The 57,671-nt window shown below is 38.3% G+C and carries 55 protein-coding genes and 1 riboswitch (2 of these 56 running past the window's edge); of the genes, 42 read left to right on the top strand and 13 right to left on the bottom strand.

What is annotated here, in order from left to right; genetic code table 11:
• A protein-coding gene (locus EL101_RS09505) for a globin domain-containing protein (protein ID WP_096596089.1) crosses the window boundary here: on the top strand, positions 1–9 show its 3' portion. The gene continues 1,137 nt to the left of window position 1, outside the view; only the last 9 of its 1,146 coding nucleotides appear in the window; its start codon lies beyond the left edge, outside the window; the stop codon is at positions 7–9.
• A gap of 1,233 nt (positions 10–1,242) precedes the next feature.
• Here the strand turns inward: EL101_RS09505 and folD are convergent.
• On the bottom strand, positions 1,243–2,100 hold the full coding sequence (gene folD / locus EL101_RS09500; RefSeq protein ID WP_096596090.1) for a bifunctional methylenetetrahydrofolate dehydrogenase/methenyltetrahydrofolate cyclohydrolase FolD: 858 nt from the start codon (positions 2,098–2,100) through the stop codon (positions 1,243–1,245).
• Positions 2,101–2,309: 209 nt separating this feature from the next.
• Here folD and purE point away from each other — a divergent pair, with 209 nt between their 5' ends.
• From purE to purD, 11 genes are read left to right on the top strand one after another with little or no spacing between them, the layout of a single operon-like run.
• Positions 2,310–2,792 carry a 5-(carboxyamino)imidazole ribonucleotide mutase gene (gene purE, locus EL101_RS09495; protein WP_096596091.1) on the top strand — a complete coding sequence of 161 codons (483 nt, stop codon included), beginning with the start codon at positions 2,310–2,312 and terminating at the stop codon, positions 2,790–2,792.
• Complete coding sequence (gene purK / locus EL101_RS09490; RefSeq protein WP_096596092.1) at positions 2,779–3,912, top strand: 5-(carboxyamino)imidazole ribonucleotide synthase; 1,134 nt, start codon at positions 2,779–2,781, stop codon at positions 3,910–3,912. The genes purE and purK overlap by 14 nt, the downstream gene beginning before the upstream one ends.
• A complete protein-coding gene (gene purC / locus EL101_RS09485) occupies positions 3,909–4,610 on the top strand; it encodes a phosphoribosylaminoimidazolesuccinocarboxamide synthase (RefSeq protein WP_096596093.1) in 702 nt (233 codons plus the stop codon). Before purK ends, purC begins: the two co-directional genes overlap by 4 nt.
• A gap of 2 nt (positions 4,611–4,612) precedes the next feature.
• Positions 4,613–4,873: a phosphoribosylformylglycinamidine synthase subunit PurS gene (gene purS, locus EL101_RS09480; protein WP_014614277.1), complete on the top strand. Its 261-nt coding sequence runs from the start codon at positions 4,613–4,615 to the stop codon at positions 4,871–4,873.
• A gap of 1 nt (position 4,874) precedes the next feature.
• On the top strand, positions 4,875–5,546 hold the full coding sequence (purQ, locus tag EL101_RS09475) for a phosphoribosylformylglycinamidine synthase I (RefSeq protein WP_096596094.1): 672 nt from the start codon (positions 4,875–4,877) through the stop codon (positions 5,544–5,546).
• A complete protein-coding gene (purL, locus tag EL101_RS09470; RefSeq protein WP_096596095.1) occupies positions 5,539–7,728 on the top strand; it encodes a phosphoribosylformylglycinamidine synthase subunit PurL in 2,190 nt (729 codons plus the stop codon). The genes purQ and purL overlap by 8 nt, the downstream gene beginning before the upstream one ends.
• Positions 7,707–9,128, top strand: coding sequence for an amidophosphoribosyltransferase (purF, locus tag EL101_RS09465; protein WP_096596096.1), 1,422 nt, complete (start codon positions 7,707–7,709; stop codon positions 9,126–9,128). The genes purL and purF overlap by 22 nt, the downstream gene beginning before the upstream one ends.
• Positions 9,129–9,131: 3 nt before the next feature.
• Positions 9,132–10,163, top strand: coding sequence for a phosphoribosylformylglycinamidine cyclo-ligase (purM, locus tag EL101_RS09460; RefSeq protein ID WP_096596097.1), 1,032 nt, complete (start codon positions 9,132–9,134; stop codon positions 10,161–10,163).
• Positions 10,163–10,729 carry a phosphoribosylglycinamide formyltransferase gene (gene purN / locus EL101_RS09455; protein ID WP_096596098.1) on the top strand — a complete coding sequence of 189 codons (567 nt, stop codon included), beginning with the start codon at positions 10,163–10,165 and terminating at the stop codon, positions 10,727–10,729. Before purM ends, purN begins: the two co-directional genes overlap by 1 nt.
• A gap of 16 nt (positions 10,730–10,745) precedes the next feature.
• Positions 10,746–12,224, top strand: coding sequence for a bifunctional phosphoribosylaminoimidazolecarboxamide formyltransferase/IMP cyclohydrolase (gene purH, locus EL101_RS09450; RefSeq protein WP_096596099.1), 1,479 nt, complete (start codon positions 10,746–10,748; stop codon positions 12,222–12,224).
• Positions 12,225–12,241: 17 nt separating this feature from the next.
• Positions 12,242–13,489, top strand: coding sequence for a phosphoribosylamine--glycine ligase (gene purD / locus EL101_RS09445; RefSeq protein WP_096596100.1), 1,248 nt, complete (start codon positions 12,242–12,244; stop codon positions 13,487–13,489).
• A gap of 221 nt (positions 13,490–13,710) precedes the next feature.
• On the opposite strand, the gene EL101_RS09440 is transcribed toward purD, so the two are convergent.
• The 4 genes from EL101_RS09440 to graF all read right to left on the bottom strand — a co-directional run bounded on the left by EL101_RS09440 (position 13,711) and on the right by graF (position 17,261).
• The gene (locus tag EL101_RS09440; protein WP_096596101.1) at positions 13,711–14,502 is read right to left on the bottom strand and encodes an energy-coupling factor transporter transmembrane component T family protein; all 792 of its coding nucleotides are present in this window, start codon (positions 14,500–14,502) and stop codon (positions 13,711–13,713) included.
• Positions 14,499–15,902, bottom strand: coding sequence for an ABC transporter ATP-binding protein (locus EL101_RS09435; protein WP_096596102.1), 1,404 nt, complete (start codon positions 15,900–15,902; stop codon positions 14,499–14,501). Before EL101_RS09435 ends, EL101_RS09440 begins: the two co-directional genes overlap by 4 nt.
• A gap of 12 nt (positions 15,903–15,914) precedes the next feature.
• Complete coding sequence (locus tag EL101_RS09430; RefSeq protein ID WP_096596103.1) at positions 15,915–16,490, bottom strand: ECF transporter S component; 576 nt, start codon at positions 16,488–16,490, stop codon at positions 15,915–15,917.
• 125 nt (positions 16,491–16,615) lie between these two features.
• A riboswitch (TPP riboswitch) is annotated at positions 16,616–16,715 on the bottom strand.
• A gap of 414 nt (positions 16,716–17,129) precedes the next feature.
• Entirely contained in the window at positions 17,130–17,261 is a 132-nt protein-coding gene (graF, locus tag EL101_RS13360; RefSeq protein WP_014614266.1) for a glycopeptide resistance-associated protein GraF, read from the bottom strand.
• A 364-nt stretch (positions 17,262–17,625) separates the two neighbouring features.
• On the opposite strand from graF, the gene auxA reads away from it, so the two are divergent.
• The 5 genes from auxA (at position 17,626) to ptsP (ending at position 23,726) form a co-directional block, all read left to right on the top strand.
• A complete protein-coding gene (gene auxA, locus EL101_RS09425; RefSeq protein WP_096596104.1) occupies positions 17,626–18,960 on the top strand; it encodes a lipoteichoic acid stability factor AuxA in 1,335 nt (444 codons plus the stop codon).
• Positions 18,961–19,813: 853 nt separating this feature from the next.
• Entirely contained in the window at positions 19,814–20,983 is a 1,170-nt protein-coding gene (locus tag EL101_RS09420) for a class I SAM-dependent rRNA methyltransferase (protein WP_096596106.1), read from the top strand.
• A gap of 61 nt (positions 20,984–21,044) precedes the next feature.
• Positions 21,045–21,575: a DUF697 domain-containing protein gene (locus tag EL101_RS09415; RefSeq protein ID WP_096547239.1), complete on the top strand. Its 531-nt coding sequence runs from the start codon at positions 21,045–21,047 to the stop codon at positions 21,573–21,575.
• A gap of 163 nt (positions 21,576–21,738) precedes the next feature.
• On the top strand, positions 21,739–22,005 hold the full coding sequence (locus EL101_RS09410; RefSeq protein WP_019165588.1) for a phosphocarrier protein HPr: 267 nt from the start codon (positions 21,739–21,741) through the stop codon (positions 22,003–22,005).
• A complete protein-coding gene (gene ptsP / locus EL101_RS09405; protein ID WP_096596107.1) occupies positions 22,005–23,726 on the top strand; it encodes a phosphoenolpyruvate--protein phosphotransferase in 1,722 nt (573 codons plus the stop codon). Before EL101_RS09410 ends, ptsP begins: the two co-directional genes overlap by 1 nt.
• A gap of 686 nt (positions 23,727–24,412) precedes the next feature.
• Here the strand turns inward: ptsP and EL101_RS09400 are convergent.
• A complete protein-coding gene (locus EL101_RS09400) occupies positions 24,413–24,646 on the bottom strand; it encodes a glutaredoxin family protein (RefSeq protein ID WP_096542929.1) in 234 nt (77 codons plus the stop codon).
• 206 nt (positions 24,647–24,852) lie between these two features.
• On the opposite strand from EL101_RS09400, the gene EL101_RS09395 reads away from it, so the two are divergent.
• The 4 genes from EL101_RS09395 (at position 24,853) to EL101_RS13290 (ending at position 28,472) form a co-directional block, all read left to right on the top strand.
• Positions 24,853–26,196 (top strand): cytochrome ubiquinol oxidase subunit I, encoded by a 1,344-nt coding sequence (locus EL101_RS09395; RefSeq protein WP_096596108.1) that lies wholly within the window; start codon positions 24,853–24,855, stop codon positions 26,194–26,196.
• On the top strand, positions 26,196–27,215 hold the full coding sequence (locus tag EL101_RS09390; RefSeq protein WP_096596214.1) for a cytochrome d ubiquinol oxidase subunit II: 1,020 nt from the start codon (positions 26,196–26,198) through the stop codon (positions 27,213–27,215). The genes EL101_RS09395 and EL101_RS09390 overlap by 1 nt, the downstream gene beginning before the upstream one ends.
• Before the next feature lie 148 nt (positions 27,216–27,363).
• Positions 27,364–28,023, top strand: coding sequence for a potassium channel family protein (locus EL101_RS09385; RefSeq protein WP_014614257.1), 660 nt, complete (start codon positions 27,364–27,366; stop codon positions 28,021–28,023).
• A 272-nt stretch (positions 28,024–28,295) separates the two neighbouring features.
• Positions 28,296–28,472, top strand: coding sequence for a hypothetical protein (locus EL101_RS13290; RefSeq protein ID WP_155260023.1), 177 nt, complete (start codon positions 28,296–28,298; stop codon positions 28,470–28,472).
• A gap of 505 nt (positions 28,473–28,977) precedes the next feature.
• Here EL101_RS13290 and rnjA read toward each other — a convergent pair.
• Positions 28,978–30,657, bottom strand: a complete 1,680-nt coding sequence (rnjA, locus tag EL101_RS09380; RefSeq protein WP_019165583.1) for a ribonuclease J1 — start codon at positions 30,655–30,657, stop codon at positions 28,978–28,980.
• Entirely contained in the window at positions 30,657–30,872 is a 216-nt protein-coding gene (locus EL101_RS09375) for a DNA-dependent RNA polymerase subunit epsilon (RefSeq protein ID WP_019165582.1), read from the bottom strand. The genes rnjA and EL101_RS09375 overlap by 1 nt, the downstream gene beginning before the upstream one ends.
• Before the next feature lie 340 nt (positions 30,873–31,212).
• Between EL101_RS09375 and EL101_RS09370 the strand changes: the two genes are divergently transcribed.
• On the top strand, positions 31,213–31,485 hold the full coding sequence (locus tag EL101_RS09370) for a hypothetical protein (protein ID WP_096596110.1): 273 nt from the start codon (positions 31,213–31,215) through the stop codon (positions 31,483–31,485).
• A gap of 520 nt (positions 31,486–32,005) precedes the next feature.
• On the opposite strand, the gene def is transcribed toward EL101_RS09370, so the two are convergent.
• On the bottom strand, positions 32,006–32,557 hold the full coding sequence (def, locus tag EL101_RS09365; protein WP_096596111.1) for a peptide deformylase: 552 nt from the start codon (positions 32,555–32,557) through the stop codon (positions 32,006–32,008).
• Positions 32,558–32,798: 241 nt separating this feature from the next.
• Here def and EL101_RS09360 point away from each other — a divergent pair, with 241 nt between their 5' ends.
• The 13 genes from EL101_RS09360 to EL101_RS09300 all read left to right on the top strand — a co-directional run bounded on the left by EL101_RS09360 (position 32,799) and on the right by EL101_RS09300 (position 46,435).
• Positions 32,799–33,431: a YkyA family protein gene (locus tag EL101_RS09360; protein ID WP_096596112.1), complete on the top strand. Its 633-nt coding sequence runs from the start codon at positions 32,799–32,801 to the stop codon at positions 33,429–33,431.
• A gap of 163 nt (positions 33,432–33,594) precedes the next feature.
• Positions 33,595–34,707 carry a pyruvate dehydrogenase (acetyl-transferring) E1 component subunit alpha gene (gene pdhA, locus EL101_RS09355; RefSeq protein WP_019165578.1) on the top strand — a complete coding sequence of 371 codons (1,113 nt, stop codon included), beginning with the start codon at positions 33,595–33,597 and terminating at the stop codon, positions 34,705–34,707.
• 3 nt (positions 34,708–34,710) lie between these two features.
• Positions 34,711–35,688: an alpha-ketoacid dehydrogenase subunit beta gene (locus EL101_RS09350; RefSeq protein WP_019165577.1), complete on the top strand. Its 978-nt coding sequence runs from the start codon at positions 34,711–34,713 to the stop codon at positions 35,686–35,688.
• Between the two features lie 157 nt (positions 35,689–35,845).
• The gene (locus EL101_RS09345; protein ID WP_096596113.1) at positions 35,846–37,147 is read left to right on the top strand and encodes a dihydrolipoamide acetyltransferase family protein; all 1,302 of its coding nucleotides are present in this window, start codon (positions 35,846–35,848) and stop codon (positions 37,145–37,147) included.
• A 3-nt stretch (positions 37,148–37,150) separates the two neighbouring features.
• Entirely contained in the window at positions 37,151–38,557 is a 1,407-nt protein-coding gene (gene lpdA / locus EL101_RS09340; protein ID WP_019165575.1) for a dihydrolipoyl dehydrogenase, read from the top strand.
• A gap of 1,155 nt (positions 38,558–39,712) precedes the next feature.
• Positions 39,713–39,985 carry a UPF0223 family protein gene (locus EL101_RS09335; protein WP_096596114.1) on the top strand — a complete coding sequence of 91 codons (273 nt, stop codon included), beginning with the start codon at positions 39,713–39,715 and terminating at the stop codon, positions 39,983–39,985.
• A gap of 102 nt (positions 39,986–40,087) precedes the next feature.
• Complete coding sequence (locus EL101_RS09330) at positions 40,088–40,627, top strand: helix-turn-helix domain-containing protein (protein ID WP_019165573.1); 540 nt, start codon at positions 40,088–40,090, stop codon at positions 40,625–40,627.
• Between the two features lie 14 nt (positions 40,628–40,641).
• A complete protein-coding gene (locus EL101_RS09325) occupies positions 40,642–41,742 on the top strand; it encodes an ABC transporter ATP-binding protein (protein WP_096596115.1) in 1,101 nt (366 codons plus the stop codon).
• Positions 41,729–42,535, top strand: coding sequence for an ABC transporter permease (locus EL101_RS09320; RefSeq protein WP_096596116.1), 807 nt, complete (start codon positions 41,729–41,731; stop codon positions 42,533–42,535). The genes EL101_RS09325 and EL101_RS09320 overlap by 14 nt, the downstream gene beginning before the upstream one ends.
• Entirely contained in the window at positions 42,532–43,344 is an 813-nt protein-coding gene (locus tag EL101_RS09315; RefSeq protein ID WP_096596117.1) for an ABC transporter permease, read from the top strand. Before EL101_RS09320 ends, EL101_RS09315 begins: the two co-directional genes overlap by 4 nt.
• Positions 43,341–44,414, top strand: a complete 1,074-nt coding sequence (locus EL101_RS09310; protein WP_096596118.1) for an ABC transporter substrate-binding protein — start codon at positions 43,341–43,343, stop codon at positions 44,412–44,414. The genes EL101_RS09315 and EL101_RS09310 overlap by 4 nt, the downstream gene beginning before the upstream one ends.
• A 71-nt stretch (positions 44,415–44,485) precedes the next feature.
• Complete coding sequence (gene auxB / locus EL101_RS09305; RefSeq protein WP_096596119.1) at positions 44,486–45,508, top strand: lipoteichoic acid stability factor AuxB; 1,023 nt, start codon at positions 44,486–44,488, stop codon at positions 45,506–45,508.
• Between the two features lie 225 nt (positions 45,509–45,733).
• The gene (locus EL101_RS09300; protein WP_096596120.1) at positions 45,734–46,435 is read left to right on the top strand and encodes a DUF4064 domain-containing protein; all 702 of its coding nucleotides are present in this window, start codon (positions 45,734–45,736) and stop codon (positions 46,433–46,435) included.
• Between the two features lie 744 nt (positions 46,436–47,179).
• Here EL101_RS09300 and EL101_RS09295 read toward each other — a convergent pair.
• Complete coding sequence (locus EL101_RS09295; RefSeq protein ID WP_096596121.1) at positions 47,180–47,791, bottom strand: YktB family protein; 612 nt, start codon at positions 47,789–47,791, stop codon at positions 47,180–47,182.
• A gap of 117 nt (positions 47,792–47,908) precedes the next feature.
• On the opposite strand from EL101_RS09295, the gene EL101_RS09290 reads away from it, so the two are divergent.
• Positions 47,909–48,727 carry an inositol monophosphatase family protein gene (locus tag EL101_RS09290; protein WP_096596122.1) on the top strand — a complete coding sequence of 273 codons (819 nt, stop codon included), beginning with the start codon at positions 47,909–47,911 and terminating at the stop codon, positions 48,725–48,727.
• Positions 48,728–48,954: 227 nt separating this feature from the next.
• On the opposite strand, the gene EL101_RS09285 is transcribed toward EL101_RS09290, so the two are convergent.
• Positions 48,955–49,146, bottom strand: coding sequence for a DUF5325 family protein (locus tag EL101_RS09285; protein ID WP_224398654.1), 192 nt, complete (start codon positions 49,144–49,146; stop codon positions 48,955–48,957).
• A gap of 90 nt (positions 49,147–49,236) precedes the next feature.
• Between EL101_RS09285 and typA the strand changes: the two genes are divergently transcribed.
• Complete coding sequence (gene typA / locus EL101_RS09280; RefSeq protein WP_014614234.1) at positions 49,237–51,087, top strand: translational GTPase TypA; 1,851 nt, start codon at positions 49,237–49,239, stop codon at positions 51,085–51,087.
• 398 nt (positions 51,088–51,485) lie between these two features.
• Positions 51,486–52,613 carry an NADH-dependent flavin oxidoreductase gene (locus EL101_RS09275; protein WP_096596123.1) on the top strand — a complete coding sequence of 376 codons (1,128 nt, stop codon included), beginning with the start codon at positions 51,486–51,488 and terminating at the stop codon, positions 52,611–52,613.
• Positions 52,614–53,370: 757 nt separating this feature from the next.
• Here the strand turns inward: EL101_RS09275 and EL101_RS09270 are convergent.
• Together EL101_RS09270 and EL101_RS09265 are read right to left on the bottom strand one after the other, a co-directional pair.
• Positions 53,371–53,553, bottom strand: coding sequence for a DUF2197 domain-containing protein (locus EL101_RS09270; RefSeq protein WP_096596124.1), 183 nt, complete (start codon positions 53,551–53,553; stop codon positions 53,371–53,373).
• Between the two features lies 1 nt (position 53,554).
• Positions 53,555–54,037, bottom strand: a complete 483-nt coding sequence (locus EL101_RS09265) for a hypothetical protein (protein ID WP_096596125.1) — start codon at positions 54,035–54,037, stop codon at positions 53,555–53,557.
• A 136-nt stretch (positions 54,038–54,173) separates the two neighbouring features.
• On the opposite strand from EL101_RS09265, the gene EL101_RS09260 reads away from it, so the two are divergent.
• The 4 genes from EL101_RS09260 to EL101_RS09245 form a co-directional block, all read left to right on the top strand.
• Positions 54,174–54,449, top strand: a complete 276-nt coding sequence (locus tag EL101_RS09260; protein ID WP_096596126.1) for an Fpa/YlaN family protein — start codon at positions 54,174–54,176, stop codon at positions 54,447–54,449.
• A 70-nt stretch (positions 54,450–54,519) separates the two neighbouring features.
• Positions 54,520–55,752 (top strand): cell division peptidoglycan polymerase FtsW, encoded by a 1,233-nt coding sequence (gene ftsW / locus EL101_RS09255; protein WP_096596127.1) that lies wholly within the window; start codon positions 54,520–54,522, stop codon positions 55,750–55,752.
• Positions 55,753–55,930: 178 nt separating this feature from the next.
• Positions 55,931–56,215 carry a DUF2087 domain-containing protein gene (locus EL101_RS09250; protein ID WP_096596128.1) on the top strand — a complete coding sequence of 95 codons (285 nt, stop codon included), beginning with the start codon at positions 55,931–55,933 and terminating at the stop codon, positions 56,213–56,215.
• A 252-nt stretch (positions 56,216–56,467) separates the two neighbouring features.
• Positions 56,468–57,671, top strand: partial view of a pyruvate carboxylase gene (locus tag EL101_RS09245; protein WP_096596129.1) — the beginning only. Its footprint extends 2,246 nt past the window's final position; 1,204 of the gene's 3,450 nt are visible here — the first part of the coding sequence; it begins with the start codon at positions 56,468–56,470; its stop codon lies off the right edge, out of view.

The following is a 57,671-nucleotide window of genomic DNA, read 5'->3' as shown; positions in this document are numbered from 1 at the left end:
CCTGTTTAAATGAATGGCATGAGTGTTATAAAAGGGAATGCGCCAGTTCCTTTTCGCTCTTCAAGTCTCTCGTCAAACCGTTAATCTTCTGAGTTTATTACCTTGAGGAAAGAAGGACAGAGTTGCAACAGAGTGAAAACATTTCAGTGAACGAATGCATGTATCAAAAATGTAGCTACTTATTGATTTGTTAATTAATTAAAACAACACGATATACATTATGACGAAGCAAGGAGCCTGGATGACCTTGCTTCTTTTTTATGTGACAAAATTCGGAATGAGATGTCATTCTCAAAACATGTATCTCTATATCACTTTATGAAAAACTCATCAACCGCAAAATTAAATTTCTTATTAAATGAAGAAAGAGCGCCTTAAATATTTATAGGGTTTACCGAATGATTGATGTTAAAGTAGGGAGTTTTGTATGCACTTCCGGCTCCTCTTTTTCATAGTTGTGAAGAGCAAAATAATCTACATAGATATTTCCCTCATATTGATGTGAAGAACTAATTAAGTTTCATGACCTCACTCCCTTTCCCAGTAATCGAAGCAGAAGATTGTCAAATTGGACGAGATTTTACCTGCTAAAAGAAATCCTCAAAAGTATAATGATGCCAACAAGCAAAATTGAATGGGATATAAGTTTTGATAAGATGGTGCCCTTTATTGAAGGGGCGATTTTAAGCAAGCTGTCTACATAGATATGTCCCTCATGTTGGTGTGATGAACTAATTAAGTTTCATGACATTACCCCCTTTTCCAGTGATCAAAGCAGAAGATTGACGGATGGACGAGACTCCCGAGGGATCAGCTGAACCGGAAAATCCACCAACGCTTCAACCAATGTAACTGTAAAATCAAAGCGTTGGTTAGTTGAAGGTTCAGCCCCTGGGAACGCGAGTCTAAGACGGCAATCGTATGCTTCTGTAGTGTTAAAAAAGGAGTGAAACAGCAATCGTATGCTTCTGTAGTGTTAAAAAAGGAGTGAAACAGCAATCGTATGCTTCTGTAGTGTTAAAAAAGGAGTGAAACAGCAATCGTATGCTTCTGTAGTGTTAAAGGAGTGAAACAGCAATCGTATGCTTCTGTAGTGCTCCAAAAGGATATCGTATGCAATCGGAATGTTTGAAAACGAGTATGCTCAAAAAAGATATCGTATGCAACTGCCATGTTCAAAAAAGTATGCGCCAAAATAGAAAAAGTGTGCAATGGCATTAAACCATCACACACTCCAAACATTTATTCAATACCGCGACGCATTTTTTCAGCGATTAACGTATTATTCAATACCATTGTGATTGTCATTGGACCTACACCACCAGGTACAGGGGTAATCGCACCAGCCACTTCTTTCACTTCATCGTATTCGACATCACCTTTGAGCTTACCATTTTCATCTGGTGTATTGCCGACATCAATAACAACAGCACCTGGCTTCACATCGTTTTTCGTCACCATTCCTGGACGACCTACTGCACTAACAATCACATCAGCTTGTTTTAAATGTGCGCTAATATTTTGACTGCGAGAGTGTAAAATTGTCACTGTTGCATTTTGTTGAAGTAATAATTTCGCAACAGGTTGGCCCACAATATGACTGCGACCGATGACGACTGCATTTTTTCCTTCAAGTTCAATATCAGCGTGTTTTAATAATTCCATCACGCCAAGAGGTGTACAAGGAATTAATTGTGCATTGTCTAAGTATAAATGACCGATATTGATAGGATGAAAACCATCGACATCTTTATCTGGATCAATCGCATCAAGCACTTTTTGCTCATCTACATGATCAGGGAGTGGCACTTGAACTAAAATACCACTAACTGAATCGTCTTGGTTCAAACGATCTAACTCTTTTAAAACATCTGCTTCTGAAGTACTTTCCTCTAAATGAATCACTTCTGAAATCATGCCGATTTTTTCAGCTGCTTTCTTTTTAGAACGGACATAACTTTGGCTCGCACCGTCATTCCCAACTAAAATAACCGATAGTTTCGGTGTATAGCCTTGTTCTTTCAATTTTTCTACTTCATCTTGTAAACCTTGACGATAATCTTTCGCAATTTGCTTGCCATCTAAAATCTTTGCACTCATAAAATATTAGCCTCCTCATAATAATTCGAACGTTAACGAATGATTGCAATTTGATTATAACAAAAATGAACTGAAATACGAAATATAGATGTAAAAAAAGTATTAAAGTTCGATTTTTGCGTTGAAAAAACAATTTAAGCTTGTTATGCTATACCTGTAATATACAACTATTAAGAATAGTATTTCAAACTTTTGAAAGGGTGTTCATTGTGAAAGTAGCAGTCATTATGGGGAGTTCTTCAGACTGGAATGTCATGAAGGAAGCATGTGCCATGTTAGAAGAATTTAACATTCCGTATGATCAAAAAGTAGTATCTGCACATCGTACGCCACATATGATGGTCGATTTTGCCACAAATGCGCGCAGTAATGAATATCATGTCATTATTGCAGGGGCAGGGGGAGCCGCGCATTTACCAGGAATGGTGGCTTCGATGACAACACTCCCTGTCATCGGTGTACCGATCGAGTCAAAAAGTTTAAAAGGGCTAGACTCTTTACTTTCAATTGTCCAAATGCCGGGTGGGATACCCGTTGCGACGACAGCCATTGGTCAAGCAGGGGCGAAAAACGCAGGCATTTTAGCGGCAAGAATGATTGGCATGACCGATCAAGCAGTACAACGCAAGCTCGAAGTATACGAACAATCGCTTGTTGAGAAAGTGGAGGCGATGCAAGATGACCTTCGATAAGTTGCAAATTGGCCAAACAGTTGGCATCATCGGCGGCGGTCAATTGGGAAAAATGATGGCACAATCCGCGCAAAAAATGGGATTTAAAGTAGTCGTACTTGATCCTGACGATACGTGTCCTTGTCGTTACGTTGCACATGAATTTATACACGCAGCGTACGATGATATGCCAGCGTTAGAGCGATTAGGTGAACAGTCAGATGTCATATCGTATGAGTTTGAAAATATCGCCGCGGAACAGCTCCAAACATTAGTTTCCAAATACAATGTGCCACAAAGTTATCAAGCTATTCAACTGTTGCAAGACCGTTTGACTGAGAAACAAACACTTGCTCAAGCAGGAACGAAAGTGGTGCCATTTGTTCAAGTGACTTCTACAGCGGATTTAGATAGAGCGGTGCAGACGTTAGGTTTTCCGTTTATGTTGAAAACACGTTTTGGTGGCTATGATGGCAAAGGGCAAATCCGTCTCACTTCTGAAGCACAATTAGATGAAGCGCGTGAACTGATTGCCAACCAAGAATGTGTCGCGGAACAATTTTTAGACTTAGCGAAAGAAGTGTCTTTAACTGTCACAATCGGTAATGAAGGGCAAAGGGTCTATTTCCCGTTACAAGAAAATGAACACCGAAACCAAGTATTATTTAAAACTGTTGTACCTGCACGGGCGAATCACGAACAAGAAGCACGTCGTGAAGTTGACAAGATTACACAAGCGGTACATTTTGTAGGGACGTTTACAGTGGAATTTTTTATTGATCAACAAAATGAATTGTACGTCAATGAAATTGCGCCACGTCCACATAATTCAGGACATTATTCAATTGAAGCGTGTGATTATTCGCAATTTGATACCCACATCTTAGCTGTGACAGGCCATCGTTTACCTAAACACATCGAATTGTTAAAGCCTGCAATCATGATGAATTTGTTAGGTAAAGATTTGGATTTGTTGGAGGATGAACTGTTTGCACATCCTGATTGGCACGTTCACCTCTACGGCAAAGTTTCGCGTAAACCTGAACGAAAGATGGGGCATTTAACGATTTTAACTGATGAAATTTCAAAGACTGAACAACAACTGGTCGCAAAATTTGAAGGGAGAGACGAATACAAATGAGTCTTTTATATGAAGGCAAAGCAAAACGTGTTTTTTCAACAGAACAACCGGATGTATTGAGAATTGAATATAAAGATGAAGTCACAGCTGGAAATGGTGCGAAAAAAGATGCAATGGCTGGTAAAGGACGCTTAAACAACCAAATTACATCACGCATCTTTGAATACATTAAAAATGAAGGTGTCGACAGTCATTTTGTTGAGCAACTGTCAGAAACAGAACAACTTGTTAAAGCAGTCGACATCGTTCCTTTAGAAGTAGTTGTACGTAACATTGCAGCGGGTTCAATTACGAAACGTCTCGGATTTGAAAAAGGCCATGTATTTGATTATCCGTTTGTAGAGTTCTTCTATAAAAATGACGACCTTAATGACCCACTTATTACAGATGATCATGTCAAGCTGTTGGGAATTGCAAATGATGAAACGATTGCACAGTTGAAAACACAAGCCTTACGCATTAACCAAGCATTGATCAAATTAATGGATGAAATGGGCTTAGCTTTAGTTGATTTTAAAATTGAATTCGGCGTTGATCGTGAAGGTCAATTGTTGCTCGCTGATGAAATTTCTCCGGATACATGTCGTATTTGGGATAAAGCAACACAAGAAAACTTTGACAAAGATGTATATAGAGAAGATACAGGATCTTTAATTGATACTTACCAAACTTTCTTAAATAAATTGGAGGCACTTTAATCATGAAAACAATCGAATTACACATCACTTTACAACCACAAGTTTTAGATACACAAGGTCAAGCGTTGACTCGCGCTGTACACGACTTAGGTTATGAACAAGTTAACGATATCCGCGTTGGTAAAGTTTTATACATGACAGTAGATGAAGCCACTGACGAAGCGGTACACAATGTCGTGACAACTTTAAGTGAAAAGTTATTTGCGAATACGGTGATTGAAGAATATAGTTACAAAGTTTTGGATGAAAAGGAGAATCAATAATATGAAGTTCGCTGTCCTTAGATTCCCAGGTTCTAACTGCGACCGTGATATGTATAATGCAGCATTGAAAGCAGGTGTCGATGCGGATTATGTCGATTACCGCGAAACGTCATTAAAAGGATACGATGGCGTATTGATTCCTGGTGGTTTCTCATTTGGTGACTACTTACGTTCAGGTGCGGTGGCAAGTGTAGCGCCGATTATTGCAGAAGTGAAAAGATTGGCTGATGAAGGGAAGCCCGTTCTTGGCGTCTGTAACGGATTCCAAATTTTAACGGAAATTGGTTTATTACCAGGTGCGTTATTACACAACGATTCACACTTGTTCGTGAGTCGAAATGAACACCTTAAAATTGTGAACAATCAAACACCATTTACTAAGGGTTATAGTGAAGGTGAAGAAGTCGTTTACCCAGTAGCGCATGGTGAAGGTCATTATTATTGTACTGATGAGATTTATCAAGAACTTATCGACAATAATCAAATCATCTTAAAGTATATGGACAATCCGAACGGTTCACATGATGATATTGCTGGAATCGTCAACAAAGCAGGGAATGTTTGCGGTATGATGCCACACCCAGAACGTGCACTAGAGGCCATTCTTGGTACAGACAGTGGTGTGAAATTATTTGAATCAATGGTGAATAGCTGGAGGGAACAAAATGCCTAAATTTTTAGAGCCAACTGCAGAAGAAGTCAAAGTTGAAAAATTATATCGTGACATGGGGTTAAGCGATGCAGAATTTGAAAAAGTAACTGAAATTTTAGGACGTACGCCTAATTTTACTGAAACAGGTATTTTTTCTGTGATGTGGAGTGAACACTGTTCATATAAACATTCTAAACCATTTTTAAAGCAATTCCCGACAACAGGTGAACATGTTTTAATGGGGCCTGGTGAAGGCGCAGGGGTTGTGGATATTGGCGACAATCAGGCTGTTGTATTTAAAGTCGAATCACATAACCATCCATCAGCAATTGAACCTTACCAAGGTGCTGCGACAGGTGTCGGTGGGATTATTCGTGACATCGTTTCTATCGGTGCGCGTCCAATTAACTTATTGAACAGCTTGCGTTTTGGTGAACTGACTGAAAAAACAAACCGTCGTTTATTACGTGGTGTCGTTGCAGGTATCGGTGGTTACGGTAATTGTATCGGTATTCCGACAACTGCAGGTGAAATCGAATTTGACGAACGTTATGACGGCAATCCACTTGTCAATGCGATGTGTGTCGGTGTCATTGATCACGATATGATTCAAAAAGGTACAGCTAAAGGTGTCGGCAACTCTGTCATTTACGTTGGTTTGAAAACAGGACGTGACGGTATTCACGGTGCGACATTTGCATCTGAAGAGTTAACTGAAGAAAGTGAAAGCAAACGTCCTTCTGTTCAAATCGGTGACCCATTTGTAGGTAAAAAATTAATGGAAGCCACTTTAGAAGCCATCACTTATGACGAACTTGTCGGTATCCAAGACATGGGTGCTGCGGGTTTAACATCTTCATCATCTGAAATGGCAGCTAAAGGGGGCAGCGGGATTCATCTTGAACTCGAAAAAGTCCCAGTACGTGAAGAAGGTATTTCTCCATATGAAATGATGTTATCTGAAACACAAGAACGTATGTTACTTGTCGTTAAAAAAGGCACTGAACAAAAGTTTTTAGACTTGTTTGATTATCATGAATTAGACAGTGCAGTCATTGGTGAAGTGACAGATACGAATCGCTTCGTCCTCACTTATGAAGGTGAAGTGTTTGCAGACATTCCTGTTGAACCACTCGCAGATGAAGCGCCGGTATACATCCTTGAAGGTGAACCGTTACAACACGATGCAGCACCAAATCGTTATGACGATATTGACGTGAATGATGTTTTCGATCGTTTATTAACACATCCAACGATTGCATCCAAACATTACTTATATGACCAATACGATCAACAAGTTGGTGCAAATACGATTATTAAGCCGGGATTACAAGCGTCTGTAGTCCGTGTAGAAGGTACAAATAAAGCGATTGCGTCTACGATTGATGGTGAAGCCCGTTATGTCTTTAACGATCCATATGAAGGCGGCAAAATGGTCGTAGCTGAAGCATACCGTAACTTAATTGCTGTAGGTGCAAAACCATTAGCGATGACGGACTGCTTAAACTATGGTTCACCTGAGAAAAAACACATCTATCAACAATTGACAGACTCAACACGTGGTATGGCAGAAGCATGTGAAGCCCTTGCGACACCTGTCGTATCAGGTAACGTTTCGCTTTACAATGAGACACGTACATCTTCTATTTTCCCAACACCTGTTGTCGGAATGGTAGGTTTAATTGAAAACATCGACTTCTTAAAATCATATCAACCGTCTGTAGGTGACACACTTTATGTCATCGGTGAAACGACAGATAGCTATGGTGGAAGTCAAATCGAAAAATTATTGTATAGCGATGTAAACCATGAAGTTGAAAAGGTCGATTTATCACAAGAAGCGACGAAAGGTGAAGCAATCCGTGGTGCGATTCGTGAAGGTGTGATTTCACATACACAAACTGTTGGTAAAGGTGGTTTAGCGATTACACTTGCTAAAATTAGCGCGCATTACAGCCTAGGTATTGACGCTGAAGTGAACTTAACAAATGCACAATTATTCAGTGAAACGCAAGGACGCTATATCGTTGCAGTGAAAGCCGGCCAAACATTAAATATCGAAGGCGCAACACGTATCGGTACATTGACGGATACAGATGACTTTAAAGTTGTCGCACAAGACAGTGTGATAGAACGTCGTACATCTGAACTTAAACGTGAATGGGAAGGAGCTATTGAGTCATGTATGACATCCGTGGACTAAACGAAGAATGCGGTGTTTTCGGCATCTGGAACCATCCTCATGCAGCCTATTTGACGTACATGGCATTACACAGTTTGCAACATCGTGGTCAAGAAGGCGCAGGGATTGTGTGCTCGAACGGTGAACAACTTTATGGTGCACGTGGTATGGGATTGCTCACTGAGGCAATTTCACAACAACAATTGGAGTCATTACAAGGTTATCCGAACGCCATTGGTCATGTCCGTTATGCGACAACAGGTGCGAGCGAGATTTCCAACGTGCAACCGTTCTTGTTCAAACATTCTAAAGGGGACTTAGGTTTGGCACACAACGGAAACTTAACGAATGCACATCAAATTCGTTTAGCCATTGAATCAACAGGCGGCATTTTCCAGACGACGAGTGATTCAGAAGTACTCGCACATCTGTTGATTAAAGGAAAATCAGAAAATATTAAAACGAACCAAAAAGCAGCATTGAATCAAGTGAAAGGGGCATTCAGTTGTGTCATTTTAAATGAAGGACAACTGACAGCGACACGTGACAATCGCGGTGTCCGTCCATTGATGTTAGGTCAAGTCGATGGTGCGTATTGTGTCGCGAGTGAAACATGTGCCTTTACAGCGATTGGTGCAGAATACATCCGTGATATCGAACCAGGTGAATTGATTACATTTTCTGGTGAAAACGAGGTGGACTATGACATGTACACACAAGACATCGGTCATAAAATGTGTTCAATGGAATATGTCTACTTTGCACGTCCGGATTCTGAATTTCACAAACACTCGATTTACAATGTCCGTAAAGCACTTGGACGTAAATTAGCTGAAGAAATGGGCATCGATGCGGATATCGTGATCGGTGTTCCGGATTCTTCATTACAAGCAGCAAAAGGTTTTTCTGAACAAACAGGGATTCCGAACGAACAAGGGTTGCTGAAAAACCGTTATATCGGGCGTACATTTATTACACCGGATCAGTCTGTGAGGGAAAGACAAGTCCGTATGAAGCATTCACCGATTCGTGATGTGATTGAAGGCAAGCGCGTGGTCGTAATTGATGACTCGATTGTGCGCGGAACGACAAGTAAATATATCGTTAAAGCGTTGAAATCTGCAGGTGCGAAAGAAGTGCATATGGGTATTTCTTCACCACCCTTACAAGATCCCTGTTACTACGGTATTGACGTGTCTACTCATGCGGAATTAATGGCAGCCCAACATACTGTAGAAGAAATTCGCGAAATGATTGGCGCAGATACATTAACGTATTTATCTGTTGAAGGCATGCATGAAGTGTTTAAAGCCCACGATTCAAAGGGTGAATGTAACGCTTGTTTTACGGGTGAATATCCAATTGAAATTGTGGATCATGAACTACCAGAAGTTAAGGAAATGAAAAGAAGAGGAGTGTAATCAATGGCTGAATCATATAAAAAGGCTGGTGTCGATATCGAAGCTGGCTATGAAGCGGTAAAACGAATGTCAAGCCACGTTGAACGAACGATGCGTAAAGAAGTACTTGGCGGCTTAGGAGGATTTGGTGCAACATTTGATTTATCACAACTCAATATGAAAGCACCCGTGCTCGTATCAGGAACAGATGGTGTCGGTACAAAGTTAAAGCTCGCTATCGACTATGATAAACATGACACAATCGGTATTGACGCCGTTGCAATGTGTGTGAATGACATTTTAACGACGGGTGCGGAACCGCTTTACTTTTTAGACTATATTGCGACACATAAAGTCGTACCGGAAATTATCGAACAAATCGTAAAAGGCATTAGTGATGGTTGTGTGGAAACAAACACTGCTTTAATCGGTGGCGAAACAGCTGAAATGGGTGAAATGTATCATGAAGGCGAATACGATGTCGCGGGCTTTGCTGTCGGTGCGGTTGAAAAAGACGCATACATTGACGGTTCGAAAGTAGAAAAAGGTGACGTCATCATCGGTCTTGCTTCAAACGGCATCCATTCAAACGGTTACAGTCTAGTCCGTCGTCTTGTTGCGGAATCAGGTATTGATGTGAACGATACATTTGAAGGTGAACAAAGCTTCTTAGACGTGCTCTTGACACCAACTGCTTTATACGTGTCACCTGTACTTGCGGTGAAAAAAGATGTTCAAATTAAAGCGATGACACATATTACGGGTGGCGGTTTTTACGAAAATATTCCGAGAGCTCTACCAGAAGGCAAAACGGCTGTCGTGAACACAGCATCATTCCCAACACCGGCTATTTTCAATTGGTTACAAGCACAAGGCAACATCGACACAGACGAAATGTACCATATCTTCAACATGGGGATTGGGTTTACACTTGTCGTTGCACCTGAAGATGAAGCAGCAGTTCATGAAATCTTAAAAAATGCGAATGTGGACGCATACACAATCGGGCATATTGCTGAAGAAGACAGTGCCATTCGCTTAACGGAGGCAAAATAGTGGTTAAAATTGCAATCTTTGCATCTGGTTCAGGCACAAATTTCGATAACATTATGAAACGTGTCAAATCAGGTGAACTCATGCATATCGAAGTCACAGCATTGTACACTGACAAACCTGAAGCAGCGTGTGTTCAGCTTGCACAACAACATGACATTCCTGTCCATGCATTCGAACCACGCACGTTCGATAATAAAGTAGCTTATGAAACGGCTATATTGAATTGGCTGCGTCACGAAGAAGTAGAGTGGATTGTATTAGCAGGCTATATGCGTTTAATCGGTGAAACCTTGTTATCAGCATATGAAGGACGCATTTTGAACATTCACCCTTCATTACTGCCGAAATATAAAGGTAAAAATGCAGTTGGACAAGCGTTAAACAGTGGGGATAAAGAAACAGGTTCAACAGTACATTACGTCGATGCAGGTATGGATACTGGTCAGATGATTGAACAGCACACATGCCCAATTTACGAAGACGATACACAACAATCATTAGAAGAACGTATTAAATCATTAGAGTATGAATTGTACCCAGCAGTCATTAAGAAGATTATTCGATAAGGAGATATCATCAATTATGAAAAAAGCGATTTTAAGTGTTTCAGACAAAACTGGTATTGTTCCATTTGCACAATCACTCGTTGAAGCAGGTTATGAGTTGTATTCAACAGGTGGGACTTTCCGTGCAATTGACGAAGCAGGTGTGAAAGTGACATCGGTTTCTGAACTGACACAATTTGAAGAAATTATGGACGGTCGTGTGAAAACATTACACCCAGCTGTGCATGGCGGTATTTTAGCAGATCGCGACAAACCAGAACATCTTGAACAATTAAAAGGTCAAAATATTGATTTAATTGATATGGTCGTTGTGAATTTATACCCATTTAAAGAAACGGTGAAAAACCCAGACGTGACTGAAATGGACGCGATTGAAAACATCGATATCGGTGGTCCAACGATGTTACGTGCAGCTGCGAAAAACTTCAAACATGTCACAACGATTGTTGACCCAATAGACTATGATGAAGTGATTCAGCGTATTCAAAACGGTACTTTAGATGAAGCATTCCGCAAGTCATTAATGATTAAAGTGTTCCAACATACATTTGAATATGATCAAGCGATTACACAATTTTTCGGCCATCAACTTGAACAATTACGTTACGGTGAAAACCCACAACAATCTGCGCAGTTTATTCGTACATCTACAGCGAAAAACACGATTGCGGGCGCGACACAGTTACATGGCAAACAACTGAGCTACAACAATATTAAAGATGCGGATGCAGCACTAAGTTTAGTGAAACAATTCGACCAACCTGCAGCAGTCGCAGTGAAACATATGAATCCTTGTGGTGTCGGTACAGGCGAAAACATTCATGCAGCGTACACACATGCGTATGAAGCGGACAGTCAATCTATTTTCGGTGGTATTGTCGCATTAAACCGTCCAGTCACAGCTGAACTGGCAGAAGACTTACACGCGATTTTCTTAGAAGTCGTTATTGCGCCAAAATTCGAACAAGCTGCTTTAGATATTTTACAACAGAAGAAAAATATTCGTTTACTTGAAATTGAAATGACTGAAGAAGCAGATGCAACAGAATTTGTATCGGTGTCAGGAGGTTATTTAGTTCAAGATAAAGACCGTTTTGATGTGGCACAAGCTGATATGACAGTCGTGACAGATGTAGAACCGACGAAGGAACAATGGGATGCATTATTATTAGGCTGGAAAGTTGTGAAATCAGTGAAAAGTAATGCGATTGTCCTTGCGAATGACAAACAAACAGTCGGTATCGGTGCGGGCCAAATGAACCGTGTTGGCTCAGCTCAAATTGCGATTGACCGCGCGATTGAAATGAATGACAATGTTGTCTTAGCATCAGATGGTTTCTTCCCAATGGGTGACACTGTCGAAACAGCAGCACAAGCAGGCATTAAAGCAATGATTCAACCAGGTGGCTCGATTAAAGATCAAGAGTCTATTGATATGGCGAATCGCTATGGTATTGCTATGGTGACAACAGGCATGCGTCACTTTAAACATTAATGAGGAGGATGTCGAATATGCACGTATTAGTCGTTGGTGGTGGAGGACGTGAACACGTACTCGCACACAAATTAAATCAATCGCCATTAGTTTCACAAGTCTATGCGATTCCAGGCAATGCTGCAATGAGTAATGTGGCAGAAGTACATGGTGAGATTGCTGAATCAGATCATGAAGCAATCGTCGCATTTGCACAAGCGCATGATGTGAAATGGGTCGTGATTGGACCAGAACAACCGTTGACAGAAGGCTTAGCTGATGCATTAAGAGCGGTAGACATTAAAGTATTTGGTCCGAATCAAGATGCGGCTCAAATCGAAGGCTCAAAGTCATTTGCGAAACGTCTCATGGCCAAATATGTCATTCCAACTGCAGCATACCGAGAAATCGACCAAAAAGATGAAGCACTGGCATACATTGAAACGTGTGAATTGCCGATTGTGTTGAAAAAAGATGGACTCGCAGCAGGTAAAGGGGTCATCATTGCTGAAACACGCGAGCAAGCACGTGAAGCTGTAGAAACTTTATATCCAGAACAACAAAGTAAAGTCGTTTTTGAACAATTTTTAGAAGGTGAAGAATTTTCATTGATGACGTTTGTGAATGGTGACTATGCGGTGCCATTTGATACCATCGCACAAGACCATAAACGTGCTTACGATCAAGATAAAGGACCGAACACAGGCGGTATGGGCGCGTACTGTCCTGTGCCACATATGAGTCAAAGTGTCCTAGATGAAGCGAATGACAAAATTGCGCAACCGATTGCCAAAGCGATGCAAGCAGAAGGACATGATTTCTTCGGTTTATTATACATCGGTGCGATTTTAACGAAAGAAGGGCCGAAAGTCATTGAATTTAATGCACGTTTCGGTGACCCTGAAGCACAAGTGTTATTGACACGTTTGGAAAGTGATCTCATGGCGCACATCATTGAATTAGATGAAAAAGCACCAATCAACATGAAGTGGAAAGATGATGCGGTAGTAGGTGTTATGCTCGCTTCAAAAGGGTATCCAGGAGCATACGAAAAAGGCGCAACTGTCAAAGGTTTTGAAGACGAACCAGGTGCTTACTTTGTCAGTGGTTTAACACATGATGGAGAAAACTATGTGACATCAGGTGGACGTGTAATTTTAGCGATTGGCGAAGGTGCAACAATCGAAGCGGCACAACAAGCAGCTTATGCACGTGTCGAAAAAATTGAAAGTGACGGTTTGTTCTATCGTCAAGACATTGCCCATAAAGCAATGAAAGCGAAGTAAATATTGAGTGAACATTAAAAAGCGTAAAATCTTTAAGGTGAAATGACTAAGGATTTTACGCTTTTTTGGGTTGAATATAAAAAATCCCTTTATTGACTATTAAAAATCAATAAAGGGAAACGATTTCCTTTGCAGATGGAAATAACGGGAAAGTTAAAAAGGAAATCTAGACCTGCCTTTTCACATCGTCGAGATCATGAAAACGCAAAATCTCAGTTCGGTTAACGTGCATCAGTAATACCAGTTATCGGCAACACTTGTGCGAGTGTAAATGCGAGTATGACGATGACCACAGTAAGAACAATCAGAATCAAGTCTTTATAACTAAACGGGACATGATAATAATACGTCCGTGGTCCATCTTTAAAGCCTTTTTTCTCCATCGCTACAGATAGACGATGCGCTTTTCTAATGTTTTGACTGAGCAATGGAATTAATAAATGTTTCAGACGTTTGAAGCCTGAATAGTTGCGGTTATCAATCATTTGATAGCGCATTTTTAAAGCGTTGCGGAGTTGGAAAAGTGATTCTAACATGATAGGAATCATACGAAACGCCGCCATAAAAGCATACGCAATTTTCGGTTTCACTTTTAAATGTTGCATCAAGCTGTAAAAAATCATAATGACTTGAGAAGTAAAGGCAATAGACAATCCAAAATAACTCACAGTCATCGTCCGGAATGAAAGATGCAACCCGCGCACAAGACTTTCCTTCGTAATGTTAACGAAGCCGAATTTCAATAACTCATGTTGCCCATCACCGTAAAAAATCATGAATAATGAGGAGGTGAGGGCGAAAAACGTTGCGAGCAATGTGAACGTTAAGACGACTTTCCACTTTGTTCCTGCAACAAGTAACATAAAAATGAGCATCAATGTCGCAAGATAAATCATGACGTCAAAATGATGAACGAAAATAATGAAGAAGAAAAGTGCGACACCTAAAAATAATTTGGTGACGATATTCACATCATCCATAAACGTGTGACGCGTTTTCCAAGATTCAATCATGTGCGCACCTCCTCGACTTCATAGAGTTTGCCTTCTTTGACTTCTATCCGACGAGTAGGGTAACGTTCGATAATATGTGCGTCATGCGTGACCATTAAAATCGTCTGACCTTGCGCAATGCGGCTTTGGAACAATTCAATTAATTTAAACGTGTTATGACTGTCTAAGCCAAATGTCGGTTCATCTAATAAAATAATATCTGCATTGGTACTTAATGCGGTAGCGACACTCAGTCGACGTTTTTGACCCATAGAGAGTTCAAATGGGTGTTGGCTCGATACGTGCTCCAAATCAAGCAGTGCTAACATTTCTGCAGTTTTTGCTTTCGCGTGTTCAGGGTCCATATGGTGATAATTAACCCATATTTCATCAAACACACTATTTTGTATAAATTGCAGTTCAGGATTTTGATACACTAAAAACATATGTTGCGCGGCATCTTTAATTTTAGTTAATTTCTGCCCGCCGTAATGCATGTGCCCCTTATAACGTATCAATTGCATCATCGACTCTAACAGCGATGTCTTACCTGATCCATTTTTCCCGGTGAGGGTTATCCATTCTCCAGGTCCAATATGTAATGCGTCTACTTCATATAATGTACGACGACCCCTTTGTATCGCGCCTTGTTCGAATGAAAAATGAAAATTTTGAGTAGTAGATTGAACGGGATGCTGGGGCATAGGTGCATGCGACCAAGCTTTTGGATGCCACACACCGTACTCACTTAATAAAGCTTCGTAATGCGACATAATATATTCAGGCGTGCCTTGTTGGATAATATGGCCGTGATGATTCATCAGTATGACACGATCGACATGTTGCCAAATATGTTCCACCTTATGTTCGACAATCAGTACCGTCTTGTCCTCCCACAAATCCTTTAAAAGATTCCATAAATTTTCGGTCGCTTCTACATCTAACATCGCAGTCGGTTCGTCGAGAAACAATGTATCTGCCCCTTGAAGTAACGTTCCCGCAATCGCTAATTTTTGTTTCATACCGCCGCTCAATTGATGAATACGTTGCTTTGGATTTACATCCAGACCGACATAGTTTAATGCTTCATGAATACGGCGGTCCATGTCGTGACGCGGAATGTGTTGGTTTTCTAAAATGAAGGCTAACTCTTCATTCACTTGTGGCATACAAAACTGCGAATCCGGGTCTTGGAAAATGACACCTGAATTGTCAGCTATTTCTAATGCATCATATTTCATTGGTAAATCAATTAAGTTCGGCACAATGCCACTTAACACATTGAGTAACGTACTTTTACCCGAACCAGATGGCCCAAGTAAAAGCACTTTTTCTTTATCTTTGATTTCTACGTCAATCCCGTCAAAAATTTTATAATCTGCACTCGGGTATTTTAAACGTAAATTTTTAACTTTTAACACGATAAGTCACCCTTATAATGCATCGTAATCGTCTTTTGAAGCAGGTCGAAACAGTTTGGTTACACCAGTCTGATCCAATGCCTTAACGAGTATGTATGGGAACACACCGGCTAATACAGCACCACTGATAATACGAAAAGCAATCAATAGAATTAAGTTCCAAGTCGCAACTTCATTTAAGTAACCATAGTACCAGTCTATAGGTAAACTAATGACTGCGGCTGCCATACCTGCAAGGACAGCAACCATAAAAGCACGTGATTTGTAGCGGAAAATCGCAAAAATAATCTCACACGCCAAACCTTGGAGTAAAGCGTAAATAATTGTAGGGATATCAAAACGTCCCATCATAATTGTTTCACCCGCACCTGCAGCAAATTCAGCTAACAATGCAATCCCCATTTTAGGAATAATGAGATATGCAACGACTGCAGCACTAAACCACATCCCATACATCAATTGATCAAGATGTAAACCTAATGGCTGTAAAGTATTTGTGACAGCCCACCATAAATTATAAATCACTGCAAAGATCACGGATACGAGTACAGTGACGAGGATGTCTGACAACGTTAAGCCTTTTTTCATATGTAAATTCCTCCCAAAAATTAAAAAAATACGCATATCTTAAACTGAAGATAGGCGCATCATGTGCTCATTGATCTATGGATACGTTATTGGAATGACAGACAAAGTCCACCGCACAATATTCATATCATAACAAAACACTTTCCTACGCTAGTATCATCTAGTTCAGGTTCAAAGGGTTTGAGGTGACACCTCATCTCAGCTTTCACACCCCTAGTGTGCGTATTTAATTGATAATGTCAATGTACACCTAGAATATTGAAAAGTCAAGGTTTCAAACGACTGATGATTCAAAATTTGAAAAACTACAAACCATCAAAAATGCATATATTGGAAAAATGAACACGAAAGACCTCACTGTGCGTTCATATGCGTAAAGAAGGAAACGACAGTGCCCCAAATGAATTTTAGATCAATGCAACATGCGTGCGTATGAATAAAAAACAGTATTTGAAGAAAAACACTAGTCGTAGTTTTCAAAATCTTTCGCTGTCTATGTCAAAATGAGTTAAAAAAGAATGTAAGGATTAAGCTGGTTAAACAATGCCAACACCTTCAACATAAAGCAATACTTTAAAACGAAAAAAAGGAATAGGCGATAATCAGCCCATTCCTCACACATCAAACAAAAACTAAAGATTACTCAAACGTTTTTTGAATATCATCTTTCGTTTTCTCTGCACCGTCTTTCGCATCTTCAGTTTTATCTTTCAATTCTTTTTCTTTATCTTTCGCTTGTTCTGCAGCTTTTTTAATATCTTTTTCAGCCATTGCTAACGCCTACCTTTCAAATTGTTTGTATCCTCAATATAACCTTTCTGTGCACAACCTAAACATCGTCACTTCATTAAATGTAAATAGAAATGAGGCTTTGACATCACATGCACCTAGCTACAGCGATATATTAAATATTTATCTCCTGTTTTCGTATAAAAGTAAATGAATTTTGATATACTTAACGCATCAATTTTAATGTGAAAATAACACATAGATAATTAAGATATTTGAAACTGAAAATCAATCCGTTTTATTATGGTATTATGAATTAAATGTATAGGTCATTCTGAAGACTGATATTTTTGAAATATAAAGACAGGTGACAAGAGGTCGTATATAATAGCTTTGAGGTGAGAGGATGTCTTTGTTAAACAAATACACCGAAGTGATTTATAGCTATATTATCGGTGTGCTTTCAATTTTATTAAGCATCATTATTTTTTTTAATATTCCACTTATTGAACAGTTTAAGTCAGGCAAACAACCGAGTACAAATATCGACAATTTGTGGGATTTTATTATGGCATTCTTTAATGAAATCATTCGAGTCATGAGTCAATATATTGGTGACATTCCACTTGCGAGCGGTATTGTCATTTTATTGTTTGGAATTTTAATGATTTTTATTGGTCGGACATTAACGAATACAACACGATTTGATTATGACATTTCAATATTATTTTTACTCGTCGGCATTATTTTCTTCGTATTAACATTAATTTTTATGTCGCAAGTTTATGGTTGGAGCGCATTTATTTTTATTATTCCATTTCTTGTACATATTGGTTATATCGCATACAAAGACGAACTAAATCCATTGCACCGTAAAGAACATTATTTATGGATTATATTCAGTTATGGGCTTTGTTATATTATTACACAAATTGCGCTTTATGCCCGTATTGAAGCGAAAGATGTTGCTTCGATTGACGTTCTGAGTATTAATACATTTTTTGTAGTTTTATGGTTGATAGGACAAATGGCAGTATGGAATTTTCTCTTTTTACGTCGTTCATTACCAGTGTCTGAAGAAGAAATCACTGGTGAAGCGAATGCGTATTCAAGAAGTAAAAAGTATCAATTTACGAATACTTCTAAAAACCATTTCAAAGACTTTCAAGATCGTACGGCTGAATTCACGCACGGTATTTCACATCGCACACGCCGTAGTATTGATTTAGAGAAGTTACGCCAAAAACGAGAATCACTTGGAAAAAAATGGTTTTCATGGGCTAAATTAGAGGAAGATGACATTCCGATGTTTCTTAAAATAAGACCGAAATGGTTGAACCGCAATTATGTCATGATTGCTTGTGGCGTGATTCTGTTATTCTTTATATTACTAGAGTTCAATAACCGTAATGCGCTATTTATGTCAGGGGACTGGCAGTTATCTCAAACACAATATGTTTACGAATGGGTGAGCTTACTGTTATTACTCATTGTGGCGATTGTCTTTATTTTTACAACAGTAGTGCGCATGTTAAGAGGTAAGTATTACTATTTACAACTTTTCATGATCAGTATTTTATTCTTCAAATTGTTAACGGAATACATTGTAATTTTGTTCCACGGGCTATTATTATCCATTTTCATTACGCCAATTCTCGTATTAATGTTAGTACCAGCCATTGTCGCGTTCGTCTTACAATTGAGACAACCTGTTCATATCAAAATACAAAAACGTCATTAAACTTGAAACATAAGAAAGAGACCAAACAAAAATTGATCCACTTACTTGATGCGTACAGTTGAACATTCGCGTCATTGATCTGCACCATTTTATGATTAATGATGTGGATGTATACGCTAAGAGAATGATTAATCTATGTGAACTGAGCTACTTGTTATCATTTCTACAGGGAAGTCGGGTTTATGCAATATATTTGGCTCATCGCACTAGCGCAGTAGGTCTTTTCAACGGCTGAACAATTTCATCTATAGTAAATTTATTAAACGGAGCAAGGTGACTTAAATCGCCCTGTTCCGTTTTTTTTTTTGATGCGTGAAAGTAGGGGACCAGGTGACAGATTTGTAATTTAACATCGCGTGTCATACAAAGCTGATACATATAGAGTAGTTTTATAGTTAAAGTTGAGTAAGAAATCATTATTTATGGAAGGTATGAAAAATAATTTGGACACCGCTAAAGTAGGATTTTTACTTATCCTTCCATATCATTCGGTACTTCAAATACATACTGGTAGCGCTAAAAGTTAAACTCCTTCAAGCTTTAAACGCAGAAGATTGCCGGATGGACGAGACTCCCGAGGGATCAGCTGAACCGGAAAATCCACCAACGCTTTCAACAAATGTAACAGTTCAATCAAAGCGTTGGTTAGTTGAAGGTTCAGCCCCTGGGAACGCGAGTCCAAGACGGCAATCGTATGTTTCTGTAATACTTAAAAACGGGTATGCTTCAAAACGAAAATTATAATTCGCATGTTCAGAAGAAAGCGCATGTATTATGAACTAGGACGACAGTTTGTTTGAACGCCTATACGTGTTAAAATCAGAATAATGATAAGAAAAGAAAGGCTGATAAAATGAAGACAGCTATTTTGAATAAAGGTAAAGAAGAAAAATATTTCAATCAGTACCCACTTGTGGAGGAAGCGGATTTATTCCAGCACGATCAATTAGAAGAAGGGGATGTCTTTCATCTGCTAACTTCAACACACGTCTATATCGCGACTTGTTATGTAGGCCGTCAACACAAAGGATTAGGTTGGGTATTGACATATCAAGAAGGTGAAGCGATTGATCAAGCGTTTTTTGAGCAGTTATTCGCACAAGCGCTCGAAGTTCGTCAGTATTACTATCAAATTGAAGGTACCAATGCATTTCGTTTATTTAATGGTGAAGGCGATGGTGTGGGGGGTCTCACGATTGACAACTATGATGGCCACTTATTAATTCAATGGTACTCAGAAGGCATTTATCGTTTTCGTCAACAGATTGTGAGTGCGATTCAAAATATTTTTGATTATACGTCTATTTATGAAAAAACGCGTTTTAAACATCAATCTATTGAAGGTGGTTTTGTAGCGGGGACAACACCGGAATTTCCGATTGTCGTTGAAGAAAATTTCACATTTTACAATGTACACCTTGATGACGGTCCGATGACGGGGATTTTCTTAGACCAAAAAGAAGTGCGTAAAAAGATTAGAGATTATTATGCTAAAGGACGCCAATTACTCAATTTATTCAGTTATACAGGGGCATTTTCGGTTATCGCTGCAACAGCTGACAGTCAAACAACGAGTGTGGACTTGGCTAATCGCTCACGTCAGTTGACTGAAGAGAACTTTGGTTTAAATGGTATCGATCCTAAATCACAACATATTTACGTGATGGATACGTTCGATTACTACAAATACGCACTACGCCATGGCTTGAGCTACGATACGATTGTCATCGATCCACCGAGTTTTGCCCGTAATAAAAAGAAGACGTTTTCTGTAACAAAAGACTATGACAAGTTAATTGAAGGTGCACTCAGTATTTTGAACCCAGGTGGCAGTCTTGTGTTGAGTACGAACCATAGTGCTTATACGCTAAAGGCATTTAAAAATATGGTCAAACAAACGATTGAAAAGCAAGGGTTCACATATGAAATGAATGAAGTCATGGGCTTGCCAAAAGATTTTAAAACACATCCACACTATAAACCGTCGAAGTATTTAAAAGTTATTTTTATTACAATCAAGTAGTAAAAAGGGTTCAAAAGGGGTATAGATGTGAAGGATTTTCATAATGAGGTGAGTATGGAAGATGAATTTTAAACAAAAAATTTCTGAAACATTAGGTAATAAAGTATTAGATATTGAAACGATTAATCGAAAAGACGCGCTACCGACGTCAGAACAAGAGATACGTGCAAGACGTGAACGTGCAGAAGCGCTAGTGAGAAAAAAGGCGCTGTTATCTTCAGGTGCAACTGTTGTGCCAATACCAGGATTTGACTTTGGGATGGACATGAAATTGATGCGCGACGTCATTGAAGATGTGAATAAAATTTACGGTTTAGATCATCAACAAGTGAACCAAATGAGTGATGACATGAAAAACCGTATCTTAATGGCAGCGGGTATTCAAGGCAGCCAATTAATTGGTAAAAAAGTGTCGAGCGGTTTGCTGAAAGTTTTTATACGCGATGTAGCTAAGCGAACTGCTGCGAAACAAACACGCTGGTTCCCGATTGTAGGACAAGCTGTGTCAGCATCGATTAGTTATTATTTTATGGTTAAAGTCGGCAAAGACCATATTCAAAAATGCGAAAATGTAGTAAAATCATTATTGTAGCATGTAAAAAAATTCACAAATCATTATGAATGCCGTTAAAAATGAGATAGCGAGGCATTTACGAATTGAATTTAACTATAGAATTTGGTAATGTAATGCTATGTAGCGAAGTTAAATATAATTTATGCTAGTAAATCTAGAAGTAGAAGGAGTAAGATGACAGATGGAACAACAATCATATGTAATTATTGACGAAACAGGTATTCACGCACGCCCTGCAACAATGCTTGTTCAAACAGCTTCAAAATTCGATTCAGATATTCAATTAGAGTATAACGGTAAAAAAGTTAACTTAAAATCGATCATGGGTGTTATGAGCTTAGGTGTGGGTAAAGACGCAGAAATTACAATTTATGCTGACGGTAGCGATGAAAAAGACGCAATCGACGCAATCACTGAAGTATTATCAAAAGAAGGATTAACAAAATAATGTCAAATATTATTAAGGGAATTGCAGCTTCTGATGGTGTTGCTATTGCCAAAGCGTATCTGCTCGTAGAACCCGATTTAAGTTTTAGTAACGAAAAAACGGACAACCCGGAAGCGGAAGTCCAAAAATTTAATGAGGCGTTGAACAACTCTAAAATTGAATTAACGAAAATTCGTAATCATGCAGAGGAACAATTAGGTGCGGATAAAGCAGCTATCTTTGACGCACATTTACTCGTTTTAGATGATCCTGAGTTAATTCAACCGATTGAAGAGAAAATTAAAAATGAAAGCGCAAGTGCACCTCAAGCATTAACTGAAGTGACACAAAACTTCATTACTATTTTCGAATCAATGGATAACGAATATATGAAGGAACGTGCTGCGGATATCCGCGACGTAGCTAAACGTGTTTTAGCGCACATTTTAGGGGTGGAATTACCAAATCCGAGTATCATCGATGAAAGCGTCATCATTGTGGCTCACGACTTGACGCCATCAGATACTGCACAGTTAAACAAACAATATGTTCAAGGATTCGTTACGAACATTGGTGGTCGTACTTCACATTCAGCAATTATGAGTCGTTCATTAGAGATTCCTGCTGTTGTAGGTACAAAATCAATTTCTGAGTCTGTACAACAAGGGGACATGGTTATCGTCGACGGTTTAACAGGGGATGTGATTGTGAATCCTTCAGACGATGAAATCAAAGCGTATCAACATAAGCGTGAATCTTTCTTTGCAGATCGCGAAGCGTTGAAACAATTACGTGATGAACCATCAAAAACATTAGATGGACATGAAGTTGAACTTGCAGCGAACATTGGTACACCGAACGATTTAGAAGGTGTGCATAACAATGGCGCAGAAGGTATCGGTTTATATCGTACGGAGTTCCTTTACATGGGTCGCGACAACATGCCGACTGAAGATGAGCAATTCGAAGCATACAAAAAAGTGCTCGAATCAATGGAAGGTAAACGCGTTGTCGTACGTACATTAGATATCGGTGGCGACAAAGAGCTCCCATATTTAAACTTACCTGAAGAAATGAATCCATTCTTAGGATACCGTGCGATTCGTTTATGCTTAGATCAACCTGAAATTTTCCGTCCACAATTACGTGCATTATTAAGAGTTTCTGCATACGGTAAATTGAATATTATGTTCCCAATGGTGGCAACAATTCAAGAGTTCCGTGATGCGAAAGCGTTACTTCTTGAAGAAAAGGAAAACTTGAAACGAGAAGGCGTAGAAGTGAGCGACGATATCGAATTAGGTATCATGGTTGAAATTCCGTCAACAGCCGCACTTGCAGATGTATTTGCGAAAGAAGTGGATTTCTTCAGTATCGGTACAAACGATTTAATTCAATATACAATGGCTGCAGACCGTATGTCAGAGCGTGTTTCTTATCTTTACCAACCATACAACCCATCAATCTTACGTTTAATTAAACAAGTGATTGACGCATCTCACCAAGAGGGCAAATGGACAGGGATGTGCGGTGAAATGGCTGGTGACGAAACAGCAATTCCATTATTAATTGGTTTAGGATTAGATGAGTTCTCAATGAGTGCCACTTCTATCTTAAAAGCACGTCGTCAAATTAAAGATTTAAGCCGTACTGAAATGGTACAATTAGCAGACCGTGCATTAAATTGTGCAACTGTTGATGAAGTTGTTGACCTAGTCAAAGCGAAAACAACAAAAGCTTAATTGAATCAACTAATAAGAGATTGAGTCATTGCGGCTCAGTCTCTTTTTGAGTTGGGATAAAATTTTCAAGTGTATTCATAAGGAAGGCGCATTTTTAGTCCAGATAATCCAAACGAGAAAACAGACTATATAAGAGTTGGATCGATTGCATGTAAAGAGAACGTGCTGAGGCATTTGTTACAGGTTTTGGCAAAAGGTTGAGATTTTAGAGGGGGTCCCTCATCGACAATGCCTATATCGAAATTAACTTAAATATATTTCAAAGTTAATTCAGTAAGGACAAAATATCAATGAGATAGTGTAGCTTAATTGAAGAGACACACCCTCATTCCTCCAGATTTTAGCGTACAAAATTCTCATCCAATATGTATTAAAAAACATCCCTTATCTGCTTGAAAGAGGTGAGAGGGTACAACATCTAAACACGATTGAATTTAGAATATAAAACAAACACGCCCTCTTTTCCCCTCATTTTCAAAATAAGAATGCCAAAATGGGTGAGACTCCCGAGGGATCAGCTGAAGTCGAAAATCCAATTTGGCTTCCTTCCGATGTACAATTACGTCAAGCCAAATTTAGTTGAGACTCAGCCCCTGGGAAACGCGAACCCATTACGGCAATCATTATACCGTATTTCTAAGTAGGAAAGAGGGCAGTTTTACGTACAACGATGCTTTGAAATGCATTTAAGGTTGTATCCCAAGCTTCTCATTCATTAAATCTAAATCGACTTGATACATCGGCTCGCCATCAATTAATATGAACGGTGTTGAAAAAGCATCACGTTCAATCATTTCGTTTCGATATGTTGAATTGGCAATGTTTCGTTCCTCAAATGGGACATTGTGATTTTCAAGATATTGTTTGACGAATGAACATGGCGGACATTCATTTTGTGTGTAAATAATAACTTCTGACATAGAGACACCTACTTTCATATCAATTGTTGTTACATCTTAATCGACACTTTAATAAAATGCAACTGAATCGACTGTATAAAAATGACAAATTTTAGTCATGTCATTAAATTGTCATTGTCTTAATGAATAAAAATATATAAATGTGACCTGTATATTGTTTATAATGAATGAATGGACATTTTCATTATAGATAAGGAGGTCATGAAATGGATGCAGTGGATATTAGCCGGTTTTTAACAGGTATGACACTTGCAGTCCACATTATTTTTGCAACAATTGGTGTAGGTATGCCACTTTTCTTTGCGATGGCAGAATTCATTGGCATTAAGAAGAAAAGTGCTCAATATATTGCATTAGCGCAACGTTGGGCTAAGGGATATACGATTACCGTGGCAGTAGGGGTAGTAACAGGGACTATTATAGGTTTACAATTATCATTACTATGGCCAACATTTATGCGAATAGGTGGGCACGTCATTGCTTTACCATTATTTATGGAAACATTTGCGTTTTTCTTTGAGGCGATTTTCTTAAGTATTTATTTATACACTTGGAATCGTTTCAAAAATCAATGGACACACTTTTTCATTAGTATTCCAGTGATTATTGGTGGTACATTTTCAGCATTTTTTATTACGTCGGTCAATTCGTTCATGAATACGCCGGCAGGTATGACTATAGAAAATGGACGCATGGTCAATGTGGATCCAATAGCAGCGATGTTTAACGCGTCATTTTTCGTCCGATCATTTCATGTTGTCGCAACGGCACTCATGACAATGGCGTTCATTTTAGCAAGTATTGCAGCGTTTAAGTTACTGAAAAACAAAATTGAAAAAGATCGCCGTTATCATCAAGCTGCACTGAAAATGACGATGATTGCAGGACTTATTTTTTCAATGTTATCAATGTTAGCAGGGGACTTATCAGCGAAGTTTTTACATCAAGAACAACCTGAGAAACTTGCAGCATATGAATGGCATTTTAATACAGAATCTCAAGCGGATCTCGTGTTATTTGGTGTGCTCGATGAATCAACGCAAGAAGTGAAAGGCGCCCTCCATATTCCAGGTGCGTTAAGCTTTTTATCGGATTCAAGTTTTGATACAGAAGTCAAAGGACTCAATGAATTTCCAAAAGATGAATTACCCCCACTCATTGTCCATTATTTCTTTGATTTAATGGTATTCTTTGGGATTTTCTGTTTCGCCATTTCATTCGCTTATGTCATGGCATTGTGGATTAAAAAATTCAACCCGCATCATAAACTATTGCTGTATGCCACATTATTAGGAGGTCCAGCAGCCATGTTAGCGATTGAGTTCGGATGGTTCTTAACGGAGCTTGGACGTCAACCATGGATTGTGAGAGGTTTCTTAAAAGTACAAGATGCCGCGACAGATGCAAGTGGGCTCGTGTTTGTGACGATTCTATTTGCGATACTTTACTTCGTGCTGTTATTCTCAGCCACATACGTGCTTGTAAGAATGTTTAAAAATAAACCTGCCTATCAGCACATTGAAAGTTTAACGCAAAGAGGTGATGCATGATGAGTTATGAAATAATAGGAATAACAGTACTCTGGATTTTCTTATTGGGTTATATCATCGTCGCTTCGATTGATTTCGGCGCAGGATTTTTTTCGTTACATGCAAAGTTATTTGGGCAGTCACATGAAATTAATGGTTTAATTCAACGTTACTTGAACCCGGTATGGGAAGTCACAAATGTATTTTTTATCTTTTTCTTTGTAGGTATTGTAGGGTTTTTCCCAGATACGGCTTATTATTATGGCACCGTTTTACTTATTCCAGGTTCGATCGCACTGATTTTACTTTCGATTCGCGGCGCCTTTTACGCTTTCGAAAATTATGGTCAAGATAGTAAGTTGTCTTGGCTCATGTTATATGCGGTATCAGGATTATTGATTCCGGCTTCACTTTCAACGGCATTAACGATTTCTGAAGGCGGTTATATCACTGAGTCAGCTTCAGGCAACGTTGATTTGAATTGGACAGAATTACTATTAAGTCCATTCGGTTGGGCGGTCGTACTATTAGCCATTGTGTCTGTGCTATACATTTCATCAGGATTTTTAACATTTTATGCGCACCGTGCCAAAGACAAATCCGCATATCAATTGATGCGTAAATGGTTTTTAATGTGGGGCGCACCGATGATCATGATGTCATTATTTGTGTTTTTATCATTAAGAATACAAAATGAAGCGCATTTTATGTCAGCAGTGTTTGATTATGGCTGGTTATTTATCATCAGTTTCATCGCTTTTGTCATTGCTGGTATGTTGACACTCTTGAAAAAAGCACATGGTATCGCATTTATTTTTGTCATCATTCAAATGGGCACAGCCTTTTTCGGATATGGATTAAGCAAGTTGCCATACATTTTATATCCGTACGTGCACATTGACGATGCGGTGACCAATGATAGTATGGCATTAGTGTTAACCATTGCATTTATCGGTGGTTTACTATTATTGTTACCTTCACTCTTTTTCATATTTAAATTGTTCGTATTTGATAAAGAATACGTTCGCGGTAAAAAGTAAGATGGACCAGTAAAACGGTGCATCATTAACCATTTTGTAGTAATATGATAATAGTATGGAATACATGTGTGGCTTAAAGTGTAGGATCATCAACATCTGAGCACTTTGAGCCCACATTTTTAATTTAACTTAATTCAGGAGGCCAAAAATGGATAAAGAGTATGTAGTCATTGGTCTAGGTCGCTTCGGTGGCAGTATTGTAAGAGAATTGAACGCGTTAGATATGGACGTCATGGCGATAGATAAAGATGAAAATCGTGTCGATGAATACAGCGATATTGCGACACATGCCGTTGTGGCTGATACGACTGACGAAGCCGTTATGAAAAGTTTAGGAATTCGAAATTTTGATCATGTCATCGTGGCAATCGGGGAAAACATTCAGGCAAGTACGTTAACAACATTGATTCTTAAAGAACTCGGTGTTAAAAAAGTAACGGCTAAAGCACAAAACGATTATCATGCCAAGATTTTAAACAAAATTGGTGCCGATACAGTCGTGCATCCTGAAAGAGACATGGGTCGTCGTATTGCGCATAATGTGGCTAGTGCAACAGTGCTCGATTATTTAGAGCTTTCTGATGAACACTCTATTGTAGAAATTAAAGCGAGCGAAACGATGGCAGGACAAACCCTTATCGACTTAGATATTCGTGCGAAGTTTGGGATTAATATTATTGCGATTAAAAGAGGGAAGGAAATCATTGTCGCACCTGATCCAGATATGGGATTAGAATTTGATGATATTTTAATTATGATTGGTCATGATAATGATTTAACACGATTTGAAAAGAAAATGGCACATTAATCATTGAGAAGTGGAATGGTGGAGACTATTCCGCTTTTTTGTGCTCATCGTGAGTGGTTAAACAGGTGATAGCGAAAATTGTGTTGTGCAAAATTAAGTGTACTTTTTTATTTTAATGTGTTATGATATTCATAAGGAAATAAGAAGCTGAAAATAGTGATTTCAAATACGGTGTTCAACCATTTGTAGTCAGTCAAGCCACTATGCATTATGCTGATTTGAGTCGCATCATATCCAAAATTGAAAGAATATTTTGACAAAAGGTGATTGTTATGAACGTGATAAGCTTTATAAGACTTGTAACATTGCTCGTATTTATCAGTTTTATTGTTGTTTATTTTACTATAGGCTTTGGTTGGATAGGTCATATATTAATTTGGACATTGCTCATTCTTACTTTAAGTTTTCGACATTATAAAATTAAAGAAGAGAAAAAGCGCGGTTGGTAATAGAGATGGATGATAGTATAAAAAAACGACAAAGTTAGCGAAAAAATGGATAAAAAATCTCTCATGTATAGGACGAACGACATTGCGCTTTTCAGTCCTTTACACATAAAAAAGGAGGCTTGGAAACAATAAGTATCCAAGCCCTCTTTTTACAATGAGCGACAATCAAAATATGGAAATGTAAAAGCAATTAAGGTGAATGAGGATAAAACTTTTTGATTTTTCATCATTTAAATTTGTCTCATTGCTCCGTAGTGTTAAAATTCAAATTGCTAAAATGGACGAGACTCCTGAGGGATCAGACGCAGCCGAAAATCCAATTCGGCTTCATTCAGTGTACTTTTCAATAAAGCCGAATTTAGTTGAGGCAAGTCCCTAGGAAAGCGAGTCCATGGCAGCAATTGTGAAAATTTAAAAGCTAATCAATAAGGGAAATCCATTTTAAATATATTAATGAAGACAATCAAAATTTTTATATCTTATTCTCGTTCCCTTATTGATATATCTATTTTTCATTAACCTTCATAATGACTGGTAAGATCATTGGTTTACGTGCTGTTTTTTCAAACAAGTACGGTTGTAATGTTTCGATAATAGATGATTTCACTTGATGCCATTGAATGTTTTCGTTGTTATTCAATTTATAGATGACATCTTGCTTAATTTTCTTTTGGGCGTCGTAAATCAATTGACCGGATTCACGCATGTAGACAAAGCCACGTGAAATAATGTCTGGACCTGATAACAGTTGATTTTTGTTGAAGTCAATGCTAACCACGACAATGACTAGACCTTCTTCAGACAATAACTTACGGTCGCGAATGACGACATTACCGATATCACCAATACCGCTACCATCGACTAATACGTTGCCTGACGGGATACGGCCTGCTGTACGCGCACTGTCTCGTGTCAACGCGAGAACGTCACCAATATCATGGATGAAGACATTTTCTTCTGGTACGCCACAATCCACACCTGTTTGACCGTGTGCCACGAGCATACGATACTCACCGTGGATGGGTAAGAAATATTTCGGTCTGATTAAGCGTAACATCAACTGTTGGTCACCTTGAGAACCGTGACCTGACGTATGGATGTTTGAAATCTTACTATGAATGACTTCAGCACCAGCTTGATATAAGGCATTGATGGTACGGTTAATGCTTTTTGTATTACCTGGAATCGGTGACGAACTGAATACGACCGTGTCTTCAGGAATGATTTTAATCTGCTTATGCGTTCCATTTGCGATACGTGATAACGCCGCCATCGGTTCACCTTGAGAGCCTGTACATAAAATTAATAATTCATGCTTTGGAATGCTATTAATTTTGTTTGGCTCAACGAAAGTTTCAGGGGGCGCTTTAATGTAGCCTAACTCTGTACCGATTTTGATGTTATTTTCCATCGAACGTCCAAACGTCACGATTTTACGGTTGTATTTGACTGCGGCTTCAACGGCTTGTTGCACACGATAAATGTTTGACGCGAAAGTCGCAAAAATAATACGACCAGTACAATTACGGAAAATTTTATCTACGTTTTGACCGACTTCACGTTCACTCAGTGTAAAGTCTGGCACGAGTGAATTGGTAGAGTCAGAAAGTAAACAGAGTACGCCTTCATCACCGAGTTGCGCCATTTTACCAATATTGGCTGGTGCGCCAACGGGTGTAAAGTCAAACTTAAAGTCACCGGTATGCACGATTTTACCTTCAGGCGTATCGACAATGACACCGTATGCTTCAGGAATACTGTGTGTTGTCAGATAAAAACTCACTTTAAAATGTTTTGAGTCAATGACAGTATCCTCATCGATTTCAATCAGTTCAGCTTGGCGTAACAAATGATGTTCTTCTAATTTATTACGAATTAAACCGAGTGCGAGTGGACCACTGTAAATCGGTACATTAATCTTTTTGAGCAGGTAGGGCACACCACCGATATGATCTTCGTGACCATGCGTGATAATTAAACCTACAATTTTATCTTGGTTTTGTTCAAGATATGTGTAGTCTGGTATCACATAATCGATACCGAGTAAATTATCGTCGGGGAATTTGATTCCTGCATCAATGATTACAATTTCATCTTTATACTCGATGGCATAAGTGTTTTTACCGACTTCACCTAAACCACCTAACGCGTATACGCCAACTTCATTTTTTTGAAGTTGTTTCATTATTGCGCGCGCTCCACATTAAAATGTTCGGATTGTTGTTCATATTCTAAATGTGCGCCCTCTAATTTAGTTATGAATTCAATATTGTAGTTACGTTCTTTCAAATAACGACGAACTTGTTCTTCAGATTGTGCTTCAACATAAATGCTTTGTGTATTTTCACGTACGATGACTTCATCACGATTATGTTGATAAAAAACTTTAAAAATTGACATATATATTTTCCTCCTAAGTTGGATCACTTATCTTTAATTGATTGATATGCTTGAACAATTGAAATGAAGAGTGAAAATAAAAACATGAATCGAATATGTATTTTTAATTATGTCTACATCATTCAATTCACCAGTCATTCACTGCTCATTTTCAATATGTATAGCAGATATTAAATTTCCGTTCTCGTTTGAGTGTATGGCGATACGCACATACAAGCCCAGTTGGTTATATTTTACATGATGTCATCGAATAAATAAAGCGGAATGTGATAAACTAAAGAGTATCTTATAATTAAATGAATGGAATCCCATTTAAAATTCCCCGAAATAGGTGATGAAGATGAAAAGTGCGAGTCAATTACTAGAAGAAGTTAAAAACGAACGGAACCGGGAAGATAAGTTTTTGTGCGAAATTCAATTTGAAGTAAGACGTAATGAAGTGACGATGTTTTTTGAATATGAAGAAGTTCAAACGGCGACGCAAGAAACGCATTATTTTAGAAAACACAATCATGACCCTGAATTTTTAGATATTGAAACATTTGAAACACTTAAAAAGGCATTGGATGAAGAGGGCATTCGTTATAAACAACTTAGAGACATGTTTATGTAACGTATCGGAAGAGTTAAAATAGTATCACAACGAAGCAAACAGCGGCGAAGGATTGACTTTCCCGCTCTTTTTTTATGCCACAACATTGTGCAAATGAAAAAGAAATGGGACTGGGTCATTAAGTTTTCCCAGTTCCTATATTTTTATGGACTTATATCCATAAATGATGCTAACATCGTCGAAATATAAAACTGAATTGGACGTAAAAATTAGATGCTATAGGTTGTCTTTATTTCATCAACTTGCCCTATGCGACTACATTGATGTAAGATTGCCCAGAAGGCTGAGACTCTTGAGGGATTAGCTGGTCCGGAGAATCCACTAACATCTCAACAAGTGTAACAGTTTAATCAAATGTTGGTTAGTCGAAGGACCAGCCCCTAAGAACGCGAAGCCATAAGGGCAATCAAATACCACAAATCATAAGGAGGGCAAGATAAACAAAATACTGCACCAATAGCATCAAAAATTTTTGTCCCACCCTCTACTTTTTTAAATCGTTTTAAATAGTTTATTATTCTTAAACTTCCATCGCACCATTTTTAGGCTGTAAAGGATGGTCTTGGTCGATATGATCATAAAACAGTACGCCGTTAAGATGATCCAATTCATGTTGCACTACAATCGCTGGATAACCTTTCAAGCGTAAGTTAATCTCATTACCATCAATATCATAACCTTTAAGTTTGATACGATAATGACGATGAACAAGACCTGGAATATCTTCGTCCACGCTCAAACAACCTTCACCTGTTGGCAAATACGCATCTTGAACACTATGACTCACAATTTTTGGGTTTACAATCGCGAAATCATATGAATGTCCGTCACCATCATCTGGTAAATAAACCGCAAACATGCGTTTCGGTACATTAATTTGAGGTGCCGCTAATCCAACACCACTACGTAATTGATATTTTTCAGCAATTGCTGGGTCTTGACTATTTTTTAAAAAAGTTTGCATATCTAATAAAGTTTGTCGTTCTTCTTCAGTTAATGGGAACACCACTTCTTTTGCTCTTTGGCGAAGTGTAGGATGTCCATCTCTAATAATATCTTTCATTGTTAACATTTTTGACACCTTCCTTATTTAATAATATATCAAAAAAATTCCATAAAGTGATAGTCGAAAACTTTCAAAATTAAAATCGTATATAGACATATTTTTAACTTCTGCAATTAATACACGTCATAAAGGGAGCATTGTGCATATGTCCTTGAAAAATGTGTGAAAGGACAAAAAATGTGCGAATATTTGAATTATAGCGCTATTTTCATTAATATTACGAGTGACAGATAAGGAGGTCTCCAGAATGAAATTTCATAAAACAATTGGAGTAGCAGTTGCCACAACATTTTTATTGGCGGCTTGTAGCAAAGATGGTGAACATATTGAAAAGTACAATGACGGACTTGAAAATATGCAAAAAGCTGAAGCACCGATACAAGATGTTAATAAAGAAATGAATAAGCTTGAGAAAGAAAAAGAAAAGCTATCAAAAGAAATTAGTGGTAAAAATATTGCTGAAGTGCAAGATAAGGTGGATCAAGTGCTCGACAATGCGAACAAGCGTGAAAAGCAATTGAAAAAAGAAGTTGAAGCGATGAATCATTCTAAAAAAGCTTTCGAAAAGGCAAAAGCAGAGTCGAACAAAATTGAAGATGAAGATGATAAAAAAGAGTTTGATGAATTGAACAAAGCGATTGAAGAAAAAAATAAAAAACACGATGCTTTCGTTAAAGGCTATCAAGACGTCATCAACAAAGAAAAAGATTTGTTCAGTTATTTTAAAGAAGATTCAGGTACACAAGAAGAAGTCGACAAGCGTTCAAAAGCGTTATCTGATGTTCAAAAAAATATGCAGAAAAAAGTAGAGGACTACACAAAAGCGATCCGTAAAGTACAAACAGAAAAGCAAGATGTTGATGAAATCGCTAACAATTAACTATAACAGTTTGAAAGAATTGGTATAACAGTTGCCTCTACTGTTGTGTTATCAAGTGTTACAGAACTTTAGGAAAACTGTTTAACAGTTCGTATACTTTGTGTTACACTAGAGGAAGTCGAATGTTATTTATTTTATATACGGGAAAGGTATGGTGAATTGCATGGTTACTAAGTTAAACAACCAGTTCGATGCTGAAAAAGTATTGAAAGATACTGAGTCAAAATTTGAAATGGTTCAAATCTTAGATGCAGATGGAAATGTAACAAATGAAGATTTACTTCCGGACTTATCGGATGAGCAGTTAGTAGAATTAATGAGAAGAATGGTTTGGACACGTATTTTAGACCAACGTTCAATCTCATTAAACAGACAAGGACGTTTAGGTTTCTATGCGCCAACTGCTGGTCAAGAAGCATCACAACTTGCTTCACAATTCGCATTAGAGCAAGAAGACTTTATTCTTCCTGGTTACCGTGATGTACCACAATTAATTTGGCATGGCTTACCATTAACAAAAGCTTTCTTATTCTCACGTGGTCACTTCGTAGGGAACCAAATGCCTGAAGGTGTGAACGCGTTAAGTCCACAAATCATTATCGGTGCGCAATACATCCAAACAGCTGGTGTTGCATTAGGACTTAAAAAACGTGGTAAAAAAGCAGTGGCGATTACGTATACAGGAGACGGTGGTTCTTCACAAGGTGATTTCTATGAAGGTATCAACTTTGCTTCAGCGTACAAAGTGCCTGCAATTTTCGTAATTCAAAATAACAATTACGCGATTTCAACGCCACGTGATAAACAAACTGCAGCGCAAACATTAGCACAAAAAGCAATCGCAGTAGGTATCCCTGGTATCCAAGTTGACGGTATGGATGCATTAGCAGTATACCAAGCAACGAAAGAAGCTCGCGACCGTGCTATCAATGGTGAAGGTCCAACATTAATCGAGACAATGACATATCGTTATGGGCCACATACAATGGCTGGGGACGACCCAACGAAATACAGAACATCTGATGAAGATTCAGAGTGGGAGAAAAAAGATCCACTTGTTCGCTTCAGAAAATTCTTAGAAAACAAAGGCTTATGGTCTGAAGAAAAAGAAAATGAAGTTATCGAACAAGCTAAAAATGAAATCAAAGCTGCGATTAAAGAGGCTGACAGCACTGAAAAACAAACAGTGACTTCATTAATGGAAATCATGTATGAAGATATGCCTGCAAACTTAAAAGAACAATATGAAATCTACAAAGAGAAGGAGTCGAAATAGGCCATGGCACAAATGACAATGGTTCAAGCGATTAACAACGCGCTAGCAACTGAACTTAAAAATGACGAAAACACTTTGTTATTTGGTGAAGACGTTGGTGTTAACGGTGGTGTATTCCGTGTAACTGAGGGATTACAAAAAGAATTCGGTGAAGACCGTGTATTTGACACACCTTTAGCTGAATCTGGTATCGGTGGTTTAGCGTTAGGTCTTTCAACTCAAGGATACCGTCCAATTATGGAAGTCCAATTCTTAGGTTTCGTATTTGAAGTATTCGATTCTGTTGCAGGACAAATCGCACGTCATCGTTTCCGTTCAGGTAACTCAAAAGTAGCACCAGTGACAGTTCGTGCGCCATTCGGTGGTGGTGTACATACACCAGAATTGCACGCTGATAACTTAGAAGGTATTTTAGCACAATCACCAGGTTTAAAAGTGGTGATTCCATCTGGTCCATACGATGCAAAAGGTTTATTAATCGAAAGTATCCGTAGCAATGACCCAGTCGTATATTTAGAGCACATGAAATTATACCGTTCATTCCGTGAAGAAGTCCCTGAAGAAGAGTACACAATCGAAATCGGTAAAGCGAACGTTAAACGTGAAGGAACTGACTTAACAATCATCACTTACGGTGCAATGGTTCAAGAGTCAATGAAAGCTGCTGAAGAACTTGAAAAAGACGGCCACTCTGTTGAAGTGATTGACTTACGTACAGTTCAACCATTAGACGTTGAAACACTTGTAAAATCAGTTGAAAAAACAGGTCGTGTTATTGTCGTTCAAGAAGCACAAAAACAAGCAGGTGTAGGTGCAAATGTTGTCGCTGAATTATCAGAACGTGCAATTCTTTCATTAGAAGCACCGATCGGACGTGTTGCAGCGCCAGATACAATTTATCCATTTACACAAGCTGAAAACGTTTGGTTACCAAACAAAACTGACATCGTTGAACAAGCGAAGAAAACTTTAGAATTTTAATGTGTAATTTTTGAGAAGAGTGGAAAAGAGAGAGTTGTGACATCAGTTTTCTGACCCACGCCCGTGCATATGGAGAATGAAATGATTTTTCGTTTCTTCTCCTATATGTGTGTAAACAAAGTATTGTTTATAATTTAATTATTTAGGAGGAAAGAACGTGGCATTTGAATTTAGATTACCCGATATTGGTGAAGGTATCCACGAAGGTGAAATCGTAAAGTGGTTTGTTAAAGCTGGAGACACTATTGAAGAAGATGACGTACTATGTGAAGTACAAAATGATAAATCAGTTGTAGAAATCCCATCTCCTGTAAGTGGTACAGTACTTGAAGTATTAGTTGAAGAAGGTACTGTAGCCGTTGTAGGTGACACAATTGTTAAAATTGATGCACCTGACGCTGAAGAAATGGAATTCAAAGGCGGACACAGCAATGATGCACCTGCAAAAGCTGAAGAAGCTCAAGAAGAAGCACCTCAAGAAGAAGCGGCACCTGCTGCTCAAGAAGCTGTAGAAGTTGATGAAAACAGACAAGTAAAAGCAATGCCATCAGTGCGTAAATATGCACGTGACAATCATGTGAACATTAAAGCTGTTAATGGTACAGGTAAAAATGGTAGAATTACTAAAGAAGATGTAGATGCATACTTAAATGGTGGCGGTCAAGCTGCACCAGCTCAAGATACTGCATCAGCTGAATCTTCAGAAGCATCAACTGCACCAGCAGCGCCAGCACCAGCAGTTTCAACTGAAGGTGAATTCCCTGAAACAACAGAAAAAATCTCTGCAATGCGTAAAGCAATCGCAAAAGCAATGGTGAACTCTAAACATACTGCACCTCACGTAACATTAATGGATGAAATTGATGTTCAAGAGTTATGGGATCACCGTAAGAAATTTAAAGAAATTGCTGCTGAACAAGGTACTAAATTAACATTCTTACCTTATGTTGTTAAAGCTTTAGTATCAGCATTGAAAAAATACCCAGCACTTAACACTTCATTTAACGAAGAAGCTGGCGAAGTTGTACAAAAACATTACTGGAACATTGGTATCGCAGCTGACACTGACAGAGGTCTTTTAGTACCTGTTGTTAAACATGCTGACCGTAAATCAATCTTCCAAATCTCAGATGAAATTAACGAACTTGCTGTAAAAGCACGTGACGGTAAATTAACATCTGACGAAATGAAAGGTGCAACATGTACAATTAGTAACATCGGTTCTGCAGGTGGCCAATGGTTCACACCAGTTATCAACCACCCAGAAGTTGCAATCTTAGGTATTGGTCGTATCGCTCAAAAACCAATCGTTAAAGATGGCGAAATCGTTGCAGCACCTGTGTTAGCATTATCACTAAGCTTTGACCACAGACAAATTGATGGTGCAACTGGTCAAAACGCAATGAACCACATCAAACGTTTATTAAACAATCCAGAACTATTATTAATGGAGGGGTAAAATATGGTAGTCGGAGATTTTCCAATTGAAACAGATACTATTGTCATTGGGGCAGGTCCTGGTGGCTATGTTGCAGCAATCCGTGCAGCACAGTTAGGTCAAAAAGTAACGATCGTTGAAAAAGGCAATTTAGGTGGCGTATGCTTAAACGTAGGTTGTATTCCTTCAAAAGCATTATTAAACGTATCTCACCGTTTCGAACAAGCGCAACACGGTGCAGACTTAGGTATCACTGCTGAGAACGTATCTTTAGATTTCGATAAAGTCCAATCTTTTAAAGGTTCAGTCGTTAGCAAATTAACTGGCGGTGTTGAATCATTATTAAAAGGAAACAAAGTTGAAATCGTTCGTGGTGAAGCTTACTTCGTTGATGAACACAGCTTACGTGTAATGGACGATAAGAGCGCACAAACTTACAACTTCAAAAATGCTATCGTAGCAACAGGTTCACGTCCAATTCAAATTCCTAACTTCGAATTCGGTGGTCGTATCCTTGACTCTACTGGTGCGTTAAACTTACAAGAAGTACCTAAAAAATTAGTTGTCGTTGGTGGCGGCTACATCGGTTCAGAATTAGGTACTGCCTATGCTAACTTCGGTACTGAAGTGACAATTCTTGAAGGTGCAAAAGAAATTCTTGGTGGTTTCGAAAAACAAATGGTTGCACCAGTTAAAAAAGAAATGAAAGCAAAAGGCATGATCATCGAAACAGAAGCTTTAGCTAAATCAGCTGAAGAAACTGATAACGGTGTTAAAGTGACTTACGAAGTTAAAGGTGAAGAGAAAACAATCGAAGCTGACTACGTATTAGTAACTGTAGGTCGTCGTCCAAACACTGACGAACTTGGTTTAGAAGAAGTTGGCGTGAAATTAACTGACCGCGGTTTAGTTGAAGTTGACAAACAAAGCCGTACATCTGTTGACAGTATCTATGCAATTGGTGATATCGTCCCAGGCTTACCACTTGCACACAAAGCAAGCTACGAAGCTAAAATTGCAGCTGAAGCGATTGCAGGACAAAATTCAGAAGTGGATTACATCGGTATGCCTGCAGTATGTTTCACTGAGCCAGAATTAGCACAAGTGGGTTACACTGAAGCACAAGCGAAAGAAGAAGGTCTTGACATCAAAGCTTCTAAATTCCCTTACCAAGCAAACGGCCGTGCATTATCATTAAATGATACAAACGGTTTCGTTAAACTTGTGACACTTAAAGAAGATGACACGCTTATCGGTGCACAAGTTGTGGGTACAAACGCTTCAGACGTTATCGCTGAACTTGGTTTAGCAATTGAAGCAGGTATGAACGCTGAAGATATCGCTTTAACAGTTCACGCTCACCCAACATTAGGTGAAATGAGCATGGAAGCTGCTGAAAAAGCTTTAGGTTTACCAATTCACACAATGTAATAATAGTTAAATAGATAAGAGATAGGGACTTAAATTTTTGATAGATTGAGATCATTTGCGAATCTCACTTGTTCTCTTCTTACATGTACGCTTATGTCATTGCTCTTATTGGACGCGCATCCGGGGGTTTTTCCTCGGAAGTTCGTCCATACGGGTAATGCTTTTAAACGTGGATTAAAGAGAGTAAGTTGTTGCAAATGAGCATCAAGCTAAATCAAAAATTTAGGTCCTTTTTTTAATTGTGTGATGAGAGTGACAGGTGTCGATTCGGGTGCCAAAGGTAGGGACACTACGCCATGTAGCCGCGCAAACGTATTAACCCATGATAATCATTTAAATAAGCTAATAAACTAAAAAATGTCATATATTTTGATACATGCATTGCGCCACTGAAATGTTTTTATTCTGTTGCACCTTGTCCCTTTTCCGCGAAGTGATAAAAGCAGAAGATTGCCGGATGGACGAGACTCCCGAGAGAAATTATAAAAAAAGGATAATAGATTGAAGAGCGATTAAATTTTGATGCCGTTATTTGAGTTAATTGAATAGGAGTGCCCTTTTTCCTACTTCTGTCCGTGCAAGATTGCCGGATGGACGAGACTCCCGAGAGAAAGAGTGTAGATATAAAAGGATATTTCTCTTATATTTGAAAGTGGTAAATGTTTATAGAGTAGCTGATTAAGTGACAATAAATGGGTGTATTGGGAAATCAATAAACAGTGTCCCAAAAGCAGGATTTTCGACAGAACGTACTAACAGAAAAAAGATAGGTTGAAGAGAGTCTTAACTTTTTGATGACATTAACTGAGTCGGATACATGAGATTGTCCTCTTTCCTTGCGCCTGTTCGTGCAAGATTGCTGGACGGACGAGACTCCCGAGGGATCAGCTGAACCGGAAAATCCAACAACGCTTCAACCAATGTAACAGTATAATCAAAGCGTTGGTTAGTTGAAGGATCAGCCCCTGGGAACGCGAGTCCAAGACGGCAATCGTATGCAGTTGTTATGTTCAAAAGACACAATGCAATCCTATAGCTGACAAATCTAAGGAAAAACAAGTTTCTGCAAAAGAGAAATAAAAATCATCAAAAAATTGACGTTCCAGCACGCTTTTTTATATGATAGATGCAAATTCAAGCAGAAGGAGTGAAATGATGGAATACACATATCCGATAGATGTCGACTGGTCTCAAGAAGAAATGGTGGCTGTCGTCTCATTTTTTAACGCCATCGAATCATATTACGAAAATCAAATTGAACGTGACACACTCATGATACGATACCGCGAGTTTAAACAAGTGGTCCCAGGTAAAGCAGACGAAAAAAATCTCTTCAATGACTTTAAAAAACAAAGTGGCTACGACAGTTATCAAGTCATTCAAGAAGCGAAACAACATCCTGATCAAAAAACTTTAAAGAACAGCTAAAAAGGTATTGTAATTTAGTACGCGATTTGTTATTTTTATTAAGCATTAAACAAAATGTTTAGTAAAAGTAAACAAGTCGCTTTTTTTGAGTGGAGGGACTCTATGGAGATTGGACAAAAGATAAAAAATTTAAGACGTTTAAAAAACTTAACGCAAGAGGAACTTGGAGAACGTACAGATTTGTCTAAAGGCTATATTTCTCAAATAGAAAGTAATAAAACGTCACCCAATATGGAAACTTTTTTAAATATTTTAGAGGTGCTTGGAACGTCACCACGTGATTTTTTTGATGACAAACAAGTAGCGAAAGTGCATTATCCGAAAAGTGAACAGTTAAGTTACTGTGAAGATGAGAAGGGGTATTATTTGCAGTGGCCTGTGAAGCGTTCGAATGAGTTTGATATGGAGCCGTTATTGCTCACGTTAGAACCACACGCGTCATATAAAGATTTTCAGCCGTCGACATCGGATACTTTCGTCTACTGTTTAGAAGGGGCAGTGACTTTAACTTTAGGGGAGCAACAATATACTGCAGAAGAGGGAGATGCATTATATTTTAAAGCGCTGGCTACACATCGTTTATCGAATACAAGTCAAGTGAGTGCGAAATTGATGATTGTTGCAACGTCATCGTATTTATAGGAGGTTTTAAAGAATTGAGTGAATTACTAAAGTTTAAAAATGTTACAAAAAAGTATGATACAACGACCATTTTGAATGATATTGATTTAGAAATCGAATCAGGACATTTTTATACCATTTTAGGACCATCTGGTTGTGGTAAAACAACAATGTTGAAGTTGATTGCTGGCTTTGAAACTCCCGATGCAGGAGAAGTGATTTATTTAGGGAAAAATATTAATCAACTTCCAGCGAATCAACGTCAAGTGAACACAGTTTTCCAAGACTATGCGTTGTTTCCACATTTGAACGTCTATGATAACGTTGCATTTGGATTGAAGTTAAAAAAGATGAAAAAAGATGAAATCGAGAAAAAAGTGACAGAAGCGTTGAAGCTCGTTAAATTAGAAGACTATATGTACAGTGAGATTCATGCGTTAAGTGGGGGTCAAAAGCAACGTATTGCAATGGCACGTGCAATTGTTAATGAACCTGAAATCTTGTTATTAGATGAGTCGTTATCAGCACTCGATTTAAAATTACGTACTGAGATGCAATATGAGTTGCGCGAATTACAATCACGCTTAGGCATTACGTTCGTCTTTGTTACACATGATCAGGAGGAAGCCCTTGCTTTAAGTGACTTCATCTTTGTTATGCGCGCAGGTAAAATCGAACAGTTTGGTACGCCGCTTGATATTTACGATGAACCGGTCAATCGCTTCGTAGCAGACTTTATTGGCGAGTCGAACATTGTTGAGGGGACGATGGTTAAAGACTATGTAGTGAACATTTACGGCCAAGATTTTGACTGTGTCGATAAAGATATTCCACCTCAAACTTTAGTTGATGTTGTCATTCGTCCAGAAGATATTACACTCGTGCCAGAAGAACAAGGGTTGTTTAAAGCGACTGTGACGAGCTCGTTATTTAGAGGCGTACATTATGAAATGATTTGTGAAGATCGCAAAGGCTATGAGTGGATGATTCAGTCAACGAAAAACGCAGAGATTGGTACACGTGTAGGTTTAGACTTTGAACCTGAAGCGATTCATATCATGGTACCGGGTGAAACAGAAGAAGAATTCGACAAACGTATTGAAGGTTATGGAGATTTGAATCATGAAACACATTAATCGTTGGCTCTCTATACCGTATTTACTTTGGATGGTTTTCTTCATTGTCATTCCAGTCATTTTACTGTGTTACTTTTCATTCGTTGACGATCATGGGCACTTTACATTGATGAATTATGAACAGTTTTTCTCTGTCCGTTATATGAGAATGTTATTTGAATCTATCGTTTATGCGACATTAATTACGCTGATTTGTTTATTAGTCAGTTATCCAGCAGCTTATTTCATTCATCAATCGCGTCACGCAGCATCTTGGTTGTTGGTGATGATTATTCCAACATGGATGAATTTACTACTTAAGACATATGCATTTATTGGGATTTTCAGTCATGATGGTCTTATCAATAAAATTTTGATGGCTTTGAACATTCCATCTCAATCGATTTTATTTACTGCACCTGCATTTATTTTTGTAGCGGCGTACATTTATATTCCATTCATGTTGTTGCCCATTTACAACAGTATGAAAGATATCCCAAATCAACTGTTTTTCGCAGCGCAAGATTTAGGGGCGAATACGTTTACTGTCATTCGTAAAGTATTGCTTCCTTTAACGGCTGAAGGGGTCAAAACAGGGATTCAAGTCACATTCATTCCTGCGTTGTCACTCTTCATGATTACGAGACTGATCGCTGGTAACAAAGTCATCAATATTGGTACAGCGATTGAAGAGCAATTTTTAGTCATCCAAAACTTTGGAATGGGTTCGACAATTGCGCTCTTCTTAGTGTTATTCATGGCATTAGTTATGATTTTAACACGTAGTAAGCATAAGGGAGGCGCTTCAAAATGAGATGGTTTGGAAAGTTTTATTTAATAGCAATGTTAGTTGTATTGTACTTGCCTATTTTCTTTTTAATGCTGTACTCGTTTAATAGTGCAGGCAATATGGTGCAATTTGAAGGGTTTACTTGGGAACATTATCAAACGTTATTCGACAACAAACGTTTACTTCAAGTTGTGTTTAACACGATTGCGGTGGCGTTATTAGCAGCTGGTATTGCGACGATGATTGGCATATTCGGTGCGTTGTTATTGTATCAATTGCGCAATCAAACCGTTAAAATTTCGCTATTAACGTTAAATAATGTGCTCATGGTGTCATCCGATGTTGTGATCGGTGCGTCATTCTTAATTATGTTTACTGCACTAGGACATTTTACAGGATTTGGATTAGGCTTTACGTCTGTCCTCATCTCACATATCGCGTTTTGTATTCCTATTGTTGTCATTATCGTCTTGCCAAAGTTATATGAAATGAATGATTCGATTATGAATGCAGCACGAGACTTAGGGGCGTCAGAGTTTCAATTGTTAAGTAAAGTCGTGATTCCGCACATTATGCCGGGAATTATCGGTGGCTTTTTCATGGCATTAACTTACTCATTAGATGATTTTACAGTAAGTTTCTTCGTTACCGGAAATGGCTTCAGCGTGTTATCAGTAGAAGTTTATTCTATGGCACGACGCGGTATTAGTATGGAGATTAATGCCATTTCTACGATTCTGTTTGCGTTAATTATGCTCGGTTTATTGATTTATCAAGTCATCCAACGTCAAAAACAAAAAATTCAATCCAATAAAAGAGGTGTGTCATTATGAAACAATTAATACAGCTCGTTGGTGGTGCACTGCTATTGGGTTTAATTAGTTTAGGCGTCGGGTATTGGATTAATCACGACGGTATAGGTGGTAAACAACAAGAGAAGCTTTACGTATACAACTGGGGGGAATACATTGATCCTGAGTTGTTAGACCAATTTGAAGAAGAAACAGGTATTAAAGTCGTCTATGAAACATTTGATTCAAACGAGGCAATGGAAGCAAAAATTCGAAATGGTGGTACACATTATGACGTCGCATTTCCGAGTGACTATACCATTGAAAAGATGAAAAAAGAACATTTATTACGACCACTCGATCACAAAAAGATTCCAAATATGAAGCATCTTGACCCGTATTATATGAATCAACCGTTCGATCGTAACAATGAATATTCGATGCCATACTTTTATGGTACAGTCGGGATTTTATATGATAAAGAAAAATATGAGGATATCGATTTCAACAGCTGGAATGCTTTGAAAGATCCGCGACTTAAAAGTGATGTGCTCTTAGTCGATGGTGCACGTGAAATTATGGGCATTTCATTGAATAGTTTAGGGTATAGTTTAAATGATAAAAATTCTGAACATCTCAAACAAGCGGAACAGCATCTTAAAACCTTTGCGCCAAACATTCGTGGTGTCGTGGGGGATGAGATTCAAATGATGCTCGAACAACATGAAGCGAGTGTCGCTGTCATTTGGAGTGGTTCGGCAGCCCCTGTTTTCCATGAAGATGAACGCTTTGATTATGTCGTTCCAAAAGAAGGTTCAAATTTGTGGTTTGATAATATGGTCATTCCTAAAACAGCACAAAATGTGGAAGGGGCGCACAAGTTTATTAATTTCTTGTTAGACCCAGAAGTAAATAAACAAAATACCGAATGGGTGGAATACGCAACACCTAATGAAACAGCGAGAAAGCAATTACCAGAAGAGATTCGTGATGATGAGCGTGTTTACCCAACACGTGAAGAACAACAAAGACTAGAGGTTTATCATGATTTAGGACCAGATGTTTTAAGTGAATACAACGAACGTTTTCTTAATTTTAAAATGGCGCTGTAACTGCGAATGTAGTGATTTCGCCAAAGTTTAGTTATAATGAGGAGAGTAAGATAAATATGAGGAGTGAAAGCATGGCAGGAGAAGCATATACACATATTAGTCGTCCTGTAAATCGACTCGCCGAAAAAATATTAGGTTGGTTGAGTTGGCTATTGCTGCTAGGTACTACTGTAGTCGCGATGTTTTTCGGCTTAGTCTTGTTTAGTAATGAAAGTTCAATTCAAAGTTTAGAAAACAGTATTGCAAATAACGCAACATTTCAAGAGTTATTAACCAACAATAATATGAATGCGACACAGTTTGTCATCATGTTACAAAATGGTGTATGGGCATTTATCGTATATTTAATCATATGTCTATTGATTTCATTCCTAGCGCTGATTTCAATGAACCATCGTATCGTCTCAGGTTTATTATTTTTACTAGTGGCGATCGTGACGTTACCGTTATTCTTTATTTTAGTGCCACTCTTCTTCTTTATCATAGCCCTCATGATGTTCATTCGAAAAGAGAAGTATGAAGCGGTACCGACGTATTACGATGAGGGTTACGCGTATGGACCATATGCGACTCACGAACCACAAGACTATCAACAACATGAGACGTATCGTGAACCTGTTGCATACCCAGAAAACGAACGTTCATCAACGGAATCGTATCGAACTTATGAAGAAACACCAGCTTATGCATCTTCAGCAGTCAATGACGATGAACCAGAAGTGTTATCACGCTCTGCGAAATATCATCAAAAATCACAAAAGCATCAAGAGATTTCACAAGTAGATGATATGGGAGATGAAGCGGACGACACATTAGTGTATGACAGTCGAGCAATGTCAAGAAATGTCGAACAACGTCAACAAGATGATGAACTAACGACAGATACTGAAGCAGAAAATGAAGCGGCATCGATGTCTAGAGCGGAAATGAAACAACAGCGTAAAGAAGAAAAGAAAGCGCGTAAAGCATACGAAAAAGAACAACGTAAGCTTCGACCAAGTGCTTCCTCACAACGACGTCAAAATTATGATGATCGGATGAAATTACAACAAGACCGTTCAAACAGTGATTCACAAGTAGATAAGGATCAATAAGATAAATAAGCGGATAGGTCACTTGATGTGATACACACGGCAACACTCGATTTGAGCGGCGTCGGATACGTATGACATGAAAAGTTGCCTATCCGCTTTTGTTATGTCATATTATTTTATAGATAGATACACATATAAATTTAAAGGGATAAATTTAGTGAAAAAATTAAAGTATGGTTTATTTTAATTAAAACAGGTAATATACTAATCAAGGAGGGTTTTTAGATGACAAATCAATATACGTATAATGAACAACAGAATCATCAAATGCATTCAAGCGATTTGAACAGGACGCAAAAACCGTTTAAACGCACGGTTGAAAAAGTATTAACTTGGGTTGGAATTGTGTTACATATCATTTGGATTGGATTATTAGTAGGTTTGGTTAAAGTCATTCAAACACCAGAATTCCAACAAGAAATTCAAGCAACAGGTCAAGATATTGGACAGATAGAGAATTTAGGATCAAGTACATTTTTATTTGCATTAATTCCGCTTGTATTCGCGATTGTTGCAGTGTTTATCTTTAAAAAGAATATTTTAGCGGGGATTCTGTTAATTTTAGCAGCTGCGACAGGTTTGTTTTTAACGATGAGTTTAATTTCTGCAGTATTATGGTTGGTTGCCGGTATTATGCTGATTGTGCGTAAACCGAAACGTCAAGATACTGTAATGTACGATGCGCATAACAATAATGCAAATGATGTCGACCGTCAGCGAGGCACAACTGAGGATCCTTACGTTTATGGTAACGATACTACAAAGTCAGTGCGTGATGAACATCGTGTTGAACGTGAGTCGGATTTTAACCGAGAAAACTACCACAAGGAACGTAATGGTTTTGAACAAAATATTAAAGACGAGACAACAAGTGTCAAAAAAGATTTGAATGAAAGTAAAGACGATACAGAAGACCGTCTTCGTTAATCATATAAAAATCTCAAGTATGTATGGGTTTGATCCCAGAATACTTGGGATTTTTTAATTTTTGAGACGCTTTGTTGCAACGTGATTTGGTGTTCATGACTTTAAGTGAGGAAGCAAGACGTAGGGGGAAAATGTAAAATGAAGTTGGGATGGGACATTAAGATTCCTCAGCTCCTTTACTATATTTTGTTGTATATACCAAGGGATGGGGCTTGAAAAAATTAAGCCTCAAGCCATACATAGATTGCATATTCATTAATGACTTTAAAACGGTCGGAAAATGAGCGTGAATGGGATAAAAATTGATGCTATTGTTTTCTTGATTTCATAAACTTGCCTTCAGTTCTGTGTATTTGATATAAGATTGCCCAGAAGGCTGAGACTCCTGAGGGATAGTGTGGTATAATAGTGTGCTTCTCTTGTGTTTGAAAGTGGCTCATATTGATTGCTGTAGTGATTGAGGTGACGATGATTGGATGCACTGCGAAATCAATAAACGGTGTTCCAAAAGCAGGATTTTCGACAGAACTCCCGCGATTTCAACAAAATTTGGAAATCAATTTTGCTCATCGCTCGGTTCTGCTCAAATCCTAAGCGCTTTCGTCACAACCTCCCCTCAGCCCTAAGAACGCGAAGCCATGAAGGCAATCTAAAGCCACAAATCATAGGGAGGGCAAGTTTAACAAAAATATTGCATCAATAGCATCAAAAATTTTGTATCCCAGCTCCAACTTCATTTTGATGTTATTGATAAAATTTTAATAACTGTTCGAACGTGTCTTCTAAAAATGCGATGAATTTACTGTCTGATTTTAAATGTTCAGATTGTGGTGTGATAGCACGTGCCACAAAAAATTCACCTTTTTTCACATTTTTTGCACGCGCGATGCCTTTTTCAATTTCTTCCTTGGACATGTCTTGTATGCGTGATTTCGTCGGTTGCATATGGTCTAACGAAATTTGGAAGTCTTCAGGCAAATTCAGTAATGTATCTAACTTTTGCTCGAACACCTTTACGTCGTCAGCTTTGTTTGGATCCTCATGCATCACGCCATACATTACAAATAAATGGTCTTCAAATAAGCCGATTTGGAAATGGGGGAGCATTTTATAACCGCGTTTATTTGTAGCAAATGCCACCCATGTGTCTTTAGGGGGATTCACTTTACGACGTGCATGTTTCGCCACGTGCGCATAAAACGTTTCACCTGTGACTGTTTCTAAGTAATCTGCAAAATAGTCACCTAAAGCGTTCAGTTGAGGACGGATTTGCTTTTCGAGCCCTTCCATTCGTGCGTCAAGTCCCTCAATTTGAAAAACTTTGAAATCTTTTGGTTTAAATATGTATTTCGTCATGGATTGACCTCCTTATCGTATGTCTATGAAATTGCTTTTATTGTAGCATATTACAGTCGTTTAAACATTTAAATTGAATCAAATTAGTGTATAATAAATGCAATAGGAGTGAGGCAAATGCATTTATATGATTATGCGAAAAGTCTAGTATTAGAAGCGGGGAATAATGTTCGAAAATGGATGGTGGAAGACCTCGCTATAGAAGAAAAATCAAATCCCAATGATCTAGTTACAAATGTAGATAAAGCGATTGAACAATTCATCGTACAACAAATTCAAGAAAGTTATCCGCACCATCGTATTATCGGTGAAGAAGGGCACGGTCATGATATTGAGTCGACTGAAGGTGTCGTGTGGGTGATTGATCCTATTGACGGTACGCTTAATTTCATTCATCAAGGCGAGAATTTTGCGATTTCTGTAGGTATCTTTAAAGATGGTAAGCCGTATGCTGGTTTTGTTTATGATGTGATGGCTGATTTATTGTATCATGCTAAAGCAGGTCACGGCGCTTACATTAATCAAAATGTGATTCCACAACTAGAGGGTACACACGTCCGTGAAAGTATTATCGGCATGAATCCGAACTGGTTAACGAAACCGATTTTAAGTTCGATTTTACAGCCGATTATTAGTGACTCAAGAAGTGCACGTGCATATGGTTCAGCTGCACTAGAAATTGTTTATGTTGCGACTGGTCAACTTGCGGCGTATTTAACACCACGATTACAGCCTTGGGATTATGCAGGTGGTATGATTATTTTAAATGAAGTCGGTGGTGTGGCAACCAACTTTGCTGGAGAGCCGTTATCCATCACAGCGCCAAACTCTATTTTGATGGGGAATGCGCAAGTCCACGAAGAAATTAGACGCGACTATTTGCAAGGTTATGATCATGTGTTGACCGCTTTACAACAAAAGTTTAAACGCAAATAATCTTAAAGCTAGCACAAGTGAAATGATTCGAATACATGCATCGCTACAAGGACATTCAATGTGTAGCGGTGTTTTTTATCGGTAAAGGGTATTAGGGAAGGTGATATTAAAAAAGATAGCGCCAACGATGATTCATCAGCACTATCTTATATAAAAGTCTATCATTCCATCATTGAGCCCATTGTATTGCAAGCGTTTGGTGATACGATGGTATAGGTTTGTTTCAGTTATAACCAATCATTTTCACGATATTTCTTTTTTAATGTAAAGCCAACGCCAAAAGTAACGACCATTAAGATAAATGTAACAATCATCCAAAAAATGTTCGTTGCAGCCACGGCAAAGCTAAACATTGTTAAAAAGAATACAGCGATGATTGCAAGAATTAAAAAAATGGATTGAGATTTTTTCATTATCAGCCCACCTCACTGTTTCTTCATTCCATTTCTATGATATAATAAACGAGTTGTAAAAGAAAGTGATAATTTACCCGAGAAAGGAATTACAGTATGACAAAATTTAGAGAAGATGTTCGTAACATTGCGATTATCGCTCACGTAGACCATGGTAAAACAACTTTGGTTGATGAATTATTAAAACAATCTGGTATTTTTAGAGAAAATGAACGTGTAGAAGAACGTGCGATGGACTCAAATGATTTGGAGAGAGAACGTGGTATTACAATTTTAGCGAAAAATACTGCGGTTGACTATAAAGATACGAGAATCAATATTTTAGATACGCCGGGGCACGCCGACTTTGGTGGAGAAGTAGAGCGTATTATGAAAATGGTAGATGGTGTTGTATTAGTGGTTGACGCTTATGAGGGGACAATGCCACAAACGCGTTTCGTATTGAAAAAAGCGTTAGAACAAAACTTAAAACCTGTTGTCGTTGTGAATAAAATTGATAAACCTTCAGCCCGTCCGGAAGGGGTTGTTGATGAAGTTTTAGATTTATTTATTGAATTAGATGCCAATGATGAACAGCTCGATTTCCCTGTAGTGTATGCTTCGGCGATTAACGGTACAGCAAGCTTAGATCCAGAGAAACAAGATGAAAACATGCAAAGTCTATACGAAACGATCTTAGAATATGTGCCAGCACCAGTGGACAACAGAGATGAACCCTTACAATTCCAACCTGCATTGTTAGACTATAACGATTATGTCGGACGTATCGGTATCGGTCGTATTTTCAGAGGAACAATGCGTGTCGGTGAAAGTGTGTCATTAATTAAATTAGACGGCACTGTGAAAAACTTCCGTGTAACGAAAATATTCGGTTATTTCGGTCTGAAACGTGAAGAAATCCAAGAAGCATATGCTGGAGACCTTATTGCAGTATCGGGTATGGAAGACATTAACGTCGGTGAAACGATTACACCGCAAGATCATCAAGAAGCGTTACCAGTATTACGTATTGATGAACCAACACTTGAAATGACGTTTAGAGTTAACAATTCACCTTTTGCTGGTCGTGAAGGACAATTTGTCACTGCACGTCAAATTCAAGAACGTCTTGATAACCAATTAGAAACAGACGTGTCATTAAAAGTTACGCCAACTGATTCACCAGATGCGTGGACAGTTGCCGGTCGTGGTGAGTTACACTTATCTATTTTAATTGAAAATATGCGTCGTGAAGGTTTTGAATTACAAGTTTCGAAACCACAAGTTATTTTAAAAGACATTGATGGTGTTTTACACGAACCATTTGAACGTGTACAAACTGAAGTACCAGAAGAATATGCCGGTGCAATTATTGAATCTTTAGGTCAACGTAAAGGTGAAATGGTCGACATGGTAACGACAGACAATGGCTTAACACGCCTTATCTTTAACGTCCCTGCACGTGGTTTAATCGGTTATACGACAGAATTTATGTCAATGACACGTGGTTATGGTATTATCAATCACACATTTGATGAATTTAGACCACGCATTAAAGGACGTATCGGTGGCCGTCGTAACGGTGTACTTGTTTCAATGGACCAAGGTTCAGCGAGTGAATACGCGATTTTAGGACTTGAGGACCGTGGTATCAACTTTATGGAACCAGGAACTGAAGTTTATGAAGGCATGATCGTTGGACAAAACAACCGTGAAAATGATTTAACTGTTAATATTACAAAAGTTAAGCATCAAACAAACGTGCGTTCAGCGACGAAAGACCAAACTGAAACAATGAAAAAACCACGTAAATTATCATTAGAAGAAGCATTAGAATTCATTAATGATGATGAGCTTGTGGAAGTAACACCTGAAAATGTACGTTTAAGAAAGAAAATCTTAAACAAAGGGCAACGTGAAAAAGAAGCAAAACGTATCAAACAAATGATGGAATCTGAGGAAAACTAAGTATTTAAGTGAGCGTCAAAAATAAGCTTTGATATACTGTTTCATCGGGTTAAGCAATCGCATTCAATGAAGAGTGCGGTTGTTTTTTTGCAAAATGAAGCAGTGTGAAGGTTGGACTACGAATACATATGTACAGACATTTACAATATGGCAGTAAATGCCAGTGCGGGCGCATTGTTGTTTTAGGTCATGTATTAAAAACAACATTCCATATTGATGATTTTCGAACCGAGAACTTAAATAACTAAAAAGATAAGCATGTTTATTTATAATAATAACTATAAAAAGTTGTTGGATTGATAAGCTTATAAAGTAATTTGATTTGTTAGGCTAATTATTTTGTTTCATCTAAGCGATGTATTAAAATGAGGGCAGTTAATGAAATGGAGGGAATTACGGTGAACGAAAAGTATGAGAAATTATTTGAAACACTTGAATTACCCAACGGCGCAACATTAAGAAATCGTTTTGTGCTAGCCCCTATGACACACACATTATCTCATGAAGATGGCGCAACGTCAGAGGTTGAATTAGACTTTGTAGAATCTCGTGCTAAAGATGTTGGCTTAGCAATTACGGCTGCGAGTTATGTCAATCAAGAGGGGAAAGCCTTTCCAGGTGAACCTTCCATCTCTAAGGAAGCAGATTTGGAAGGTTTAAAAAAGCTTGCTGAAAGAACTAAAAAAGGTGGCGCTAAAGCAGTGATTCAGATCCATCATGGCGGCGCGAAAAGTTTACCTGAGTTGGTACCAGATGGTGATGTCAAAGCGCCAAGTGCTGTGTCTACGGTAGGTTTTGGTCATTCAGAACCTCATGATGCCCGTGAAATGACAACTGAAGAAGTCGATCAAATGGTAAAAGACTTTGGTTATGCCACGTCCTTAGCGATTAAAGCAGGTTTTGATGGTGTTGAAATTCATGGTGCGAACCATTACGTCATTGAGCAATTTCAATCACCTTACTACAACCGCCGCAATGACAAATGGAAAGATTTATTTGCCTTACCTAATGCCATTGCTGATGAAGTATTACGTGTCGCGCAAAAAGAAGGGCCTAATGATTTTATTGTCGGTTACCGTTTTTCACCAGAAGAAGCAGAAACACCAGGCGTAACAATGGACAATACTGAAAAATTAATTAAACACTTAATTGAAAAACCCCTTGATTACTTACATGTTTCATTAATGGACGTGCATTCAGTGGTACGTCGCGGTGAACATGAAGGGAAAAAACGTGTGGATCTCATTCTTGATTGGATAGAAGATCGCATGCCATTGATCACAATTGGTTCAATATTCTCAGCGGATAAAGCCTTAAGTGCAATTGAAACAGGGACACCCCTGATTGCATTAGGTCGTGGTTTATTATTTGACGAAAACTTTGTGCGTAAAATTAAAGAGGGAAAAGAAGCGGAAATTACGGGTTACTTTGACCCTGAGAAAGAAGATCATCATCACTTGCCAGATGTGTTGTGGGAAGCATTCTATAAAAAAATGTATCCTTATCCAGAAAAACCATCGTCATAAATAGCGTTTAATGTTTAAAAAGAGGGCTAAATTTTGATAACTGTAAATTTAGTCCTCTTTTCTTTTGGACATGCCGGTTGCCCCGATTGCCGTCTTGGACTCGCGTTCCCAGGGGCTGAGTCTGCACTCTTTCCTTTTTGAACAGGGCACATGCATAGGATTGCTTTAATGGGTTCGCTTTCCCAGGGGACTTGCCTCAACTAGCCAACGCTTGATTGAACTGTTACATGAATGAAGCGTTGGCGGATTTTCGGCTGCGTCTGATCCCTCGGGAGTCTCACCCATTTTTGCAATCTTGCATGGACAGAAGAAAGGAAAGAGGACACTCCTATTCAATTAACTCAAATAACGGCATCAAAAATTTAATCGCTCTTCAACCTATTATCCTTTTTTACACTTTCCTCGGGAGTCTCGTCCATCCGGCAATCTTGCAAGAACAATCGCATGGAAAGAGGACACTCCAATTAATCGACTCAGTTAACGTCCTCAAAAAGTTTAGTCTCTTTTCAACTTACTTTTTGCTTGTGGGAGACCGTTTACTGATTTCCCGGTGTATCTATTCCTTTGTCACTTAGACATTTACAGCATTCACTAATGACTCCTTTTAAACATAAGAGAAATACTCTGTTACCCTCGTACAATCCCTCGATCATGCCCGCAATAGAGCAAGGACAGAGGACTATCGAAAGTGCTCGACATGTTTAAAGGGAAGCAGACAAGCTCAACATTCAATAAGGCTCAGGAAGTCATCCGTTGTTTATGCATCCTTTTTACGCTCTATTGAATGTTGAAAAGGCCGTTGCTTCGGTGTATCAAGACGACTTTTACATTCATCACACATAAATGTTTTAATCGGGTTATTTTTCAAACGTTTCGCTAATCGTGTATTTTCATCTAACAATACTTCAGTGTCACATATCATGCAAGTGACTTTACGCATTTTAGAACACCTCTATATGTGTAACGTGCTCGAAAACATAGTCATAACCGTCTTCTAACGTATAAACAAAACTGTCTACACCATCATCTTGATAGAGACGTTTGCCATCTTTAGCGAATTGGAAGAATAGGTAAGGCAACATGTCGAATGGCACATCGATATGCGCTTCATCATTAGACAGTCTAATTGTTGTGACGTTTTCAAATGGTTCTGCGTTTTTGAAAAAAGGTGTCATGTTAATCGCAAAAGAACCTTGTAATACTGCACGTTTTTTATAATCAATTTCAGAATTTAAAGTAGGTGGATTCGTTTGACCTTCTAATATGGCACGATTCCATTCTCTGTTGTCCTCAAACTCAATCGGCTTTTGTCCTTCAAAAATACCTTTTTCTAAATCCTCAAGTGAGATTTTTCGATCGTCAAAAATCCATGTCGTACTATCGAGTGTAATTGGAAATTTAACGTCACCTTTGATTTGAATCATTTGTATGCACTCCCTCAGTTTAGCTACGTTTATTTTAACATACTTGGCCCAGAGCGTATGCCAAATATACTTGCTTTTTAACAGTCGATGAGATAAACTTTTTACATAAGAAGAAAATTAATAGGGGGACTATGTCATGAGCAAGCAACAACAATTGAGCAATGCTGCATATGACCAACTGAATAAAGACGCAGATCGTATTCTACAACTCATTAAAGTTCAAATAGATAATCTTACACTACCACAATGTCCTTTATACGAGGAAGTTTTAGATACACAGATGTATGGTTTACAAAAAGAGGTCGACTTTGCGGTAAACCTTGGACTAGTTAGCGAAGAAGATGGCAAAAAGTTAATGTTACGTTTAGAGAAAGAATTATCAAAATTACACGAAGCATTTACTCGCGTTTAATAGTTGCTATCTAACATACAATAGCACGTTTTTTCGACGTCTAAGTGCGAGAATTGGATGATTGACACATATGAATAATATGAAAAGACTATTTCGGTATATTTTGAGATCTTCTAAATATATCGATTTTCCATTATTAATCACATATCTTGCACTCTGCTTTATTGGTTTGACCATGGTATACAGTGCAAGTATGGTCGCAGCAACGAGAGGTACACTCACAGGTGGTATTCCTGTTGCAGGTACATATTTTTATACGAGACAACTCATATACGTCATCGTTGGTTTTTTTATTGTGTTTTTTATGGCCTATATTATGGACGTACGTATTTTAAAACAGCGTAATATTCAACTAGGGATGATGGCAATCATGCTCGGGTTGCTTTTTGCGACACTATTATTTGGTAGTGAGATTAACGGTTCACGAAGCTGGCTAAAGTTAGGATTTATGAACCTGCAAGCCTCTGAACTTTTAAAAATCGCTATCATACTCTACGTACCATATATAATAGAAAGAAAGCGTTACGAAATTCAGCGACAACCGATCGTTATTTTGTGGCCGATTGCATTTGTCGGCTTTTGTCTTGGCCTCGTCTTACTACAAAAAGACGTCGGTCAAACATTGTTAATAGGCGGTATATTTTTTAGTATTATCGTTTACTCTGGTATCGGTGTTAAAAACTTGATTAAAATCGGTTCTTACGCGATGTTAGCGTTAATTGTCGTGATTTTAATTATTGTCGTTTTCCGCATTAACATTTTACCATCATATTTAACAGCACGTTTTAGCGCGTTAGAAAACCCGTTTAATTATGAGTCTGGTATTGGTTACCATTTATCGAACTCGCTACTCGCTATCGGTAATGGGGGACTGTTTGGACGTGGGTTAGGCAACAGTATTATGAAACTCGGTTACTTACCTGAACCGCATACAGACTTCATTTTTGCGATTATTAGTGAAGAGCTTGGTTTTGTGGGAGCTTTCATCGTGTTAGGCATGATTTTCTTTATCGTCTATCGTGCTTTCGAATTGGCTTCACGTACAGCGTCATACTTTTACAAATTGGTGTGTGTCGGTATTGCGAGTTATATTGCATTACAAACATTTGTTAATTTAGGTGGTATTTCAGGCTTGATTCCATTAACAGGTGTACCGCTCCCATTTATTAGTTTTGGGGGTTCATCGATGTTAAGTTTAAGTATCGCGATGGGGCTGTTACTCATTATTGCTAAGCAGATTAAATATGATGATGCGAAACAACGTTACATGAAAAAACAACAAGCTAAAACGAGACGTTACTAAAAAGTATAGATAGCGTGGGCATGATGGATACTCATGCTGTACCAAAAGCTAATTTCTAGACCTTACATAGAAGTTAGCTTTTTCTCATCAAAGCGGCATATCTCAATCATTAAAATTCTGAAATTTCTAATAATAGACATATCATGAATATTAATGAACATAAAACAGGGGGATAAGGATGGATAAAATTGTAGAAAGATTTATGAAAGATGACAAAATACAAACGATACCACGAAAGGAGAAAGATAAAATTGCATTGCTTCAATACCTTTGTCGAGAATTTGAAATTGGACATGCGTATAGCGAAAAAGAGGTGAATCGCATCTTAAAAAGATTTTATAATGACTTTGCGATATTAAGACGATACTTAGTGGATTATCAGCTTTTACAACGAGATCTGGAAGGTAAATGGTATGAATTAGCGCAAAGTCATCATGACGACGAAACATCAACAGTGGAATGAATGTATCGAGACATAATTGCCGCGTAAAAAAGACTTTACAGTAATATACTTTGACATCATCAAAAAATATAGATACAATATGAATCATTAGTTTAAATTATTATAAATGATAAAATTTGGTTATCACTTTGGTTGCTTTTGATTTCAAATTTAAAATCATTTTTACAACAGAATCTTTTAATCGCACCTAATTTATTGATATAATAGAGATTGTATTTTTAGAATTTTCCCACTATTAAGGAGGTTCACTTCATGAAGCGTATACATAAATTATTAGTCGCTAACCGCGGTGAAATTGCTATTCGTATTTTTCGAGCCGCAACAGAATTGAATATTAAAACGGTTGCCATTTATTCTAAAGAGGATATGGGGTCACTCCATCGTTATAAAGCAGATGAGTCTTATTTAGTTGGCGAAAACTTAGGGCCAGCTGAAAGTTATTTAAACATTGAACAAATCATTAAAGTTGCTAAAGAAGCAGATGTTGATGCGATTCACCCTGGTTATGGGTTTTTAAGTGAAAATATGCAATTTGCTCAGCGCTGTGCCGAAGAGGGCATTGTTTTTATCGGGCCGCATGTCGAACATTTAGATATGTTTGGGGATAAAGTGAAAGCACGTGCCACTGCAATTAAAGCGGATTTGCCTGTGATTCCAGGTACAGATGGACCTGTGGCAGGATTTGAAGAAGCAGAAACGTTTGCCGAAGAAGCCGGATTCCCATTAATGATTAAAGCAACAAGTGGCGGTGGCGGTAAAGGGATGCGTATCGTGAGAGAACCATCTGAATTGCAAGAGGCGTTCACTCGTGCTAAATCTGAAGCAGAAAAGTCATTTGGCAATAGTGAAGTGTATATTGAAAAATTTATTGATCAACCGAAACATATTGAAGTACAAGTGATTGGCGACGAAGCAGGTAATATTATTCACCTTTATGAAAGAGACTGTTCGGTTCAACGTCGTCATCAAAAAGTGGTTGAAGTAGCCCCATCAGTTAGCTTACCAGATGATTTGCGCGAACAAATTTGTGAAGCGGCTGTCGATTTAATGCGCCAAATTCAATACGTGAATGCAGGAACGGTTGAGTTTTTAGTTTCTGGCAATGAATTTTACTTTATTGAAGTGAATCCACGTGTTCAAGTCGAACATACCATTACGGAAATGATTACAGGTGTCGACATTGTTAAAACACAAATTTTGATTGCAGATGGTCAGTTATTACATGACGATGCGATTGCGATGCCGCAACAAAGTGATATTCGCACGTTAGGTTACGCAATTCAATGCCGTATTACGACTGAAGATCCAACACAAGATTTCATGCCGGATACAGGGCGTATCGTTGCCTACCGTTCGAGTGGGGGCTTCGGTGTCCGTTTAGATGCTGGCGATGCATTCCAAGGTGCAGAAATTTCACCGTATTACGACTCGCTACTCGTTAAAGTGTCAACACACG

Origin of the sequence: Staphylococcus delphini (genome assembly GCF_900636325.1) — a bacterium.
Lineage (GTDB): Bacteria > Bacillota > Bacilli > Staphylococcales > Staphylococcaceae > Staphylococcus > Staphylococcus delphini.
This window is presented reverse-complemented; position numbering and strand designations above follow the sequence as displayed.

Coding starts and splice junctions, on each gene's coding strand:
- folD (WP_096596090.1), bottom strand. CDS start 2,100: ATGAGTGCAAAGATTTTAGATGGCAAGCAAATTGCGAAAGATTATCGT.
- purK (WP_096596092.1), top strand. CDS start 2,779: ATGACCTTCGATAAGTTGCAAATTGGCCAAACAGTTGGCATCATCGGC.
- purC (WP_096596093.1), top strand. CDS start 3,909: ATGAGTCTTTTATATGAAGGCAAAGCAAAACGTGTTTTTTCAACAGAA.
- purS (WP_014614277.1), top strand. CDS start 4,613: ATGAAAACAATCGAATTACACATCACTTTACAACCACAAGTTTTAGAT.
- purQ (WP_096596094.1), top strand. CDS start 4,875: ATGAAGTTCGCTGTCCTTAGATTCCCAGGTTCTAACTGCGACCGTGAT.
- purL (WP_096596095.1), top strand. CDS start 5,539: ATGCCTAAATTTTTAGAGCCAACTGCAGAAGAAGTCAAAGTTGAAAAA.
- purF (WP_096596096.1), top strand. CDS start 7,707: ATGTATGACATCCGTGGACTAAACGAAGAATGCGGTGTTTTCGGCATC.
- purM (WP_096596097.1), top strand. CDS start 9,132: ATGGCTGAATCATATAAAAAGGCTGGTGTCGATATCGAAGCTGGCTAT.
- purH (WP_096596099.1), top strand. CDS start 10,746: ATGAAAAAAGCGATTTTAAGTGTTTCAGACAAAACTGGTATTGTTCCA.
- purD (WP_096596100.1), top strand. CDS start 12,242: ATGCACGTATTAGTCGTTGGTGGTGGAGGACGTGAACACGTACTCGCA.
- EL101_RS09440 (WP_096596101.1), bottom strand. CDS start 14,502: ATGATTGAATCTTGGAAAACGCGTCACACGTTTATGGATGATGTGAAT.
- EL101_RS09430 (WP_096596103.1), bottom strand. CDS start 16,490: ATGAAAAAAGGCTTAACGTTGTCAGACATCCTCGTCACTGTACTCGTA.
- graF (WP_014614266.1), bottom strand. CDS start 17,261: ATGGCTGAAAAAGATATTAAAAAAGCTGCAGAACAAGCGAAAGATAAA.
- auxA (WP_096596104.1), top strand. CDS start 17,626: ATGTCTTTGTTAAACAAATACACCGAAGTGATTTATAGCTATATTATC.
- EL101_RS09420 (WP_096596106.1), top strand. CDS start 19,814: ATGAAGACAGCTATTTTGAATAAAGGTAAAGAAGAAAAATATTTCAAT.
- EL101_RS09415 (WP_096547239.1), top strand. CDS start 21,045: ATGAATTTTAAACAAAAAATTTCTGAAACATTAGGTAATAAAGTATTA.
- EL101_RS09410 (WP_019165588.1), top strand. CDS start 21,739: ATGGAACAACAATCATATGTAATTATTGACGAAACAGGTATTCACGCA.
- ptsP (WP_096596107.1), top strand. CDS start 22,005: ATGTCAAATATTATTAAGGGAATTGCAGCTTCTGATGGTGTTGCTATT.
- EL101_RS09400 (WP_096542929.1), bottom strand. CDS start 24,646: ATGTCAGAAGTTATTATTTACACACAAAATGAATGTCCGCCATGTTCA.
- EL101_RS09395 (WP_096596108.1), top strand. CDS start 24,853: ATGGATGCAGTGGATATTAGCCGGTTTTTAACAGGTATGACACTTGCA.
- EL101_RS09390 (WP_096596214.1), top strand. CDS start 26,196: ATGAGTTATGAAATAATAGGAATAACAGTACTCTGGATTTTCTTATTG.
- EL101_RS09385 (WP_014614257.1), top strand. CDS start 27,364: ATGGATAAAGAGTATGTAGTCATTGGTCTAGGTCGCTTCGGTGGCAGT.
- EL101_RS13290 (WP_155260023.1), top strand. CDS start 28,296: ATGAACGTGATAAGCTTTATAAGACTTGTAACATTGCTCGTATTTATC.
- rnjA (WP_019165583.1), bottom strand. CDS start 30,657: ATGAAACAACTTCAAAAAAATGAAGTTGGCGTATACGCGTTAGGTGGT.
- EL101_RS09375 (WP_019165582.1), bottom strand. CDS start 30,872: ATGTCAATTTTTAAAGTTTTTTATCAACATAATCGTGATGAAGTCATC.
- EL101_RS09370 (WP_096596110.1), top strand. CDS start 31,213: ATGAAAAGTGCGAGTCAATTACTAGAAGAAGTTAAAAACGAACGGAAC.
- def (WP_096596111.1), bottom strand. CDS start 32,557: ATGTTAACAATGAAAGATATTATTAGAGATGGACATCCTACACTTCGC.
- EL101_RS09360 (WP_096596112.1), top strand. CDS start 32,799: ATGAAATTTCATAAAACAATTGGAGTAGCAGTTGCCACAACATTTTTA.
- pdhA (WP_019165578.1), top strand. CDS start 33,595: ATGGTTACTAAGTTAAACAACCAGTTCGATGCTGAAAAAGTATTGAAA.
- EL101_RS09350 (WP_019165577.1), top strand. CDS start 34,711: ATGGCACAAATGACAATGGTTCAAGCGATTAACAACGCGCTAGCAACT.
- lpdA (WP_019165575.1), top strand. CDS start 37,151: ATGGTAGTCGGAGATTTTCCAATTGAAACAGATACTATTGTCATTGGG.
- EL101_RS09335 (WP_096596114.1), top strand. CDS start 39,713: ATGGAATACACATATCCGATAGATGTCGACTGGTCTCAAGAAGAAATG.
- EL101_RS09330 (WP_019165573.1), top strand. CDS start 40,088: ATGGAGATTGGACAAAAGATAAAAAATTTAAGACGTTTAAAAAACTTA.
- EL101_RS09320 (WP_096596116.1), top strand. CDS start 41,729: ATGAAACACATTAATCGTTGGCTCTCTATACCGTATTTACTTTGGATG.
- EL101_RS09315 (WP_096596117.1), top strand. CDS start 42,532: ATGAGATGGTTTGGAAAGTTTTATTTAATAGCAATGTTAGTTGTATTG.
- EL101_RS09310 (WP_096596118.1), top strand. CDS start 43,341: ATGAAACAATTAATACAGCTCGTTGGTGGTGCACTGCTATTGGGTTTA.
- auxB (WP_096596119.1), top strand. CDS start 44,486: ATGGCAGGAGAAGCATATACACATATTAGTCGTCCTGTAAATCGACTC.
- EL101_RS09300 (WP_096596120.1), top strand. CDS start 45,734: ATGACAAATCAATATACGTATAATGAACAACAGAATCATCAAATGCAT.
- EL101_RS09295 (WP_096596121.1), bottom strand. CDS start 47,791: ATGACGAAATACATATTTAAACCAAAAGATTTCAAAGTTTTTCAAATT.
- EL101_RS09290 (WP_096596122.1), top strand. CDS start 47,909: ATGCATTTATATGATTATGCGAAAAGTCTAGTATTAGAAGCGGGGAAT.
- typA (WP_014614234.1), top strand. CDS start 49,237: ATGACAAAATTTAGAGAAGATGTTCGTAACATTGCGATTATCGCTCAC.
- EL101_RS09270 (WP_096596124.1), bottom strand. CDS start 53,553: ATGCGTAAAGTCACTTGCATGATATGTGACACTGAAGTATTGTTAGAT.
- EL101_RS09265 (WP_096596125.1), bottom strand. CDS start 54,037: ATGATTCAAATCAAAGGTGACGTTAAATTTCCAATTACACTCGATAGT.
- EL101_RS09260 (WP_096596126.1), top strand. CDS start 54,174: ATGAGCAAGCAACAACAATTGAGCAATGCTGCATATGACCAACTGAAT.
- ftsW (WP_096596127.1), top strand. CDS start 54,520: ATGAATAATATGAAAAGACTATTTCGGTATATTTTGAGATCTTCTAAA.
- EL101_RS09250 (WP_096596128.1), top strand. CDS start 55,931: ATGGATAAAATTGTAGAAAGATTTATGAAAGATGACAAAATACAAACG.